This window comes from Cellulomonas timonensis, from assembly GCF_900046455.1.
Classification (GTDB): domain Bacteria; phylum Actinomycetota; class Actinomycetes; order Actinomycetales; family Cellulomonadaceae; genus Cellulomonas_A; species Cellulomonas_A timonensis.
The window spans coordinates 568,697-624,850 of record NZ_FCOT01000012.1 but is presented as its reverse complement, the minus strand read 5'-3'; the positions used below and the strand labels follow the sequence as shown (position 1 = coordinate 624,850).

General features: G+C 73.4%; 53 protein-coding genes and 1 tRNA gene (2 of these 54 only partly in view). 31 read left to right on the top strand and 23 right to left on the bottom strand.

Features of this window, described 5'->3' with window-relative positions:
• The 5 genes from BN3788_RS11300 to BN3788_RS11280 all read right to left on the bottom strand — a co-directional run.
• Window positions 1-861, bottom strand: partial view of a TOMM precursor leader peptide-binding protein gene (locus BN3788_RS11300; protein ID WP_159066889.1) — the 5' portion only. It extends 1,188 nt beyond the left edge of the window; the window shows 861 of its 2,049 coding nt (coding positions 1-861); its start codon is at window positions 859-861; its stop codon lies beyond the left edge, outside the window.
• A gap of 161 nt (window positions 862-1,022) precedes the next feature.
• A complete protein-coding gene (locus tag BN3788_RS19300; protein ID WP_066585893.1) occupies window positions 1,023-1,214 on the bottom strand; it encodes a hypothetical protein in 192 nt (63 codons plus the stop codon).
• 492 nt (window positions 1,215-1,706) lie between these two features.
• Complete coding sequence (locus BN3788_RS11290) at window positions 1,707-2,321, bottom strand: response regulator (protein WP_066585890.1); 615 nt, start codon at window positions 2,319-2,321, stop codon at window positions 1,707-1,709.
• A 153-nt stretch (window positions 2,322-2,474) separates the two neighbouring features.
• Window positions 2,475-4,055, bottom strand: a complete 1,581-nt coding sequence (locus tag BN3788_RS11285; protein WP_234346614.1) for a sensor histidine kinase — start codon at window positions 4,053-4,055, stop codon at window positions 2,475-2,477.
• Window positions 4,052-4,798, bottom strand: a complete 747-nt coding sequence (locus tag BN3788_RS11280) for a response regulator transcription factor (RefSeq protein WP_066585881.1) — start codon at window positions 4,796-4,798, stop codon at window positions 4,052-4,054. Before BN3788_RS11280 ends, BN3788_RS11285 begins: the two co-directional genes overlap by 4 nt.
• A 172-nt stretch (window positions 4,799-4,970) precedes the next feature.
• On the opposite strand from BN3788_RS11280, the gene BN3788_RS19805 reads away from it, so the two are divergent.
• The 10 genes from BN3788_RS19805 (at window position 4,971) to BN3788_RS11230 (ending at window position 15,987) form a co-directional block, all read left to right on the top strand.
• Complete coding sequence (locus tag BN3788_RS19805) at window positions 4,971-5,363, top strand: hypothetical protein (RefSeq protein ID WP_234346613.1); 393 nt, start codon at window positions 4,971-4,973, stop codon at window positions 5,361-5,363.
• A 65-nt stretch (window positions 5,364-5,428) separates the two neighbouring features.
• Window positions 5,429-6,319 carry a phosphatase PAP2 family protein gene (locus BN3788_RS19800; RefSeq protein WP_234346611.1) on the top strand — a complete coding sequence of 297 codons (891 nt, stop codon included), beginning with the start codon at window positions 5,429-5,431 and terminating at the stop codon, window positions 6,317-6,319.
• Between the two features lie 113 nt (window positions 6,320-6,432).
• Window positions 6,433-9,246, top strand: a complete 2,814-nt coding sequence (gene topA, locus BN3788_RS11265) for a type I DNA topoisomerase (RefSeq protein WP_066585877.1) — start codon at window positions 6,433-6,435, stop codon at window positions 9,244-9,246.
• Between the two features lie 208 nt (window positions 9,247-9,454).
• Window positions 9,455-10,477, top strand: a complete 1,023-nt coding sequence (locus BN3788_RS11260; protein WP_066585875.1) for a LacI family DNA-binding transcriptional regulator — start codon at window positions 9,455-9,457, stop codon at window positions 10,475-10,477.
• Between the two features lie 160 nt (window positions 10,478-10,637).
• Window positions 10,638-11,669, top strand: coding sequence for a nucleoside hydrolase (locus BN3788_RS11255; protein WP_066585872.1), 1,032 nt, complete (start codon window positions 10,638-10,640; stop codon window positions 11,667-11,669).
• Between the two features lie 154 nt (window positions 11,670-11,823).
• Window positions 11,824-12,705, top strand: a complete 882-nt coding sequence (locus BN3788_RS11250; protein ID WP_066585870.1) for a histidine kinase — start codon at window positions 11,824-11,826, stop codon at window positions 12,703-12,705.
• Window positions 12,706-12,709: 4 nt separating this feature from the next.
• Window positions 12,710-13,486 carry an energy-coupling factor transporter transmembrane component T family protein gene (locus BN3788_RS11245; protein ID WP_066585868.1) on the top strand — a complete coding sequence of 259 codons (777 nt, stop codon included), beginning with the start codon at window positions 12,710-12,712 and terminating at the stop codon, window positions 13,484-13,486.
• A complete protein-coding gene (locus BN3788_RS11240) occupies window positions 13,486-14,325 on the top strand; it encodes an energy-coupling factor ABC transporter ATP-binding protein (RefSeq protein WP_066585866.1) in 840 nt (279 codons plus the stop codon). The genes BN3788_RS11245 and BN3788_RS11240 overlap by 1 nt, the downstream gene beginning before the upstream one ends.
• Before the next feature lies 1 nt (window position 14,326).
• A complete protein-coding gene (locus BN3788_RS11235) occupies window positions 14,327-15,139 on the top strand; it encodes an energy-coupling factor ABC transporter ATP-binding protein (protein WP_066585865.1) in 813 nt (270 codons plus the stop codon).
• Window positions 15,136-15,987: a DMT family transporter gene (locus BN3788_RS11230; protein ID WP_066585863.1), complete on the top strand. Its 852-nt coding sequence runs from the start codon at window positions 15,136-15,138 to the stop codon at window positions 15,985-15,987. Before BN3788_RS11235 ends, BN3788_RS11230 begins: the two co-directional genes overlap by 4 nt.
• Window positions 15,988-16,032: 45 nt before the next feature.
• Here the strand turns inward: BN3788_RS11230 and BN3788_RS11225 are convergent, their stop codons facing one another.
• Entirely contained in the window at window positions 16,033-17,181 is a 1,149-nt protein-coding gene (locus BN3788_RS11225; RefSeq protein ID WP_066585860.1) for a glycerol dehydrogenase, read from the bottom strand.
• Window positions 17,182-17,320: 139 nt separating this feature from the next.
• On the opposite strand from BN3788_RS11225, the gene BN3788_RS11220 reads away from it, so the two are divergent.
• A complete protein-coding gene (locus tag BN3788_RS11220) occupies window positions 17,321-18,325 on the top strand; it encodes a Gfo/Idh/MocA family protein (RefSeq protein ID WP_066585857.1) in 1,005 nt (334 codons plus the stop codon).
• Here the strand turns inward: BN3788_RS11220 and BN3788_RS11215 are convergent.
• Window positions 18,306-20,093, bottom strand: coding sequence for a SpoIIE family protein phosphatase (locus BN3788_RS11215; RefSeq protein WP_066585854.1), 1,788 nt, complete (start codon window positions 20,091-20,093; stop codon window positions 18,306-18,308). The genes BN3788_RS11220 and BN3788_RS11215 overlap by 20 nt on opposite strands.
• Before the next feature lie 57 nt (window positions 20,094-20,150).
• Between BN3788_RS11215 and tmk the strand changes: the two genes are divergently transcribed.
• The 4 genes from tmk to BN3788_RS11195 all read left to right on the top strand — a co-directional run bounded on the left by tmk (window position 20,151) and on the right by BN3788_RS11195 (window position 23,864).
• The gene (gene tmk / locus BN3788_RS11210; protein ID WP_234346610.1) at window positions 20,151-20,798 is read left to right on the top strand and encodes a dTMP kinase; all 648 of its coding nucleotides are present in this window, start codon (window positions 20,151-20,153) and stop codon (window positions 20,796-20,798) included.
• Entirely contained in the window at window positions 20,795-21,967 is a 1,173-nt protein-coding gene (locus BN3788_RS11205; protein WP_234346608.1) for a DNA polymerase III subunit delta', read from the top strand. The genes tmk and BN3788_RS11205 overlap by 4 nt, the downstream gene beginning before the upstream one ends.
• Window positions 21,968-22,059: 92 nt before the next feature.
• Complete coding sequence (locus BN3788_RS11200) at window positions 22,060-23,661, top strand: alpha/beta hydrolase (protein WP_315969760.1); 1,602 nt, start codon at window positions 22,060-22,062, stop codon at window positions 23,659-23,661.
• Between the two features lie 127 nt (window positions 23,662-23,788).
• Window positions 23,789-23,864 (top strand) — tRNA-Thr (locus BN3788_RS11195).
• Window positions 23,865-23,923: 59 nt separating this feature from the next.
• On the opposite strand, the gene BN3788_RS11190 is transcribed toward BN3788_RS11195, so the two are convergent.
• On the bottom strand, window positions 23,924-24,991 hold the full coding sequence (locus BN3788_RS11190) for a hypothetical protein (protein ID WP_199824766.1): 1,068 nt from the start codon (window positions 24,989-24,991) through the stop codon (window positions 23,924-23,926).
• Between the two features lie 114 nt (window positions 24,992-25,105).
• Between BN3788_RS11190 and BN3788_RS11185 the strand changes: the two genes are divergently transcribed.
• A complete protein-coding gene (locus BN3788_RS11185; protein WP_066585849.1) occupies window positions 25,106-25,696 on the top strand; it encodes a TetR/AcrR family transcriptional regulator in 591 nt (196 codons plus the stop codon).
• Window positions 25,697-25,774: 78 nt separating this feature from the next.
• On the top strand, window positions 25,775-26,938 hold the full coding sequence (locus BN3788_RS11180) for an acyltransferase family protein (protein WP_066585847.1): 1,164 nt from the start codon (window positions 25,775-25,777) through the stop codon (window positions 26,936-26,938).
• Here the strand turns inward: BN3788_RS11180 and BN3788_RS11175 are convergent.
• Window positions 26,935-27,372: a very short patch repair endonuclease gene (locus tag BN3788_RS11175; RefSeq protein ID WP_261797913.1), complete on the bottom strand. Its 438-nt coding sequence runs from the start codon at window positions 27,370-27,372 to the stop codon at window positions 26,935-26,937. The two genes, BN3788_RS11180 and BN3788_RS11175, sit on opposite strands and share 4 nt — an antisense overlap.
• A 64-nt stretch (window positions 27,373-27,436) precedes the next feature.
• Between BN3788_RS11175 and BN3788_RS11170 the strand changes: the two genes are divergently transcribed.
• Window positions 27,437-28,600 carry a DNA cytosine methyltransferase gene (locus BN3788_RS11170; protein WP_066587125.1) on the top strand — a complete coding sequence of 388 codons (1,164 nt, stop codon included), beginning with the start codon at window positions 27,437-27,439 and terminating at the stop codon, window positions 28,598-28,600.
• Window positions 28,601-28,603: 3 nt separating this feature from the next.
• On the opposite strand, the gene BN3788_RS11165 is transcribed toward BN3788_RS11170, so the two are convergent.
• Together BN3788_RS11165 and BN3788_RS11160 are read right to left on the bottom strand one after the other, a co-directional pair.
• On the bottom strand, window positions 28,604-30,148 hold the full coding sequence (locus BN3788_RS11165) for a glycoside hydrolase family 43 protein (protein ID WP_066585843.1): 1,545 nt from the start codon (window positions 30,146-30,148) through the stop codon (window positions 28,604-28,606).
• A 4-nt stretch (window positions 30,149-30,152) separates the two neighbouring features.
• Window positions 30,153-31,205: a LacI family DNA-binding transcriptional regulator gene (locus tag BN3788_RS11160; protein ID WP_390620125.1), complete on the bottom strand. Its 1,053-nt coding sequence runs from the start codon at window positions 31,203-31,205 to the stop codon at window positions 30,153-30,155.
• Between the two features lie 187 nt (window positions 31,206-31,392).
• Between BN3788_RS11160 and BN3788_RS11155 the strand changes: the two genes are divergently transcribed.
• The 4 genes from BN3788_RS11155 to BN3788_RS11140 are packed head-to-tail and all read left to right on the top strand — an operon-like array spanning window position 31,393 to window position 36,490.
• Window positions 31,393-32,661 carry a sugar ABC transporter substrate-binding protein gene (locus BN3788_RS11155; RefSeq protein ID WP_066585840.1) on the top strand — a complete coding sequence of 423 codons (1,269 nt, stop codon included), beginning with the start codon at window positions 31,393-31,395 and terminating at the stop codon, window positions 32,659-32,661.
• Window positions 32,662-32,705: 44 nt separating this feature from the next.
• The gene (locus BN3788_RS11150) at window positions 32,706-33,626 is read left to right on the top strand and encodes a carbohydrate ABC transporter permease (RefSeq protein WP_159066888.1); all 921 of its coding nucleotides are present in this window, start codon (window positions 32,706-32,708) and stop codon (window positions 33,624-33,626) included.
• Entirely contained in the window at window positions 33,623-34,438 is an 816-nt protein-coding gene (locus BN3788_RS11145) for a carbohydrate ABC transporter permease (protein ID WP_066585835.1), read from the top strand. Before BN3788_RS11150 ends, BN3788_RS11145 begins: the two co-directional genes overlap by 4 nt.
• Window positions 34,439-34,492: 54 nt before the next feature.
• Entirely contained in the window at window positions 34,493-36,490 is a 1,998-nt protein-coding gene (locus tag BN3788_RS11140; RefSeq protein WP_082812813.1) for a glycoside hydrolase family 127 protein, read from the top strand.
• A gap of 75 nt (window positions 36,491-36,565) precedes the next feature.
• Here the strand turns inward: BN3788_RS11140 and BN3788_RS11135 are convergent, their stop codons facing one another.
• A complete protein-coding gene (locus tag BN3788_RS11135) occupies window positions 36,566-36,814 on the bottom strand; it encodes a hypothetical protein (RefSeq protein ID WP_222705424.1) in 249 nt (82 codons plus the stop codon).
• 207 nt (window positions 36,815-37,021) lie between these two features.
• Here BN3788_RS11135 and BN3788_RS11130 point away from each other — a divergent pair, with 207 nt between their 5' ends.
• Entirely contained in the window at window positions 37,022-37,234 is a 213-nt protein-coding gene (locus tag BN3788_RS11130) for a DUF1918 domain-containing protein (protein ID WP_066585832.1), read from the top strand.
• A 38-nt stretch (window positions 37,235-37,272) separates the two neighbouring features.
• Here the strand turns inward: BN3788_RS11130 and BN3788_RS11125 are convergent, their stop codons facing one another.
• From BN3788_RS11125 to BN3788_RS11105, 5 genes are all read right to left on the bottom strand, one after another.
• A complete protein-coding gene (locus tag BN3788_RS11125) occupies window positions 37,273-37,899 on the bottom strand; it encodes an alpha/beta fold hydrolase (protein WP_199824765.1) in 627 nt (208 codons plus the stop codon).
• A gap of 131 nt (window positions 37,900-38,030) precedes the next feature.
• On the bottom strand, window positions 38,031-38,756 hold the full coding sequence (locus tag BN3788_RS19520; protein WP_066585826.1) for a DUF5701 family protein: 726 nt from the start codon (window positions 38,754-38,756) through the stop codon (window positions 38,031-38,033).
• A 97-nt stretch (window positions 38,757-38,853) separates the two neighbouring features.
• Window positions 38,854-40,062 carry a cobalamin-independent methionine synthase II family protein gene (locus BN3788_RS11115; protein WP_066585823.1) on the bottom strand — a complete coding sequence of 403 codons (1,209 nt, stop codon included), beginning with the start codon at window positions 40,060-40,062 and terminating at the stop codon, window positions 38,854-38,856.
• A gap of 71 nt (window positions 40,063-40,133) precedes the next feature.
• A complete protein-coding gene (locus tag BN3788_RS20120; RefSeq protein WP_315969759.1) occupies window positions 40,134-43,067 on the bottom strand; it encodes a helix-turn-helix transcriptional regulator in 2,934 nt (977 codons plus the stop codon).
• A complete protein-coding gene (locus BN3788_RS11105) occupies window positions 43,049-43,282 on the bottom strand; it encodes a hypothetical protein (protein ID WP_147525113.1) in 234 nt (77 codons plus the stop codon). The genes BN3788_RS20120 and BN3788_RS11105 overlap by 19 nt, the downstream gene beginning before the upstream one ends.
• A 163-nt stretch (window positions 43,283-43,445) precedes the next feature.
• Between BN3788_RS11105 and BN3788_RS11100 the strand changes: the two genes are divergently transcribed.
• Both BN3788_RS11100 and BN3788_RS11095 read left to right on the top strand, forming a co-directional pair.
• Window positions 43,446-43,736 (top strand): hypothetical protein, encoded by a 291-nt coding sequence (locus BN3788_RS11100; protein WP_066585810.1) that lies wholly within the window; start codon window positions 43,446-43,448, stop codon window positions 43,734-43,736.
• Window positions 43,737-43,879: 143 nt separating this feature from the next.
• Window positions 43,880-45,496 (top strand): ammonium transporter, encoded by a 1,617-nt coding sequence (locus BN3788_RS11095; protein WP_066585807.1) that lies wholly within the window; start codon window positions 43,880-43,882, stop codon window positions 45,494-45,496.
• Between the two features lie 149 nt (window positions 45,497-45,645).
• Here BN3788_RS11095 and BN3788_RS11090 read toward each other — a convergent pair whose 3' ends face one another.
• Both BN3788_RS11090 and BN3788_RS11085 read right to left on the bottom strand, forming a co-directional pair.
• Window positions 45,646-45,894 (bottom strand): hypothetical protein, encoded by a 249-nt coding sequence (locus BN3788_RS11090; protein ID WP_147525112.1) that lies wholly within the window; start codon window positions 45,892-45,894, stop codon window positions 45,646-45,648.
• A 14-nt stretch (window positions 45,895-45,908) separates the two neighbouring features.
• Window positions 45,909-47,336, bottom strand: a complete 1,428-nt coding sequence (locus tag BN3788_RS11085; RefSeq protein ID WP_066585802.1) for an MFS transporter — start codon at window positions 47,334-47,336, stop codon at window positions 45,909-45,911.
• 226 nt (window positions 47,337-47,562) lie between these two features.
• Between BN3788_RS11085 and BN3788_RS11080 the strand changes: the two genes are divergently transcribed.
• Window positions 47,563-48,006: an ATP-binding protein gene (locus BN3788_RS11080; RefSeq protein WP_234346606.1), complete on the top strand. Its 444-nt coding sequence runs from the start codon at window positions 47,563-47,565 to the stop codon at window positions 48,004-48,006.
• Here BN3788_RS11080 and BN3788_RS11075 read toward each other — a convergent pair.
• Window positions 47,984-48,763 carry an endonuclease/exonuclease/phosphatase family protein gene (locus BN3788_RS11075; protein WP_066585800.1) on the bottom strand — a complete coding sequence of 260 codons (780 nt, stop codon included), beginning with the start codon at window positions 48,761-48,763 and terminating at the stop codon, window positions 47,984-47,986. The genes BN3788_RS11080 and BN3788_RS11075 overlap by 23 nt on opposite strands.
• A 57-nt stretch (window positions 48,764-48,820) precedes the next feature.
• Between BN3788_RS11075 and BN3788_RS11070 the strand changes: the two genes are divergently transcribed.
• Window positions 48,821-49,399 carry a nucleotidyltransferase family protein gene (locus BN3788_RS11070; protein ID WP_066587108.1) on the top strand — a complete coding sequence of 193 codons (579 nt, stop codon included), beginning with the start codon at window positions 48,821-48,823 and terminating at the stop codon, window positions 49,397-49,399.
• 4 nt (window positions 49,400-49,403) lie between these two features.
• Here BN3788_RS11070 and BN3788_RS11065 read toward each other — a convergent pair whose 3' ends face one another.
• Window positions 49,404-49,853: a hypothetical protein gene (locus BN3788_RS11065; protein ID WP_066585797.1), complete on the bottom strand. Its 450-nt coding sequence runs from the start codon at window positions 49,851-49,853 to the stop codon at window positions 49,404-49,406.
• Between the two features lie 143 nt (window positions 49,854-49,996).
• Complete coding sequence (locus BN3788_RS11060) at window positions 49,997-50,725, bottom strand: glutamine amidotransferase (RefSeq protein ID WP_066585794.1); 729 nt, start codon at window positions 50,723-50,725, stop codon at window positions 49,997-49,999.
• 144 nt (window positions 50,726-50,869) lie between these two features.
• Between BN3788_RS11060 and BN3788_RS11055 the strand changes: the two genes are divergently transcribed.
• The 4 genes from BN3788_RS11055 to BN3788_RS11040 all read left to right on the top strand — a co-directional run bounded on the left by BN3788_RS11055 (window position 50,870) and on the right by BN3788_RS11040 (window position 55,116).
• Window positions 50,870-52,192 carry a MinD/ParA family ATP-binding protein gene (locus BN3788_RS11055; protein WP_066585791.1) on the top strand — a complete coding sequence of 441 codons (1,323 nt, stop codon included), beginning with the start codon at window positions 50,870-50,872 and terminating at the stop codon, window positions 52,190-52,192.
• Between the two features lie 218 nt (window positions 52,193-52,410).
• A complete protein-coding gene (locus BN3788_RS11050; RefSeq protein WP_066587106.1) occupies window positions 52,411-52,908 on the top strand; it encodes an RNA polymerase sigma factor in 498 nt (165 codons plus the stop codon).
• Window positions 52,909-53,139: 231 nt separating this feature from the next.
• Entirely contained in the window at window positions 53,140-54,525 is a 1,386-nt protein-coding gene (locus BN3788_RS11045; RefSeq protein WP_147525111.1) for a hypothetical protein, read from the top strand.
• Window positions 54,526-54,663: 138 nt separating this feature from the next.
• The gene (locus BN3788_RS11040; protein WP_066585783.1) at window positions 54,664-55,116 is read left to right on the top strand and encodes a hypothetical protein; all 453 of its coding nucleotides are present in this window, start codon (window positions 54,664-54,666) and stop codon (window positions 55,114-55,116) included.
• A gap of 63 nt (window positions 55,117-55,179) precedes the next feature.
• On the opposite strand, the gene BN3788_RS11035 is transcribed toward BN3788_RS11040, so the two are convergent.
• A protein-coding gene (locus BN3788_RS11035; RefSeq protein ID WP_066585771.1) for a glycosyl hydrolase 53 family protein crosses the window boundary here: on the bottom strand, window positions 55,180-56,154 show its 3' portion. 702 nt of this gene lie beyond the right edge of the window; 975 of the gene's 1,677 nt are visible here — the last part of the coding sequence; its start codon lies off the right edge, out of view; its stop codon occupies window positions 55,180-55,182.

Genomic DNA, 56,154 nt, shown 5'->3' with positions numbered 1-56,154 from the left:
GACGTGTGGCGCGCACAGCGCGACGAACTCCGCTGCGCTCCCGGACCGGTACCCGTGGGCGGCGTCGACCGGGGCGGGCGGCAGCGCCGACAGCTCGGATGCGACGAGAGGGCGCTCGGGCGGGACTCCGCACCGTGCGCAGGTGGGGAACCGGGTGAGCCGGTGCCGGGTCGTGGTGATCCGGCGCAGGTCCACCACCGCCAGCTCCCACGCCTCCGCTGAGTTGTCGCCGAGCCGGGCGCCGAGCCGGGCCGCGACGAGGCCTCCGGCGACGTGCTCGGCCGCGCTCGACCAGCCGAGGGGCGCGTCATGGGGCGGCTCGTGGGCGGCGCCGGGCAGCAACGAGCGGGTCAGGCACAGCGGGCAGCCGTGACGGGCGTGCAGCAGCGGCCCGATCTGCACGGTGTGCTGCCCGAGTCCGACCGGCAGCACCCGGGCGCCTGCCGACAGCGCCGCGTCATAGGCGTCCCGGGCGGCGCCGCTGACGAGATCGGAGGTGAGCACGACGTGCACCGGGGCGCCGGCGGCCTGCCGCGGCGCGGCGAGCCCTGCTGCGTTGAGCGCTGCGCGGACGCCGTCACCAGTGGAGCCTCGGGTGTCCCCGGCGATGACGAGTGCCACCGGTGGGGCGCCGGCGGCGTCGTCGGCCTCGGGGGCGCAGCCAGGTTCTTCGAGGTGGATCACGCCGCGGTTGGCGAGCCGCTGCAGGGCGGTCCACCACTCGGCTGCGGTGGCCGTCATCCCGGGGGTCACCGTGGCGAGGACGTCGACCAGCGCGCTGCGCCCGCCACGTGGGTTCAGCGTCGCGAGCAGTGCGCGCTCGGTCGCGGACGTGACGGCGTGATGGCGCCCCTCGCTCACCAGGCGGACCGAGCCTGGGCGCGTCCATGGCTCCGACGGGCCTGGGCCGGGACACAGGACGACCCCGGCGCCATCCGCCAGACTCACGAGCGAGTCGAGTGTCATGCGGACAGGCGCCGGGGTCGTCGCCGCCCCGAGAGAGGTCCTCGTGGCGGGAAGGGTCACTTCGGGGCGAACTCCCCCGGGTGGAAGTGGCCGGGAACGCGGAGCGTGAACCAGTAGAACGACTCGAAGTCCTCCACATGGGCGGCGCCGGTCGCCGGGGCGGCCGTGGGCTCGGCCGTCGGGCCAGCGGCGTCGAGCATGGTGTACAGCTCGTCGAGTGTCGCTTCCGGGCTGATGAGCGTCGTCATGTCGAGCTCCCCTCTCGTGGGCGCCGACGGCGCCTCGGGCCCCCACTGTCCTCGACGGCAGCAGGGCGGGCGTAGTGCGATGCGCACCGAGGAAAGGTGGGTTTCGCCCCTTGTCTCCCATCGCAAAGGGAGCCAATCGGACGCTGGGATGGGGGATGCGCGCGGTGCGCGTGCGTTTCGCACTTTCTCCCGAAAGGGACTTCCGTCCCTGCTCAGGGCCGTTAAGTTGACGGCATGCAGCCGATAGTCAGGGCTCGGACGCCGGGGGACGTCCGGTTCTGACAGCGGGCGCCGCAGCACCGGAGGCCAGGGGGACTGTCAACCACGTGCAGCGGAGGTCGCCGGCAATCGGACGCGCAGGGGGAAGTCGAGGCGGGCGCTCAACGGGGCGCCCGCCTCGACTGCGTCGAGAGGGGACGCGCGCCGGGCGCGGAGCCGGCGCGCACAGGTCGCCGAGGGCGCCACGGGATGAGCCGAGCGGGCCGAACGGGGTCAGACCCAGCCGTTCGCCCGCGCCATGCGCCCCGCCTCGACCGCATCCCGGCCCCCGACCTTGCGCAGCGCGGCGAGCAGGTGGCGCTGCGCCTCGGACTCCGAGATCCCGAGCTGGGCGGCCGCGTCCGCGAGCCCGCAGCCGCAGGCCATGCGGTCCAGCACGGCGGTCTCGGCCTCGTTGAGCGGGCTGTTGCGCAGCCGGCCGGCAGTCGTCTCGAGCTCGGCGCACAGCACGCGCTCCCCGGCGGCGGTGCGCCGGATCGCGTCGATCATCTGCCGGGGCGGCGAGTTCTTCAGCATCATGCTGCCGGCCTTCGCGCTCAGCACCGGCAGCACGGAGGTGGGGCGACCGAGGGTGGTCAGGAGCAGCAGCCGCACCGGCGGGTCCTGGCGGTGCAGGGTGGCGGCGAGTCGCCCGGCGTCGGTGCGGGTGGCGTCGACCAGGTCGAGGTCGAGCACGACGAGGTGCGGGCGCCAGGCAGCGGCCGCGTCGACGACACCGGCACAGGTGTCGACCTCGCCGACGGTGTCGATGTCGTCCTCGGTGTCGAGCAGCGCGGTCAGGGTCTTCCGGACCAGCCTGCTCTCGTCGGCGACGACGACGCGGATCATCAGCAGTGCTCCCCCCGGTGCGGGAGAAGGGCTCCTGCACGAGACGAGTCTCCTGAGCGGGAGGCCCGCGCGGCGAGTCCGTCCCGCACCACCTGGTGATGTGAAACGCACGACTGGCGCCACGACGGGCTCGCGGGGCCCCGGAGGCGCTGCTCAGGCCTCGCCCTGCTCCGGTTCCGCCGCCGTGTCCGGCCCGTGGGTGGGCGGCACGTCGTCGGCGGCCGTCACCGCGGGCAGGGTGACGGTGAACGTGGTCGCGCCGGGCGTGCCGTCGGCGGTGATCGTGCCGCCGTGGGCCAGCACGACGGCGTGCACGATCGCGAGGCCTAGGCCGGTGGAGCCCGTCGCGCGGTTGCGCGAGGAGTCGCCCCGGGTGAACCGCTGGAACAGGCGTGAGCGCAGCGGCTCGGCGATCCCCGGCCCGTCGTCCCGGACGGTGAGGCGGACGTGCCCGGCGTCGGCGTGCACCCCCAGCAGCACAGTGGTGCCGGGGGGCGTGTGCTCGCGCGCGTTGGACAGCAGATTGGCCAGCACCTGGCGCAGTCGGTGCTCGTCGCCGCGCACCACCGGCGGGCTGGAGTCCTCCGTCTCGTCCATGTCGAGCCGCCACACGTGGTCGCGGCTGGCGGCGTGGGCGTCGGCCAGCGCGTCGACGGCCAGCGCCGCCACGTCCACGTCCTGCTGCTCCAGTTCGCGGCCAGCGTCCAGCCGGGCCAGCAGCAGCATGTCCTCCACGAGGGCGGTCATGCGGCGGGACTCCGACTCGACGCGGCTCATGGCGCGCAGCGCGTCGGGCGGCAGCTCGTCGGGCAGGCGGCGGACGAGTTCGGCGTAGCCGCGGATCGACGCGAGCGGGGTGCGCAGCTCATGGCTCGCGTCGGCGACGAACTGCCGCACCTGGGTCTCGGACTCATGCCGTGAGGCCAGCGCCGCCTCGACGTGGCCGAGCATCTGGTTGAGGGCAGAGCCCACCTGGCCGACCTCGGTGGACGGGTCGGTGTCGTCCTCGGGGACGCGCTCAGCGAGCATGACCTCCCCGCGGGACAGCGGCAGCTCGGCCACCCGGGTCGCGGTCGCGGCCATCCGGTTCAGGGGCCGGAGCTCACGGCCCATCAGCCACGACCCGAGGAACCCGGCGATGAGCAGGCCCGCGAGGGCCACGACGACCTCGACGATCACGTAGCTCTCGACGGTGGCCGTCGCGTCGGCGGTGGAGATCCCGGTGGCGACGACGGCGCCGTCGCTCGTGGTGGTCGCGATGACCCGGTAGCCGCCCAGGTCGGGGATCGTCACCGAGGCGGGCTCGCCGTCACGCTCCACGTCGGCCAGGGCGCCGGCCTGCTCGGAGGTCAACGGCCGGAACTCCCCGGAGTCGTCGAAGTACCCGGCGAAGACCATGCCGTCCTGCTCGAAGTAGTTGAGCACGCCGACGTCCTGCTGCCCGGGCAGCCGCAGCGACGGGGGCAGGTGCTCGCCGCCGAACGGGGGGCCGGGCTCCTGGTCCTCGCCGTCGGGCGCCGGGCCGGCGCCCGGGTCGATCCGGTCCGGCGCGCTCGCGGCCCGGGCGCTGGCCGCGACGAGCCGGTTGTCGATCTGGCCCAGCAGCGAGTCCCGCAGCGCCAGCGTCGAGACGACGCCCATCACCGCGGCCACCGCCGCGATCAGCACGAGCAGCACCACGACGAGGCGGCGCCGCAACGTCCAGCGGCGCCGACGCGGGCGGCCCGGCGTCACGGGGCCTCCGCGCCCTCGGCGGGCTTGAGCACGTAGCCGACGCCCCGCAGCGTGTGGATCATCGGGGCGCGCCCCGCGTCGATCTTCCGGCGCAGATAGGAGACGTACAGCTCGACGATGTTCGCCTGCCCGCCGAAGTCGTACTGCCACACCCGGTCGAGGATCTGGGCCTTCGACAGCACCCGGCGAGGGTTGCGCATGAAGTAGCGCAGCAGCTCGAACTCGGTGGCGGTCAGGCGGATCTCGTCGTCGCCGCGCCATACCTCGTGGCTGTCCTCGTCCATGCGCAGGTCGCCGACGGTGAGCACGGCCTCCTCGCGCTCGCTGACCGCGCCGACCCGCCGCAGCAGGGCGCGCAGCCGCGCGACGACCTCCTCGAGGCTGAACGGCTTGGTCACATAGTCGTCGCCGCCCGCCGTGAGGCCGGCGATGCGATCCTCGACGGCGTCCTTCGCGGTGAGGAACAGCACGGGCACGAGCGGGTCCCGGGCGCGGATCCTGCGGAGCACGTCCAGCCCGGACATGTCGGGGAGCATGATGTCGAGCAGGATCACGTCCGGGTCGAACGACTTCGCGAGCTTCAGCGCGGCGTTCCCGGTGAGGGCGTGCTCCACCTGCCAGCCCTCGTAGCGCAGCGCTGTCGACAGCAGCTCCGCGAGCGTCGCCTCGTCATCCACCACGAGCGCGCGGATGGGGGCGCCATCGCGGCGGGTCAACGTGTCGCGGGTCCCCGGGGTGCTCATGACCCCATGGTGCGCGCACTGCCTGTGCTCGGTCTGATCAGTTCCTGTGAGCCTGCTGTGGCTTGCCGCTCCCAGGGGATCCCGCGCGCGCTCCCAGCGGGGGCACAGCAGGTCGCGCCAGGGTCGGCGACAAGCGCGAACACGCGACAGGCCGACGAGAGGGAGCCGAGAGATGACTGCTCAGGCAGAGATGGCCAGGACCGCGACCAGCCCGACGGGCGGCGCCGACGGGTGGATCACCGCGACGGTGCGGCCCGCGGGGGAGCTCGGCCAGGTGGACGCGGACCGCTTGGCGGTGCTGCTCGGGGCCCTGTCGCTCAGCGCGTCCGTCGTCGTGCTGGACCTGGAGGTGGCGCGTCTGCGCGGCAGCCGGTCGGCGGCGGTGGTCGACGCGGCCGCCGAGGCGCTCGAGGCGCGGGGCGGGTGCCTGCTCTGCGTGAACGCCGACGCCGAGTCGCGCGCGTCGCTGGCCTCCGCGGGCGAGCACGCCGTCCTGCTCGCGTCGGGCAGCCCGACCGAGGTCGGTGCACATCGCCCCGTGTCGTCACCTACCGTGGACGGGTGACGAACGCGAGCCCTTCCCGTGCGCTCCCGCGAGCCGCGCGTCCTGTGACGTCTCGGAGGGCGGGGGTGACCGGGCTGGTCGTCGCCGCCCTGTCGGCCGTCGGTGTGTGGCTGTGCTGGCGGGTGTTCGTGGACACGTGGGCGGGCCAGCAGGTCGAGTGGGCCGCGCTGCAGGGCGCGCTGTACGGCCAGGGGCAGCTCTGGCGCGTGGCCGAGCGAGTGCTGGACGTGGTGTCGGTCGGCGCCATCGCCGTCGTGCTGCTGGCCGCGGTGCTGATCGCGCTGGTGCGCCGGCGCTGGTCGCTCGCTGTGCAGGCCGCGGTGCTGATGATCGGCGCGAACGTCACGACGCGGCTGGTCAAGCTCGTGCTGCTGGAACGCCCCGACCTCGGCGTCGAGGGCACATGGGGCAACACCCTGCCCAGCGGGCACACCACCGCCGCGGCCTCGATCTCCGCGGTGCTGCTGCTGGTGGTGCCGAGGCGCATACGCCCCTGGGCGGCGGTGGCCGGAGCCGGGTACACGGCGGCCACGGGCGTCTCGACGCTCGTCGGGCAGTGGCATCGCCCCTCCGACGTGGTCGCGGCGGTGCTGGTGGTCACGGCCTGGACGGCGATCTCGTGCTCGGTGGTGGCGCTGATGCCGAGCACCCGCGACGCCGAGGCGCCGGCCGCGGGGCCGGGGGAGAAGCGGTGGTCCCGGCGGATCACGCTGGGGCTGGTGCTGATCGGGCTCGGCTCCGGGGTGGTGGCGCTCGCGGCACTGCAGACCACGTGGACGCACCGGGTCGCGCTGGACGCCCGGGCCGAGATGCTCACGGCCTACCTGGGAGGCGCCGCGGGCGTGGTCGCGGCCTCCTGCCTGGCGTTCGCCTTGCTGCTCGCGCTGACCCGGGCGTCGACGGCGCCCGCCCGCCAGCCGGCATCCCCAGCATGGGCGCTTGACGAGACGTCGTAGAGTGCCCGAACGACGGAAGCGCACCGCTGGCCCAGGGCCGGCCGGGTGCCTCCGCGCACGGGGGCCAGCTTCGGCGTCCCCCACAACCCAGAACTTCGAGGAAGCAGGAACGTATGTCCGCAGGTCGCAAGCTCGTCATCGTGGAGTCGCCCGCCAAGGCACGCACGATCGCCGGCTACCTCGGCTCCGAGTACGAGGTGGAGGCGAGCGTGGGTCACATCCGTGACCTCCCGCAGCCCAGCGAGCTGCCCGCCGACATGAAGAAGGGGCCCTTCGGCAAGTTCGCCGTCGACGTGGACAACGGCTTCGAGCCGTACTACGTCGTCGACCAGGACAAGAAGAAGAAGGTCGCGGAGCTGAAGCGGCTGCTCAAGGACGCCGACGAGCTCTACCTGGCCACTGATGAGGACCGCGAGGGCGAGGCCATCGCCTGGCACCTGCTGCAGGAGCTCAAGCCGAAGGTCCCGGTCAAGCGGATGGTCTTCCACGAGATCACCCGGGAGGCCATCGAGCGCGCGCTGGAGAACACCCGCGAGCTCGACGAGCGGCTGGTCGACGCGCAGGAGACCCGGCGCATCCTCGACCGGCTGTACGGGTACGAGATCTCGCCGGTGCTGTGGCGCAAGGTCCGCCAGGGCCTGTCCGCGGGCCGCGTGCAGTCCGTCGCGACGCGGCTCGTGGTGGAGCGCGAGCGCGAGCGGATGGCGTTCGTCCCGGCCGAGTACTGGGACGTCACCGGCACGTTCGCCGTCGCGGACGCCGCCGAGCCGGACTTCGGCGCGCGCCTCATGCAGCTCGACGGGCGCCGTGTGGCGTCCGGGCGCGACTTCGACGACCGTGGCGCCCTGAAGTCCAGCGGCCAGGACGGCGCCGTGCAGCTCGGGGAGGCCCTCGCGACCGCGCTGGCCACCGGGCTCGCGGACGCGCAGTTCACCGTGCGCAGCCTCGAGACCAAGCCGTACACCCGCCGCCCCGCGGCGCCGTTCACGACGTCGACCCTGCAGCAGGAGGCGGGCCGCAAGCTCCGCATGGGGTCGCGGCAGGCGATGCGCACCGCGCAGTCGTTGTACGAGAACGGCTACATCACCTATATGCGCACCGACTCGCCCGCGCTGTCGACGCAGGCGATCGACGCCGCGCGCCGGCAGGCCGCCGAGCTGTACGGCGCGGAGTACGTGCCGGACGCGCCGCGCGTCTACACGTCCAAGAGCAAGGGCGCGCAGGAGGCGCACGAGGCCATCCGCCCCGCCGGCGACCACTTCCGCACGCCCGCCCAGGTGGCGCATGAGCTGTCCGGCGACCAGTTCCGCCTGTACGAGCTGATCTGGAAGCGCACCGTCGCCTCGCAGATGGGTGACGCGCGCGGCTCGACGGCCTCCGTCCGCCTGGCCGCGACGGCCTCGATCCCGGCCGACGTGCCGGTGGAGGGCTTCGCGGGGCGCGACGTCGACGCGGTGTTCGGCGCGTCGGGCACTGTCATCACGTTCCGTGGCTTCATGGCCGCATACGAGGAGGGCCGCGACACCGACCGGTACGACGACGCCGACGGCGCCGCCCGCAAGGGTGAGGCCGACGCGCGCCTGCCGCAGATGGCGGAGGGTGACGAGCTCACCGCCAGCGAGCTCGAGGCCGCCGGCCACCGCACCTCCCCGCCGCCGCGCTTCACGGAGGCGAGCCTGGTCAAGGCGCTCGAGGAGCGCGGCATCGGCCGTCCCTCGACGTACGCCGCCACCATCTCCGTGATCCAGGACCGCGGGTATGTGACCAGCCGCGGGCAGGCCTTGGTGCCGAGCTGGCTCGCGTTCGCCGTGACCCGGCTGCTGGAGGAGAACTTCGACCGGCTCGTCGACTACGACTTCACGGCCGGCATGGAGGAGGACCTCGACGCGATCGCGGCCGGCAGCAAGGACCGGGTGGCGTGGCTGACGAAGTTCTACTTCGGTGACGGCGGGCCGCAGTCCGGTGTCGTGACGGCTGTGGGCGAGGACGTGGGGGGCCTGCACGGGCTGGTCGCGAACCTCGGCGACATCGACGCCCGCGAGGTCAACTCGATCGAGATCGGCGACGGGATCACGCTCCGCGTCGGGCGCTACGGCCCGTACCTGGAGGACTCCACGGCGACCGCCGAGGGCGGGGAGCCCAAGCGGGCGTCCGTGCCCGACGACCTGGCCCCCGACGAGCTCACGGTGGCCAAGGCCCATGAGTTGATCGAGACCCAGCCCGAGGGCGACATCGTCCTGGGCGAGGACCCGGTGACCGGCACCACCATCGTCGCGAAGAAGGGCCGGTTCGGCCCGTACGTGACGGAGCTGCTGCCCGAGCCCGAGCTCGACGAGGGCCTGTCCGCCGCGGCGAAGAAGCGGGCGCTGGCCGCCGCGCCGAAGCCCCGCACCGCGTCGCTGCTCAAGTCGATGCAGCTCGCGACGCTCACGCTGGACGACGCGTTGAAGCTGCTGTCGCTGCCGCGCGTGGTTGGCAAGGACCCTGAGACCGGCGAGGAGATCACCGCGCAGAACGGCCGCTACGGCCCGTACCTGAAGAAGGGGACGGACTCGCGGACGCTGCCCACCGAGGAGGCGATGTTCGACATCACCCTCGAGGAGGCGCTGGCGATCTACGCGCAGCCCAAGCGCGGGCGCGGGGCCAGCGCGGCGGCGCCGCTGCGCGAGCTCGGCGAGGACCCGGCCTCGAAGAAGCCCGTGGTGGTCAAGGACGGCCGGTTCGGCGCCTACGTCACGGACGGCGAGGTGAACGCCACGCTCCGCAAGGAGGACGCGGTGGAGACGATCACCCTGGAGCGCGCCGCCGAGCTGCTCGCGGAGAAGCGCGCGAAGGGCCCGGCCAAGAAGCCGGCCCGCAAGCCCGCCGCCCGCAAGGCGCCGGCGAAGAAGGCGCCCGCGAAGAAGGCGTCCTCCTCGAAGGCGTGACGTTCCCCCGTCCGGGTGAGAGGTCACTCGGACGGGGGCTGTACACCCCCGCTGCCCCTGGCTACGTTCTACGCGCATAGACAACTCGTGCGGAGCACCGTCCTGGTGCGGCACGCGGTCCGGGTCAACGGCGACTGGGGCAAGCAGACATGAGTGGTGCTCAGGTGATCGGCGCGGGCGGCGCCTCCACGCTGCCTGGTGACGCGCCGTGAACCGGGGCGAGTCGAGCGGGCGCGTCACGCGCGCCGACGTGGCGGCCGCGGCGGGCACCTCGGTGGCCGTGGTGAGCTACGTGGTCAACAACGGCCCCCGGCCCGTCTCGGCGGCCACCAGGGCCCGCGTGCTCGACGCCATCGAGCTCACCGGGTACCGGCCCGACGTCGTCGCCCGGGCGTTGGCGGGCGGCTTCACGCACACCTTCGGGCTGCTCGTCCCCGACGTGTCCAACCGGTTCTTCGCCGAGCTCGCGCACCAGGTCGAGGAGCACGTCTACGCCTCGGGCCACCTGATCCTCCTCGCCGACAGCGCCGACGACCCCGTGCGCGAGCGCGAGCTCATGAACGCCCTGATGGAGCGCCGCGTCGACGGGATCATGCTCGCGAGCGTCGACGCCGACCCGGACCTCAGCGGCGCCATCGCGGGCGGCACCCCCGTGGTGCTGCTCGACCGCATCGCGCCCAGCGCGCTGACCTCCTCCGTGGTGCCCGACAACATGGGCGGCGCCCGTGCGGCCACCGAGCACCTGATCGGGCACGGCCATCGCCGGATCGGCTTCATCGCCGGGCCGTCCGGGCTCCCGACGTCGCAGGACCGGACCGCCGGCTGGGCCGGCGCGCTCGCCGCGGCGGGCCTCGAGCGCGGGCCGCTCGTCGAGGCGCCCTTCTCCCGCTCGGGCGGCCTCGAGGCCGGACGCCGGCTGCTGAGGGGCGCCGACCGGCCCGACGCGGTGTTCGCGTCCAACGACCAGCAGGCCGTGGGCCTCCTGCGCGCCGCCCACGACCTGGGCATCCGCGTCCCGGAGGACCTCGGCGTCATCACGTTCGACGGGTCGCAGGACGCCGCGTTCGCGATCCCGTCCCTGTCGAGTGTGGTGCAGCCCCTCGCCGAGATCGCCGAGCACGCCGTGCGGCTGCTGCTGGCCAGGCCGCACGTCACCGCGCGCGTCACCACCGGGCACACGCTGGCCCTGCGCGCGTCCTGCGGCTGCCCGGACGGGCCCACCTCGCCCTGATGGGTGTGCAGCCCGCCTGCGCCCCGACCCCGAGATCCCGACCATCGAGGGCCCCGGCCCTCACCGATCCGGCACGTCCCCGCTGACCTGGACCGCCCACAGGCGGAGCGAGGGTCCCGAACGCTCCGGCCCCACCGTTCGCATCGTTGGAGGCACCCCCATGACCCAGAAGCTGATCCTCGACGTCGACACCGGCATCGACGACTCGCTCGCGCTGCTGTACCTGCTCGCCAGCCCCGAGGCCGAGATCCTCGCGATCACCTGCACCGCGGGGAACGTGCCCGCCCGCCAGGTGGCGATCAACAACCTCGCCTGGCTCGAGCTGTGCGGCGCCCCGGAGATCGAGGTGGCGCTCGGCTCCGAAGTGCCCGTGATCGCGCCGCTCATGACCACCGAGGAGACGCACGGCGACCAGGGCATCGGCTGGGCCACACTGCCCGCGCCGACGCGCGCCCTCTCCGAGCGGCATGCCACGCAGGTGTGGATCGAGCATGTGCGGGCCCACCCCGGCGAGGTGATCGGGCTGGTCACCGGGCCGCTGACGAACCTGGCCCTGGCGCTGCGCATCGAGCCCGAGCTGCCCCGGCTGCTGCAGCGGCTCGTGGTGATGGGCGGGGCGTTCAACCACGAGGGCAACACGACGCCCACCACCGAGTGGAACATCGCCGTGGACCCCGACGCCGCCGCGATCGTGTTCCAGGCGTTCTCCGGTTTGCCCGAGGAGCGCCGCCCGCTGGTGTGCGCGCTGGACCTCACCGAGCAGATCGAGATGAAGCCCGAGCACATCCAGCGGATCGCGGAGCTGGCCGGGTCCACACCCGCCGAGGTGATCTCCCCGGACGACCCCGAGGGGACGCGCTCGCAGGCGTCCAACCCGGTGGTGCGGCACCTGTCCGACGCGGTGCGGTTCTACATGGAGTTCCACCGCGAGCAGGGGCAGGGCTTCCTGGCGCATATGCACGACCCATTCGCGGCCGCGCTGGCGCTGCACCCCGAGATGGCCCGCACCCGGGCCGCCACCGTGGACGTGGAGCTCTCCGGCACGCTCACGCGGGGCACCACCGTCGCGGACTGGCGCGGCATGTGGGGCAGGGAGCACAACGCGGCCATCGCGTGGGAAACCGACCCCGCCGCCTTCTTCGACCACCTCGTCGAGCGCGTGGGCGCCTTCGCCCGCGCGTTCACCCCCTGATCGCCCGGGGCCGTCTGTCAGACCCCCTGCTCACGGGCGGCCCCGGGCCCGCACCAACGCATCAACGCACCACGCACCACGCACCACGCACCACGCACGCCAGCACCACGCACGCATCGGCATCTTCGCCACCAGCGGATACAAGGAGGTATTCATGACTGGCCAGATCGACACCGCAACGCAGCGTGACACCCGCAACCTCGTCTTGGTGGGGGTGGGGGCCGTCGTCATCGCGGCGACCTACCTCTACCTGATCCTGTTCCAGCCCACCGACATCGCGGACGGGCTCGGGCAGTCGTCGTTCATCGCGATCGCCGGTTACCTGATCGGCGCGCTGCTCATCGTCGTCGGCACGATCCACCGGCTGCCCACCACGACCATCACCCTGGTGCCCGTGGCCATCGCGGTGAACATCGTCATCGGGCAGCTCACCACGGTGCTGGGCCTGCCGCTGTACCTCGACTCGATCGGCACGATCCTGGTCGCGGTGCTCGCCGGACCGGCCGCGGGCGCCGCCACGGGCGCGCTGACCAACGTGATCTGGGGCATGACCATCAGCCCGGTGGCGCTGCCGTTCGCCGTGACGTCGGTGGTGATCGGCGTGCTCGCCGGGTACGCGGCGCGCACGGGCGTGTTCCGCAAGTTCTTCTTGGCCCCGCTCGCGGGCCTGGCCACCGGGGTCGTGGCGGCGCTCGTCTCGGCGCCGATCGCCGCGTTCGTGTTCGGCGGCGCCACCGCGGCGGGCACCGGCGCCCTCGTGGGTGCGTTCCGCGCGATGGGCAACTCACTGCTCGCGTCGACCACGATGCAGGGACTGCTGTCCGACCCGATCGACAAGGCCGTGACGTTCACGGTGGTGGCGGCGATCCTGGCGGCGCTGCCGACGCGGTTCCGCCAGCGGTTCCCGTTCGTGCGCCGGTTCCGGGTGTTCTCGGCCGCGACGCCCGTCGCGGTCCCGGCCGCGTCCGCCCCGCCCATCGACGGCGCCGCGCCCACCGACACCGCCGCGTCGACGACCACCCCGCAGCAGGGCTGAGCCGATGGCGACGACGTTCTACCAGGACCGTGGCTCACCCCTGCACCGGCTCAACCCGGTGACCAAGCTCGTCGGGGTGCTCATGCTCATCGTGATCGTGTTCGCCCTGCCGATCTGGTGGGTGTCCGCCGCGGTCCTGGTGGGCGTCGTCGTCCCGGCCGCGGCGGTCTCCCGGTGCGGCCGGACGCTCGGGGGGATCAGCGTGAAGCTGCTGCTGCCGCTGCTCACCGCGCTCGTGCTGGTGCAGGGGCTCTTCTTTCCGGAGGGCACCACGGTGCTCGCCGAGCTGGGCCCGGCGCGGGTCACCGCCGAGGGCCTGATGTTCGCGCTCGGCATCGCGCTGCGCATCGTGGTGCTGGTCACGGCATTCCTGCTGCTGCTGCTCACGACCCATCCGGGGGACCTGATGTCCGCGCTGAGCCAGCACGGCATGCCGCCCAAGATCAGCTACGTCATCAGCTCGACGCTGCAGATCGTGCCGGCGTTCCGGGACCGGGCCGATGCGATCCTGCTCGCGCAGCGGGCCCGTGGCCTACGCACCGACGGCAACGTGCTGCGCCGGGCCAAGGTGCTGCTGCCGCTGGTCACCCCGCTCATCCTCGGGCTGTTCACGGATGTCGAGGAGCGGTCCACGGCGATGGAGGCGCGCGCGTTCGGCGCCACCCGCAAGCGCACCGCCCTCACGGTCGTGGCCGACACGCCAGGCCAGCGGGCCGCCCGCTGGGCGATGGCCGCCGTCGGCGCCGTGGCCGTCGTCTTCCCCTTCGTCGGAGGTCTGTGATGATCGCGCTCGACCACGTCACCTACGCCTACCCGGATGCGGCCGTCACCGTGCTCACCGACCTGTCGCTGCACGTCCCGCGGGGCACGCTCTGCGGCGTGGTGGGCGCCTCGGGGGCGGGCAAGTCGACGCTCGCCAAGGTGCTGTCCGGCTTCGTGCCGCATGCCGAGGGCGGGGAGCTGGCCGGCAGCGTGCAGGTGGGCGGCATCGACGTGCCGCAGACCCCGCTGGCCGAGGCCATCGAGAAGGTCGGCCTGGTCACCCAGAACCCCTTCAACCAGATCTCCGGCGCGAAGTTCACGGTGCGGGAGGAGATCGCGTTCGGGTTGGAGAACCTCGGCATCGAGCGGGCCGAGATGATCATGCGCATCGAGGAGGTGGGGGAGCTGCTGCGCATCTCGCACCTCATGGACCGATCGCCGTATGCGCTCTCCGGCGGGCAGATGCAGCTCGTGGCCATCGCCTCGATGCTCGTGATGCGCCCGGCGGTGCTGGTCATGGACGAGCCGACGTCGCAGCTCGACCCCGGCGGCACCCGGATGGTGTTCGACGTGGTCTCCGAGCTCACCCGCGACGGCACCACTGTGGTGCTGCTGGAGCACAAGCTCGAGCAGCTCCGCGACCACGCGGACCAGGTTGTGGTGCTGGCCGGCGGCCGCGTCGCGTTGCAGGGCGAGCCGCGCGAGGTGCTCAGCGACGAGCGCCTCACCCAGTGGGGCACGGGCTCCACGCGCTACACGCAGGCGGCGCGGGCGGCACGGGACCGGGGCCTCGACGTGCCCGGCCCCACGCCGGTGTCCTTCGACGACGCGCTGCGCACCTTCGGACGGGGAGCCTGACATGGACGTGTACTTCGAGGACGTGCACCACACGTACCCGTCGGGCGTGCACGCGGTGCGGGGGGTGACCCTGCATGTGCCGGCCGGGCAGCGCCTGGCCATCGTCGGCCAGAACGGCGCCGGGAAGACCACGCTGGTGCGGCATCTGAACGGCATCTTCCGGCCCAGTCGGGGGACAGTGCGGGTGGGCGACTGGACGACGTCCGACAAGGACATCGCCGACCTCGCCGCCCGCGTCGGCTACGTGTTCCAGAACCCCGACGAGCAGCTCTTCGCGCGCAAGGTCATCGACGACGTGACCTTCGGGCCGCGGAACCTCGGCTTCGACGCCGAGCGGTCCGCGCAGGCCGTGCGCGAGGCACTATCGGCCACCGGCCTCACCGAGCATGCCCAGGACCACCCGTACCACCTGGCCCTCTCCGAGCGGAAGCGGGTGGCCCTCGCCTCCGTGCTCGCGATGCAGACGCAGGTGGTGGTGCTCGACGAGCCGACCACCGGGCAGGACGAGCGCGGCGTGCAGATGATCGCGCGCATCGTCGGCGACCTCGCCGCCCAGGGCCGCACCGTCGTGGCCATCACCCATGACATGGACTTCTGCGCCGAGAACTTCGACCGCGTGGTGGTCATGGCCGACGGCCAGGTGCGTGCCGACGACGTGCCGGAGAGGGCGTTCCGCCAGGCCGAGGCGCTGGCTGACGCGCAGGTCGAGCCGCCGCAGCTGCTGCGCCTGGCCGACGAGCTCGGCTGGGACTCCTCGCCGCTGACGGTCCCGGCGTTCGTCGACGGCCTCGCGGCGCGTCGGGCGGTCCGTTGATCTGGCTCGCCGTGGTCGCGGCCGCGCTGCTCGGCACCTCCGACTATCTGGGCGGGGCGCTGTCCCGCAAGGTTCCGCTGCTCCTGGTGCTGCTCGGCTCGCAGGTGGTGACGACTGTGGCGCTGGTGCCGAATCTGCTGCGCGGCGACGTCACCGCGGGCGGCAGCGCGGCCTGGGCCTGGGGCGTCGCCGCCGGGGTCGCCACAGCGGTGGCCGTCGCGTCGCTGTTCCGGGCGCTCGCGATCGGCACGATGGGGGTCGTCGCCCCCATCACCGCGCTCAGCGCGCTCGTGCCTGTCGCCGCCGGATGGATGGACGGGGAGCGGCTCGGCGCCGTGGTGGTCGGCGCGCTGTTGATCGCGCTGGTCGGCACGGTGCTGGCCAGCGGGCCCGAGGTGCGGGGAGCGAGCGGACACGGCGTGCGGCCCATCGCGCTCGCGGTGCTCGCGGCCTGCGCGTTCGGGCTGGCCAACCTGTCGGTGGCGCGCGGCAGCGCCACGAGCGTGCCGGCCACCCTGTTCGTCGGCGCCGTGGTGACGCTGGGCCTCTACGCGGCGGCCGCGATGGTCGTCTGGCGCCGGCTCGCCGCACGGCCCTGGGCGCAGGTGGATCGCTCCTCGCTGGTGGGCATCGTCGCGATCGGCGTGATCGGGCTGCTCGCGAACGTCTGCTTCGCGCTGGCCTCCCGCTCCGGAGCGCTGTCGCTCGTCGCCGTGCTCGCGTCGCTGTACCCGGTGGTCACCGTGCTGCTCGGCTGGCGGCTGCTGCGCGAACGGCTGCAACCGGTGCAGGTGGCCGGGGTGGTGGCAGTGCTGGCCGGGGTGGCGGTGGTCGCCGCGGCGTCCTGACGGCGCTCGGCGACTGCCCGCCTGCCCCGGCCAGCCGGGCTCCGCTCAGTGCGCCCGGTACGGCACCGGCTCGGGCAGGCCCGCCGCGGCCCGGACCTCACGGGACAGGGTCTCGATGGCGCGCAGCGCGTCCACGAGCTCGGGCACGGTGATGGCGAACGGCATCGCGTGGATCGTCTCGCCCTCGGCGAGCGCCAGCTCCGCGACGCGGGTCAGGTCGTCCACGTCGTCGGGTGACAGGCCGATCTCCGTCAGGGTGTTCGGCAGCCCGACGCGCGTCGTGAACACCACGAAGTCGCTGATCTCGGCGGTGGGCGCGCCCTCGAGCACGAGCTGGGTGACGGACCCGATGTTCACCTTCTGCCCGTGCATCAGGCCGTGGGTCTGCGGCGCCGCCGTGAGGCCGTTGTGGATGGCGTGCGCGGCGGCCAGCCCGCCGGACTCGAAGCCCACACCCGACAACAGCGTGTTCGCCTCCACGACCCGCTCGACGGCAGGGGTCACCAGGTGGTTCCGCACGGCCCAGACGGCGGGCAGCGCGGACTCCCACAGCACGTCCCAGCTCAGCTTGGCCAGGGCGGTGCCCGTCGTGGTGGGCTGCCCGCCGGCCATCGTCGTCGACCGCGCCTCCGCTACCGCGCGGGCCTCGATCCAGGTGGCGAGCGCGTCGCCGACCCCGGCCACCAGGAACCGGGCGGGCGCGTTCGCCACGAGCTGGGTGTCGACCAGCACCAGGTCCGGGTTGTGCGAGAAGAACCGGTACTCCTCGAAGGCGCCGTCCTCGGTGTAGATCACGGACAGCGCCGAGCAGGGGGCGTCGGTGGACGCGACGGTCGGCACGCTGACCCACCGGATGTCCGTGAGGTCGCCCGCTGCCTTGACCGCGTCGATGGTGCTGCCGCCGCCGACGCCGATCACGACGTCCGAGCCCGTGGAGCGGATCTGCTCGGCGATGCGGTCCACCGCCGCGGCCGTCGCGAACACGCCGAACCCCTCACGCCGCACCGGTAGTCCTGCGGCCTCGAGGGAACTGCGGACCTGGTCCTCGACGAGCCCCCACACCACGTCGTCGGCGATGATCAGCGGGGCCCTGCCGATGGGCGCCACCTGGGCGCCCAGCGAGGCCAGGGCGCCGCGGCCCTGGGTGTACCGAGCCGGGCTGATGAAGGTGCGAACGGGTGACTGCGCGGGCATGGGTCCTCCCCGGGATGTGGCATGACGCCGCCGACGGGTGCGCGGCGGCGTCGCGGGGCGACGGGGCCGGCTGACCGGCGACACCTCCACGGTAGGCGCCAACCGCCCGCGGCGCAGCGGGGGCGCTAGGTTGGTCGGCATGTCACGCACCGAGGACCCGCGCACCGCACCTCCGATCCGCTGGGGCATCCTGGGGGCTGGCGGAATCGCCGGAGTCTTCGCCGACGCGGTCAACGCGCACACCCGTGCGCAGCTCGTCGCCGTCGGCTCCCGCAACCGGGACCGCGCCGAGAGGTTCGCCACCGCGCACGGCATCCCGACGACGCACGTCGGCTACCGCGACCTCGTCGAGGACCCGCAGGTGGACGTCGTGTACATCGCGACCCCGCACTCCGAGCACCTGGAGAACGCGCTGCTGGCCATCGCCGCCGGCAAGCACGTGCTCATCGAGAAGGCGTTCACCCGCAACCCCGCCGAGGCCGAGCAGGTCTTCGCGGCCGCGCGCGAGGCGGGGGTCTTCGTGATGGAGGCGATGTGGACGCGGTTCCTGCCGCACGTCGCCGCGCTGCACCAGGTGGTCGACGCCGGAGAGATCGGCGACATCGTCAACATCACCGCCGACCACGGCCAGTTCTTCGCGTTCAACCCGGTCAGCCGGCTGTTCGACCCGGCGCTCGCCGGCGGCGCGCTGCTCGACCTCGGGGTGTACCCGGTGTCCTTCGCGCACGACTTCCTGGGCGCCCCCGAGTCGGTGCACGCCGTCGGCGCGCTCACCGAGACCGGTGTCGACGGCCAGGTGTCGATGGCGCTCACGTACCCGGGCGGCGCGCAGGCGACGCTGACCACCACGCTGTGGGCCAAGACGCCGACCACTGCCACGATCTCCGGCACCGAGGGCTTCATCGAGGTCGCGGGGTCGTTCTACACGCCCACGTCGTTCCGGGTGATCCGCCGTGACGGCCGGGTGTGGACGTTCGACCTGCCCGCCACCAAGGGCCTGCAGTACGAGGCGGCTGAGGTGTCCCGTCGGATCGCCGCCGGCGACGTCGAGAGCCCCCTGCTCACCTGGGACGACACCCTCGCGGTGATGCGGACCCTCGACGACGTGCGCGCGCAGGTCGGGGTCACGTACCCGGGGGAGTGACCTCCGCGTCACCGGGGCACTGGCGGATCTGCACCGCCAGCACCGCGGTGTCGTCCGAGGGCTGACCGCCCACCAACTCGTCGGTCAGCGCGCGGACCAGCTTGTCCGGCGGCAGGTGGCTAAGCCTGCCGGCGGTCGCGGTGAGTGTGTCCAGGCTCTCCTGCAGGGGACGCCCGCGCCGCTCCACCAGGCCGTCGGTGTGCAGCAGCAGGGTGTCACCCGCCTGGAGCCGGTGCTCATGGTCGCGCCGTGCGCGCTGCGGGTTGATACCCAACAGCAGGTCGTTGGCGCCAGTGCCGCCCAGTGCCCAGGCGCCCGCCCCGGGGCGCACCACCACCGGCGGTGGGTGGCCTGCGCTGGACCAGTGCAGCCGGTAGCCCCCGTCGACCCTGTCGATGCGGCCGGCCAACGCGGTCGCGACGGTGCCCAGGCCCAGCCCCTTGATGGCATGGTCGAGCCGCGCGAGCCACGTCGAGGGCAGGTCTGGGCGGTCCCACGCGAAGGCCCGCAACGTCGACCGCAGTTGGCCCATGCGCGCCGCGGCGTCCATGTCATGGCCGGTGACGTCGCCCACCATCACGGCCACCGATCCGCCGGGCAGCACCACCGCGTCGTACCAGTCGCCGCCCACCCGGTCCGCGCGGCCTGCGGGCAGGTAGTGCGCGGCCATCGCCAGGTGATCGGGCTGCGGCAGCGCGGTGAGCATCGCGTCCTGCAGTGTGCGCGCGACGTCGCGGCGCTCCTCGAGGAGCTGGGCCCGCTCCAGGGCCTGCGCGGTGTAGGCCGCCAGCGCGGTCTTGATGGTGCGGTTGTCGTCGTCGAAGGCGCGCTTCTGCTGCCAGCCGATGCCCAGCACCCCGATCAGGCGATGCTGGGACACCAGGGGGAGGAACGCGCGGGCCTCGCCCATGAACTCCATCTGCCCCACCACGGGGAAGTCCGCGACCAGCGTGGCCCGGTCCTCGTAGAACAGTGGCTTGCGGGTGCGTGCGACATGCGCGATGGGGCGGTCGTCGGTGATCCGCGTCCGGCGCCACCGCTCGATGTCGTCGCCGGTGAAAGCCTCCATCGAGACGTACGACAGGCTCCTCCCGTCACGCTCCAGCGCCGCCAGCCCTGTGAAGGACGTGCCCAGCCCCGTCGCGGCGACCCGCGCGGCCGTCCGGGCCACGTCCCGGACGGTCAGGGCGTCCTGGAACGCGTCGCTCAGCAGGAGCAGCAGCCCGCTCTGCCGGTACGAGCGGGTGGCCTGCTGCTGGGCGCGGCGCGCGCGCTCCCGCTCGCCGCGCAGCCGCAGCTCGGAGCTGCACGCCTCGGCCAGGTCGAGCAGCACCGCGCGGTCGTCCTCGGACCACTCGCGCGGCACCACGTCCAGCGCGCACAACGTGCCCACCACCTGGTCGCGCGCGTCGACGATCGGGAACCCGGCGTAGGCCACGAATCCCAGCTCGCGGACGGCGCCGCTCTCGCTCAGGCGTGCGTCGAGCCGGGCGTCCTGGGTGATCAGCGGCGCCGCGTCCGCCACCACGTGCTGGCACAGGGAGAGCGCCAGCGGGAGCATCCGGGTGGCGTCCAGGTCCGGGGGCAGGCCCACGGCGCCGGGGATGACCTGGCCCTCCTGGGAGATCAGCGAGGCGAGCACCACAGGGGTGTCGAGCTGGCGCTGGGCCAGGCGGCAGAAGCGTTCGAATGCCTCATCGGCCTCAGCGGGCAGCGAGGCGGAGACCGGCAGCGCACGGCTGTCCTCGGCGCGCGGCGTGGTGGTCACGGGACAGTGTGGCAGGTGGGGGAAGCCACGTCAGCCATCGCGGCTACCCTGACGGGCGTGACCTCCACCTCGCCCGCCATCCCGACGGCCCCCGGGGTGTTCGTCTCCTTCGAGGGTGGGGACGGCGCCGGCAAGTCCACGCAGTCCCGCCTGCTCGGCGAGTGGGTGGAGTCCTGCGGCCGCGAGGTCGTCCTGACCCGCGAGCCCGGCGGCACCGCACTGGGCCACCTGCTGCGCGACGCGGTGCTGCACGGCGACCACGTCGACGCCCGCACCGAGGCCCTGCTGTACGCCGCCGACCGCGCGCACCACGTGCACTCCCTGGTCCGCCCGGCGCTTGAGCGGGGGGCCGTGGTCATCACCGACCGCTACCTCGACTCCTCGGTCGCCTACCAGGGCAGTGGGCGCGACCTGGGCGCCCAGGAGGTCGAGGACCTCTCGCTGTGGGCCACGCACGGCCTGATGCCCGCGCTGACCGTGCTGCTCGACCTGGACCCGGTGCTGGGCCGCTCGCGCCTCACCGGCGACCCCGATCGGCTCGAGCGCGCGGGCGACGAGTTCCACCGCCGCACCCGGCAGGCCTTCCTGGACCGCGCGGCCGCCGAGCCGGCGCGCTGGCTCGTGCTCGACGCGACCCGCCCCGTCGACGAGATTGCCGCCCAGGTGCGGGATCGGATGGCAGCGCTGCTGGAGCGCGCCTCGTGACGGGCTGGGAGACGGCGACCCCGATCGCGGCGGGCGCCACGGTCTGGGACGACGTGGTCGGGCAGGAGCCCGCGATCGACGTGCTGCGGGGCGCCGCCGAGGACCCTTCCCAGATGACGCACGCCTGGCTGATCACGGGCCCGCCCGGATCGGGCCGGTCCAACGCCGCGCGCGCCTTCGCCGCAGCCCTGCAGGACCCGAGCGGCGACGTCAGGTCCCACGCATGCGCCACAGTGCTGGCCGGCACGCACCCCGACGTGACAGTCGTCGCCACCGAGGGCGTGCAGATCCGCGCGGAGACGGCACGCCCCCTCGTCGAGCTCGCCCAGCGGTCCCCGTCGCAGGGGCGCTGGCGCGTGATCATCATCGAGGACGCCGACCGGCTCAACGAGACGAGCGGCAACGTGCTGCTCAAGGCCATCGAGGAGCCGCCGCCGCGCACTGTGTGGCTGCTGTGCGCTCCCAGCCCTCAGGACGTGCTGGTCACCATCCGCTCACGCAGCCGCTCCGTGCCGCTGCGGGTGCCGCCCGTTGACGCCGTCGCCGAGCTGCTGGTCCGCCGCGACGGGATCGACCCGGCCGTGGCGGCCGTGGTGGCCCGCGCCGCGCAGAGCCACGTCGGAGTGGCCCGGCGCCTCGCCCGCGACCCCGAGGCGCGGGCGCGCCGGGCCAAGGTGCTGTCCATCCCGCCGCGCGTGCGGGGCGTCGGCGACGCCGTGCTAGCCGCCGGGGAGCTCGTGGAGACCGCGCAGGCCGACGCGAAGGCCGCCACCGAGGACCGTGACGCCGCCGAGCGCGCCGCGCTGCTGCGCTCCATGGGCGCCGAGGGCGCCGCGACGATCCCCCCGGCGCTGCGGGCCCAGATCCGCCTGCTCGAAGAGGAGCAGAAGCGCCGGGCCACCCGCGCCCAACGGGACGTGCTCGACCGCGCGATGATCGACCTGCTCTCGCTGTACCGCGACGTCCTCGTGGTGCAGCTCCACGCAGGGGTCGAGCTGGTCAACCTCGAGCAGCAGGACGACGTGCGGGCGCTCGCCGCCAGCAGCACCCCCGAGCAGACGCTGCGGCGCATGGACGCCATCGGCGAGGCGCGCACCCGGCTGGCGGGGAATGTCGCGCCGCTCCTGGCAGTGGAGGCCATGACCATCGCGTTGCGCCCGCAGGGCTGACACGCGCAGGGCTGACACGCGCAGGGCTGACGCCTCCATCCGCATCCGTGGACCGGCATGGCGGGGTGGTCGATCCCGCTTAGGGTGGTGCCGTGCCTCTCACTCGCCGTGACCTGCGCCGCGCCATGCCCACCAGCCCCCAGGTCCCCGACCAGGGCCGCGCCCGCTCCCACCGCCCGCACCGCGTGTGGAGCGCCGTCGCCATGGCTGCCGTCGGCGCGCTCGCGCTCGCCGGGTGCACCAGCCCCAAGCACCAGTCAGAACGTGACGAGCGCCCCTCGATCACTCACGACGTGCCCACCGAGCTGGCCCGGTTCTACGAGCAGCAGGTCGAGTGGACGGCATGCGACGGCCTTGAGTGCGCCACCGTCGAGGTGCCCCTCGACTGGGACGACCCCGAGGGCGACGTCATCGAGCTCGCCGTGAACCGGTCGACCGCCACCGGCTCCGACGTGCTCGGCTCGCTGCTGATCAATCCCGGCGGCCCCGGCGGCTCCGGGGTGGACGCCCTCACGACAGTCGTGCTGGACCGTGCCGGCAAGGACGTCATCGAGAGCTACGACATCGTCGGCTTCGACCCGCGCGGCGTCTCCCGTTCCCAGCCGATCACCTGCGTGGACGGCGCGCAGATGGACGAGATCGTCTCCGCCGACCCGGACTACAGCACCGAGGCCGGAGTCGAGGCCGCCGAGCAGGTCTTCGGCGCCGTCGGCCAGGCGTGCCTGGAGAACACCGGCGCCCTGCTGGAGCACGTCGACACCGTCAGCGCCGCCCGCGACATGGACGTGCTGCGCGCCGTGCTCGGCGACGAGAAGCTCACCTACCTCGGGTACTCCTACGGCACCCAGCTCGGCGCGACCTACGCCGCGCTGTACCCCGAGAAGGTCGGCCGCCTGGTGCTCGACGGCGCCCTCGACCCCACCCTCACCGCGGACGAGCTCGCCAAGGGCCAGGCCATCGGGTTCGAGTCTGCGCTGCGCGCCTACGTCGAGGACTGCCAGTCCGGCGCCGACTGCCCGCTGACCGGCTCCGTGGATGACGGCATGGCCCAGGTGAAGAAGATCCTCGACCGGGCCCGTCGCAGCCCGCTCCCCACCGACGACCCCGACCGCCAGCTCACCGGAAGCCTCGCCTTCTCCGGCATGGCCGTGAGCCTCTACGCCCCCGACTGGTGGCCCGCCCTCACCCAGGGCCTGCGTGGAGCCCTCCGCAACGACGGCTCCATGCTGCTGACCCTCTCGGATGCCTACTACGAGCGCGAGTCCGACGGGACGTACGCGTCGAACTCCACCGAGGCGTTCTGGGCCATCAACTGCGCCGACGACCGCTCCCCATCCGACCTGGGGACCATGCAGGCCTCCGCCGAGGACATCCAGGCCGCGGCGCCCACCATCGGCTACTACTTCTCCTACGGCGGCGTCGTCTGCGCGCAGTGGCCGGTGCCCGAGGCGGGCGGCCTCGACTCCTACGCCGCCGAGGGCGCGGCGCCGATCCTCGTCATCGGCACCACCAACGACCCCGCCACCCCCTACGCGTGGGCTGAGTCGCTCTCCGAGCTGCTGTCCTCCGGCGTGCTGCTCACCTACGAGGGGGAGGGGCACACCGCCTACGGCCGCTCCAACGAGTGCGTGGACGACGCGGTGGACACCTACCTGCTCACCGGCGAGGCGCCCGCCGACGGGACCCGCTGCTGACCATCGGGCCGCAGCCCTGGGGCGCGCCGTTGCGGCCCTGACCAGGGGCCGTGTCGGCCGCTTTGGAGACTGGCCCCTCCGTTAGGTACAGTGGGCGCGCTCGCCGTGCTCCTCGGAGAACGACGATGCCGCCTTAGCTCAGTCGGTAGAGCGTCTCACTCGTAATGAGAAGGTCAACAGTTCGATTCTGTTAGGCGGCTCCAGCAAGACAGCAGGTCAGAGGCCCCTTCGGGGGCCTCTTTCCGTTGCTGGCCACGGGCCGTCAGGCCGGCGCGGGCTCCGGCGCCAGCTCGGTGGCCACGGGAGCCTGGGCGCCGGCCGTGCGGCGCTTGCCCAGGACGCACAGCCCGACCCCGGCGACGACCCACACCAGGAGCACCACTAGGGCGCTGCCGGCGCCGCGCCCGTCGAAGTACGCCGCCGAGCGCACGAGCGTGCCGGTCGAGCCGGGCGGAAGGAGCTGGCCGAAGAGCCCCAGCCCGCTGGGCAGCCAGGCCGCGGAGGCGCCGATGCCGGCGAGCGGGTTGCCGAGGAACATCATCGAGGCCGCCAGCGCGGTGAACCCCTTGCCGCCGAGCGTGGACTGCAGCCCGATCAGCGGCACTGAGATGGCTGCGATGCCCAGGGCGAGCGCCGCCGCGGGCAGCAGGATCGAGCCGTCGAAGCTGCCGAACCAGAATCGCAGCACGGCGGTCACCACGACGCCGCCCACCACGGCGAACGATCCGGCGCTCGCGAGCTGCAGGCGCAGGCTGTGCGGGAACACCCGCATCGCCACGACGGCGGGGACGATGCCGCCGAAGACCAGGGGGAAGGCCAGCCCGCCGATGCCGATGCCGGTGGGGTCCTCGGTCGTGAACGTCACGAGGTCCTCGATGGCGACGGGCATCCCGATGCCGGCCCCGGCGGCCGTGACGCTCCCGGTGAGCTCCCCGGCGATGGGGGCGCTGCCGGCGCTGGCGGTCAGCAGCCGTGCGGAGCCGTTCTCGACCACCACGCCGCCCACCACCGCCCGGTCGAGGATCGCGGTGCGCAGCGCTGCCTCGTCGTCGTAGGCCGCGGTGTCGAAGGCTCCCGGGGACACGACGTCGAGCTGGTCGCCCAGCACCTGAACGGCGTGGGCGTCGCCGACCGTGCCGATCGGCAGGTCGCGCGCGCCGCTCTTGAGCGAGGGCAGGATGAACAGGACGAGCAGCACCACCACGATCGCCGTCAGGGCGAGCAGCGAGGCGGCGAACTTCGGCAGATGCCCGTCCGCGCGTGGCGTCGGGCGAGCGGGGACGGCTTCCGCCTGGTTCGTGGTCGATCTCGGCGTGGCGGTGTCAGGCATGTGTGTCCCTCAAGCATTAGTGGAGGATTTTCCTCCGCTAATCTGGTCCGCCTCGGCTACGGTGTCAAACGGAGGCCCTGGGCCCCCGACCCCTGACGACCCTGGAGGGAGACCATGCGCGCGGACGCCCTCAGGCGACGTGAGGCCCTCATCGCCGCAGCCCGCGAGCTCTTTCTGCTACACGGCGACGCGGTCGCCCTCGACGCTGTCGCCGCGCGAGCCGGTGTGGGCATCGCCACGCTCTACCGCAACTTCCCGACCCGTCAGGACCTCGCCGACGCGACCGCCTGCGCGGTCCTGGAGGACATGCAGCTCGCGGCCTCGGAGGCGAGCGCGACGTTCGCGGAGCAGCCCGACGCCACGTGGCAGACGTTCACGGACCGGCTGGTCAGGCTCCAGCTCGGATCGGTCATCCCCGCCCTGTCACACGACCCCGAGGCATCGCTGGCACCGCAGGTCGCCGCCGCCCAGCAGCGCACCGAGCAAGCCGTCGAGGCGGTGCTCGCGCAGGCCCGCGACGCCGGGCTGCTCCGCCCGGACCTCGGGGCCACCGAGTTCGTCCTCGCCGTGGCCAAGGTGGGCCAACCGGCCACCGTGCATGCCCCCGACGCGTTCCCCGGGTTCGACACCCGCCTCATGGCGATGCTGGTCGCCGGAATGCGGCCTGACGGCCGGCCGCTGCCCACGCCCACCGCCGAGGCCTGAGGCGAGCCGCAAGGCCCACCGCAGACTTCCCCGGACGGCTGCCATCGATTGAGCACGTCAGGCTCTACGCTCGCTCGCGTGCATTCACCCAGTGGCGCCAGGCGCATCGAGTCGCTCACGGGCCTCCGCATCGTCGCCGCTGTCCTCGTCTACCTGAGCCACGTGGGGGTGCCCCCAGGCGTCAACCCGCGAGCCGTGACGTTCGCGGCGGCGGGGTACAACGGCGTCACCGTGTTCTTCGTCCTCTCGGGTTTCGTGCTGGCGTGGAACTACGCCGACCGGTTCTCGACATTGACCGGGCGCGCGCTCTGGTCGTTCGCGGTGGCGCGGGTGGCGAGGATCTACCCGCTGTACCTGGTGGCGCTGCTGTGGGTCGTGGCGCCGGCGCTCGTCACGCACACACTGCCCGCGAGCACCTGGTGGCACGTCGCGGCGCTCCAGACGTGGTCGTCCGACATGTCGTTCGCGTTGGCGCTCAACGGGCCGGGCTGGTCCATCGGGGTCGAGCTTTTCCTGTACGCGTGCTTCCCCGCGCTGATGCTCGCGATCTACCGGATACGGTCGCGCCCGTCGGTGCTGCTCGGGCTGGCCGTCGTCGCGACGGCTGTGGTCATCGCCCTCGCCTGGTGGTTCGTCGCCAGTGGCCGGGATGCCCTGCCATGGGCTGACGCCGAGTCGGCGCACCGCTGGCTGTACCGGAACCCGCTCGCTCGGCTGGGCGACTTCGTCGTCGGGATCTCGGTGGCCCTGCTCGCGCGAGCGGTGCAGGTCAAGGCATGGATCGGCGCCACGGCCCAGGCCGTGGGGGCTGTGGCGTTCCTCGTGCTGATGACGTGGCCATCGTTGCTGCACACGGCCTGGTCGTGGGATGCCGCGTATCTGCTGCCTGCCGCACTCGTGATCTGGGGCCTCGCCGCGAGTCCCGAGACGCCTCTGGCCCGCCTGCTGTCGACGAAGCCCATGATCCTCGCCGGTGAGGCCTCGTTCGCGTTCTACCTGCTGCACGGGCCGCTTGTCGCCCGGCTCACCCTCGGACCGGTGGAGACGTGGCTCGGCTGGCTGTTCACCACGGGCCTCCTCTTCGCCATGATCATGTTCGCGGCTGTCGGCGCCCACCTCGTGATCGAGCGGCCCGCACAGCAGTGGATCCGCCGGACATTCGACAGAAGGCGCCCCGAGGCGATCGCGAGCCCCCCGCCAGTGGCCACGCGAGAGCCAGAGCCCGAGAAGGCGCTGGTCTAGTCATTCGGCGTTGTGGGACGGGGACGCACGGCCGCCTCGACGGCGTTCGCGACGACGGCCGGGTCGTCGTGCTCCCAGAAGCGCATGACCGTCCACCCGGCGGCGGCGAGCTGGGCGTCGGTGTCGAGGTCGCGGGCGCGGTTCCGGGCGACCTTCTCGGACCAGTAGGTGACGTGGGTGGCGGGCAGCCGATGATGCTCGGGGCAGCCGTGCCAGTAGCAGCCGTCGACGAACACCGCGATCCGCGCGCGGCTGAAGACGAGGTCGGCGGTGCGGCGCAGGCTCGGCACGGGGCGGGTGGCGACGCGATACCGCAGGCCCCGGGCGTGCACGGCGCGGCGCACGGCCAGCTCGGGGACCGTGTCGCGGGAGCGGTTGCCCTGCATGGACCTCCGGACGGCTGGGGAGCTCGCCCACGAGGCTGCGTCGGTCACGCCACCACCGTACGACGGGGCGCCGCCGGGGGACTGCGGCGCGGTGCTCCTTAGGATGGGCGCCATGTCGACGACGGACGTGCTGCCCGCTGCGAAGCCGCAGGTCCTGGAGTTCTTCGCTGGTATGGGGCTCGCGCGGCTCGGGCTGGAGGCCGCGGGGTTCCACGTCGCCTGGTCGAACGATTACGAGGCGGACAAGCGCGCGCTGTACCAGGGGCACTTCCGGGACGAGGCGGTGGCGCACACGTTCGTCTTGGGGGACATCGGCCTGGTGGCTGGCACGGACTTGCCGCGTGGAGCCGCGCTCGCGTGGGCGTCGTCGCCGTGCACGGACCTGTCATTGGCTGGCGGCAGGGCGGGGTTGGCGGGCCGCGAGTCGGGGGCGTTCTGGCAGTTCACCCGCCTGCTGGGCGAGCTCGGCGCGGACCGGCCCGGGGTGGTGGTGCTGGAGAACGTGGTGGGCCTGGCCACCTCGCATGGTGGCGCGGACCTGACGGCGGCGGTCCGGGCGTTCAACGGCCTGGGCTACTCGGTGGACATCCTGGCCCTCGACGCGCGCCGGTTCGTGCCGCAGTCACGGCCGCGGCTGTTCCTGGTGGGCGCGCAGCATCCGCCGGCGGATAGTGAGGCGCCGAGCCCGGAGCTGCGTCCCGACTGGCTGCGGCGCCCGTTCGAGGACCCGACGTTGACCACACACCAGGCGGCGCTGCCGGAGCCGCCCGCGCTGCGCAGCACCGGCCTGACCGACCTGACGGAAGACCTGCCGGCGGGCGATCCGCGCTGGTGGGACGCAGTGCGGACGCAGGCATTCCTCGACTCGTTGTCGCCGGTGCAGACGGGCCGGGTGCATGCCCTCCAGCGGGCTGCCGGGGTGAGCCGCCGGACGGCGTATCGGCGGACCCGGCAGGGCGTCGCGGTGTGGGAGGTGCGCGCCGACGACATCTCCGGGTGCCTGCGCACCGCTCGCGGCGGATCGTCCAAGCAGGCCGTCGTCGAGCTCGGAGGCGGGCGCGTGCGGGTGCGGTGGATGACGCCCCGCGAGTACGCGCGTCTCATGGGCGCCGCGGACTACGACCTGTCCGGGGCGCGAACGAACCAGGCGTTGTACGGGTTCGGCGATGCGGTGGCCGCGCCTGTCGTCGCGTGGCTCGCCACGCACTACCTGCGCCCGCTGGTGGAGGCCTCGGCGTCGAGGATGACCGCGGAGGTCGTGGGCGCCGCCCGCTGACTGTCAGGGCGTCGGCTGGGCCTGGGGCGTGTAGACGAACTCCTCGATGGTGGCGCGGGCGGAGGTGGGCCCGAGGGCGCCATCGGCGAAGACGCCCACGTGGACGCCCAGGAATCCGCCGGCCTCCTCGGTGCTGAGGAACGACCGGTCGACCTCCGCCAGGGGGAGTGTCCGCGCCTGCCCGGGGACGTCGAGCCCGAACGAGTAGGCGGCGTCGTCGCCGGTCACCTGCAGGGTCACCGGCCCGTCGGGCGCCGGCGCGCGTGCGAGCAGCTCGCTGCCGGCCGTGGTGCGGGCGATCGCTCGGACCTCGAGGGCTCCCGCGGCGTCGAGGCCGAGTGCGAGCGTGACGAACCGGTCCTGGTGCATGAACACCACGAGCCCGGCCTGCTCGTCGCCGGTGAGGCCGTCGACCCGCAACCGGCAGGTGGCGTGGAACCTCGGGTGCTGCTGGCGGCGGGCGACGAACGTCGGGGCGCCGCGGCCCTCGAGGCGTGTGGTGGAGGGGATGAGGACCAGGGCGCCGTCCTGGGGCGCCACCAGGTCCGCAACCGGGCCGCGCAGGCTGGACCAGCCCTGCAGGGCGAGGGAGGCTCCGGAGTCGAGGGCCTCGGCACGGCCCGGCGCCGCGTCGCTCTCGTCGGGCAGGAGGACTGCGCCGGCGCCTGGCGCGAACACCGGCCCCTCGGGCGACCAGTCGACGGGAACGAGGAAGGTCTCGCGCCCCAGCACATGCGTGCCCGCGACGGGCCGCACGCCCAGGACGACCGCCCACCACTGCCCGGATGGGGTGTCGACCAGGTCGGCGTGTCCGACGTTCTGGACGGGGTGCCCCGGGCCGAGATGCCGGTGGGTCAGCAGCGGGCTGCGGGGGTCGGTGGTGTACGGGCCGGTCACGGCGGCGGCCGTCGCGGCGGTGACGGCGTGGTGGCGCTCGGTGCCGCCCTCTGCGGCGAGCAGCACGTAACGGCCGTCATGCAGGTACAGGTGCGGGCCCTCCACCCACTGGCCGCTCAGGGCGCCGTGCCACAGCACATGCGTCTCGCCCACGAGCCGGAGTGCGGCGAGGTCCAGCTCCCGTATCCACAGCTCGCCTGGGCCGGTGGCCGAGGGGTCCACGGCGTCCCGCGCGGCGGTGAGCCAGCAGCGCCCGTCGTCGTCGAAGAACAGCGACGGGTCGATCCCCTCGGCGTCGAGCTCCACGGGGTCCGACCACGGGCCGGCGGGGTCCGTGGCCGTGACGACGAAGATGCTGGCGCCGGTGCGCTCGCGGGCGATGCCGGAGACCACGTAGAACACGCCGTCGTGATGGCGGATGGTCGCCGCCCAGACGCCGTCCGACATGTCCAGGCCGTGCAAGACCGCCTGCTCCGGGCGGTCGAGGACGTGGCCGATCAGCTCCCACTCGATCAGGTCCTCGCTGCGGTGCACCGGGATGCCCGGGAAGTACCCGAAGGACGACGTCACCAGGTAGTACGTCTCACCCACGCGGCACACCGACGGGTCGGGGTGGCACCCCGCGAGGACGGGATTGTCGAGGGCGCGCACGGCCTCAGGCGCCCAGCACCGTCGATCCGCGGACGGTGAGCCGACAGGGGAGCAACTCCACGCCGTGGGTGCGCTGACCCTCGATGGCCCTGGTGAGTCGTTCGGCGGCGATGCGCCCGAGCGTCTCGAAGGACATGTCGATGCTGGTGAGCTGCGGGCGGGCCCCGGTGACGAGGATCTCCCAGTTGTCGAAGGACGCGATGGCGACCTGCTCGGGGACGGCGATGCCGCGCTCGTGCAGGGTGTCGAGGGCGCCGCGGGCGATCTGGTCGCTGCCGCAGATGAGGGCGTCGAGGCCGGGCTCCTGGTCGAGGAGCCGCTGCGCGGCGGCGCGGCCCCACTGCTCGGACCAGTTGCCGAACAGCGTGTCACCGCCGACGAGGGGGAGCCCGGCGGCATGGAGCGCGGCGCGGATGCCCTCGTCGCGTGACACGGCGGCGTCGTATCCGGGGTCGCCGCCGATGTGCGCGATGCGGGTGCGGCCGGTGGCGACGAGGTGCTCGACGGCGAGGCGCCCGGCGCTGACGTTGTCGGGCACGAGCGAGCAGTCCTGCGGGTCGTCGGAGGGCGCGTAGGCGTAGACGACGGGAACGGGCAGGGCGCCGAGTGAGGGGCGGGGCTCGGTGCGGCTGCCGACCACGATGAGGCCGTCGACGCGGCGTCCGAGCAGCGCCTGCAGGTGGTACTGCTCGCGGATCGCGTCGCCGCGCGCGTCGCACAGGAACACGGACATCTTCCCGGAGCCGAAAGCGTCTTCGGCGCCCATGAGGATCGGGATGGAGAACCGGCCCTCGAGGTCGTGGGTGAGGAGCCCGACGGTGCCGGTCTGCCCGGCGATGAGGCTCTGCGCGAGCGTGTTGGGCGTGAAGGAGATGCGGTTCGCGATGTCCACCACGCGTTGCCGGGTCTCGGGGTGCACGTTGTCGCGACCGTTGAGCGCCTTGGAGGCGGTGGCCACGGAGACGCCCGCAAGCCGGGCCACGTCCTTGAGCGTCGGGTTGCGGGGTCGGCTGATGACCGGTGTGTCAGCGGCCTCGTGGGCCGCTGTGAGGGGCACGTCCACCCGTCGTCATCCCTTCGTTGGAACTGTTTGACCAGCGCTGCAGCCCGATGCTAGCGTCCCGAAAAGCATTTCGGCGAGTTTCGGAGCAGAGCGCCGAGGTGGGTCGGAGCCGATGGCGGCGCCGATGCGGGCGAGGTCAATCCAGGCTCGAGCCCTTGCGCGAACTCAAAGAGGAGATCCGTTGAACATCAAGGTTAGGAAGGGCGCACGCGCCCTCGGCGTCATCTCGGTGGTGGGCGCCCTCGCGCTCACCGGCTGCTCCAGCAGCGACTCGGGATCCGAAGGCGGGTCCTCCGCCGGCGGATCGCAGGAGCTGACCGTCTGGCACTACTTCAGCGCCGACAACCAGGTCAAGCTCATGGACGACTACGCCGACAAGTTCGAGGCCGCCCACGAGGGCGTCGAGGTCAAGAACGTCTTCGTCCCCTACGACCAGCTCAACTCCAAGCTGATCTCCGCGGCGGGCGCCAAGACCGGCCCCGACGTCGTCGTCTTCAACGGCGCCGACGCCTCGACGCTCGCCCTCGCCGGCGCCCTGGCGCCGCTCGACGAGCAGTGGGGCGCATTCGCCGACGCGGACCAGTTCCCCGACTCGGTCATCCACACCGTCGACGACTCGATCTACGCCGTGCAGGGCTACGTGAACCTGCTGGGCCTCTGGTACAACGCCGACATCCTCGCCGAGATCGGCGTCGAGGCCCCCACCACGATCGACGACCTCGAGGCCGCCATGGCCGCCGCGAAGGACGCCGGCAAGGGCGGCATCACGCTCTCGGGGCTGCCGCAGTCGCAGGGCGAGTGGCAGGCGTACCCGTGGCTCACGAGCCAGGGCTTCGACTACACCGACCCGCAGGCCGCCGACCTCGAGTCCGGCTTCTCCATGGTGCGTGACTGGGTCGACAACGGCTGGCTCTCGCAGGAGTCCGTGACCTGGGACCAGACGGTGCCGTTCCAGCAGTTCACCGGCGGCAACTACGCGTTCGCCGCGAACGGCAACTGGCAGATGGGCGCCGCGGAGGCCGACGCGAGCTTCGAGTACGGCGTGGTGCCGCTGCCCGTGGGCGACTCGGGCAAGGTCTACCTGGGCGGTGAGGGCGAGGGCATCGGCGCGCACGCGAAGAACCCCGAGCTCGCCTGGCAGTACCTGCAGGAGACCTACCTCGACGCCGAGGGCCAGCTCCTCGCCGTGAGCAACGTCGGCAGCCTCCCGGCCCGCGCCGACGCCTCCGCCGACGAGGCCGTCACCGGCAACCCGCTGCTCAAGCCGTTCGCCGACTCGCTGTCCAGCGCCGGCGCGAACTACCCCGACAGCATCGTCCCCGCCGCGAGCGTGGCAGACCTGCAGATCACCGTGGGCCAGGCGTGGAGCGCCGCGATCGGCGGCCAGCAGGACCCGGCGAAGGCCGCCGAGAGCGTGATGGCCGCACTGCCGTCGCTGCTCAAGAAGTAACGACCCGCCGAGACTGAGGGGCGCTGGCACCGATGGCACTGACCATGGACGAACAACCGACCAGGAAGGCGTCATCGGCGCCAGCGCTCAGGCGCGACAAGAACCGGGGGCGCAACCGGCTGTACTTCATCGCGCCCGCGGCGATCTTCCTCGCCGCATTCTCGTTCTACCCCTTGCTGCAGCTCGTGCGGATGAGCGTCAGCAAGGTCACCTCGATCACGCTGAACTCGTCGTGGGCGTTCACCGGGCTCGAGAACCTCCGCAAGGGCCTCGAGGGCGAGATGCCCGACGCGCTCGGGCGCACCGCGATCTTCGTGGTCGTGGTCACGGTGCTCGGCCTCGTCGGCGGCCTCGCCGCGGCGATCGCGCTGCGCGGCACGGGCAAGTGGTCGACGGTGCTGCTGGCCCTCATGGTGTTCGTCTGGGCGCTGCCGCCCGTCGTCAACGGCAGCGTCTGGAAGTTCCTGCTCGGCGACGCGGGCCTGTTCAACACCGTGATCACCGGCTTGGGGATGGACACCATCCCGTTCTTGTACGACCAGAGCTGGGCGCTGATGTCCGTCGCCTTCGTGAACTCCTGGGCCGTCATCCCGTTCAACGCCCTGGTGTTCCGGGCCGCGATCCTCACCATCCCCACCGAGGTGTTCGAGGCCGCGCAGCTCGACGGGGCCAGGCCGTGGCAGGAGATCAAGCACATCATGATGCCCGCCGCCCGGCCCACACTGCTCGTCCTCACCGTGCTGACGGTCGTCTACGCGTTCCGCAGCTTTGACTTCATCTACGTCATGACCTACGGCGGGCCCGGGACGGCGACCAACACGCTGCCGTTCCTCGGCTACATCCAAGCCTTCGTCCGGTACGACTTCGGCCTCGGCGCCGCGACCTCCGTCGTGACCGTGCTGCTCGTGCTCGTCATGGCCTTCATCTACGCCCGCAGCATCCGCCGAGAGGAGTCGGAGTCGTGAACAAGAAGGCCGGCCCGGTCAACATCGCAGTCCGCCTGCTGCTGACCCTCATGTACGGGGTGCCGCTCCTGTGGATCGTGCTCACCTCCTTCAAGACCTCCGCTGACGTCTTCTCGACCGAGAGCGCCTGGTTCTTCCGCCCGACCACCGCCGCCTACGTCAACGCGTTCGACGGCGACCTGATGCTCGCGATGAAGCAGTCCGTGATCATCGCGACCAGCACCACGGCTCTGGTGCTGCTGGTGGCCATCCCGGCGGCGTACGGGCTCGCCCGGCTCGGCGGCTGGTTCACGACCATCGCGCTGGGCCTGTTGATCGTGCTGCAGATGGTGCCGCAGACGGCCTCGGTCATCCCGATGTTCCAGGTCTTCAGCAACTGGGGCATGCTCGACCAGACCCTCGCGGTCATCCTCGCGGACACCGCGCTGCTCATCCCGTTCGCGGTGCTGCTGCTGCGGCCGTTCTTCCGCGGGGTCCCGATCGCGCTCGAGGAGGCCGCCTCGATCGACGGAGCCTCGATCCCGCGCGCGTTCCTGTCGATCGTGCTGCCCATCGCCCGCAACGGCGTCGCGACCACCGGCACGCTGGTGTTCCTGCTCTCGTGGGGCGAGTTCCTCTACTCGGTGAACTTCTTCCTCACGCCGGGCAAGTACCCGCTCAGCGCGCTGCTCGCCCAGCAGGTCTCCGCGTTCGGCATCGACTGGCCCGGCCTGATGGCGCTGGCCGTCATCACCTCGGTGCCGATCCTCATCGTGTTCATGAGCACGTACAAGCAGCTGCGCGACGGCCTGACCGTCGGCGCCGTCAAGTAGCCGCGCCCCCTTCCTCGCACTCGTCACACCCTCCACCCGGAAGCTGGTTCCCCCATGCCTCTCTCGGCTCGCTCCACCCTGCCCTCACTCGCCCGCGGCCTCGTCCCCGAGGTCGCCGACCGGCCTGACCGCGGCCTGCCCATCGCCCCGTCCCAGGGCGTGCTGCAGCCCCTCGGGATCGGCGAGGCGCGGATCGACGGCGGCTTCTGGGGCGAGCGCCAGCAGCTCAACGCGACGGCGATCATCGAGCACTGCGAGGCGTGGGTCGACCAGATGGGCTGGACGGGCAACTTCGACGCTGCCGTCGAGGGGCGGCTGCCGCAGGACCGTCGCGGCCGCGAGTTCGCCGACTCCGACGTGTACAAGCTGATCGAGGCCATGGCCTGGGAGATCGGCCGCACGGGCGACGCCGATATGGACCGCCGCCTGCGTGCCCTCGTCGAGCGCATCGCCCGGGTGCAGGAGCCCGACGGGTACCTCCACACCCACTACGGGCGGCCCGGCCAAGGCGACCGCTACTCCGACCTGCAGTGGGGCCACGAGCTGTACTGCTTCGGGCACCTGATCCAGGCGGGCGTGGCGCGCGGCCGCACCACCGGCCACGATCTGCTCGTGGAGATCGCGGTGCGCGCCGCCGACCACGTGTGCGACGTGTTCGGCCCGGGCGGCATCGACAACGTCTGCGGGCACCCCGAGATCGAGGTGGCCCTCGCTGAGCTGGGCCGGTACACCGGTGAGCAGAAGTACCTGGACCAGTCCGCGTTGTTCGTCGAGCGTCGCGGGCACGGGCGGCTGGGCGACATCGAGTTCGGCCGCAGCTACTTCCAGGACGACGTGCCGGTGCGTGAGACACGGATCATGGCAGGCCACTCGGTGCGGGCCCTGTACCTGGCGGCCGGCGCCGTGGACATCGCCGTCGAGGCCGACGACGCCGAGCTGCTCGAGGCGGTCCGCCTGCAGACCCGGGCCACGCTCGCCCGCCGCACCTACCTGACCGGCGGCATGGGCGCCCACCACGAGGGCGAGTCCTTCGGGCTCGACCACGAGCTGCCGCCGGACCGCGCCTACTCCGAGACCTGCGCGGGCGTCGCGTCCGTCATGGTCAACCAGCGGCTGCTGCTCGCCACCGGCGACGTGCTGCACGCGGACGCCGTCGAGCGGGCGCTGTACAACGTGGTCGCCGCGTCGCCCGCCGCCGACGGCCGCGCGTTCTTCTACACGAACACGCTGCACCAGCGCGTGCCCGGAAGCGTCCCGGACGCCGCCGAGGCCAGCCCGCGCGCGTCGTCGAGCCTGCGCGCCCCCTGGTTCGAGGTGTCCTGCTGCCCGACGAACGTGGCCCGCACCCTCGCGTCGCTGGGCTCCTACCTGGCGACGACTGACGCGTCCGGGCTGCAGGTCCACCAATACGCCCCCGCCGAGATCCGGGCCGCGCTGCCCAGTGCCACGCAGCCGGGCGGCCGCGAGGCGGCGGTCAAGGTCGAGACGGCCTACCCGTCGGACGGCGACATCCGCGTCACCGTGCTCGAGCCGGCCACACTGGGCGGCGCCGACGAGCCGTGGACCCTGAGCCTGCGCGCCCCGTCCTGGGCCGAGGGCGCGACGCTCACCGTGGATGGCGCGACCGAGCCGGTGGCGCCCGGGTACGCGCACGTCACTCGTGCGTTCGCCCCTGGTGACGTGGTCGAGCTGCGCCTGCCGGTGGTGGCGCGGTGGACGTGGGCCGACCCCCGTGTCGACGCGGTGCGCGGATCCGTCGCCGTGGAGCGCGGGCCGATCGTGATGGCACTGGAGTCGGTGGACCTGGACCCGGAGGGCCGAGACGCCTCGGTCAACACCGCGCGGGTCGTGGTCGACGGTGCTCCTGTGGAGCGCGATGGCGAGGTGCTGGTCCCCGTGGCGCCCGCGCAGGTCGAGGACGCGTCCTGGCCGTACGCCGACAGGGCGCCGGCGCCCACGGCTGAGCCGGCGCGCCTGACGCCGCTGGTGCCGTATCACGCCTGGGCCAACCGCGGCCCGTCGACGATGCGGGTGTGGTTGCCCGTCGCTTGAGCCCCGGGCTCGTCGAGCCCGAGGTCGTCATCGAGTCCCGTGCCCAGCCGCCTCGGCGCTGGGTGCGGGACTCGGTCAGTCCTCCAGGCGCTCGATCTTGGGGCTGTTGAGCGCGACGCGGCGGCGCTCGCCGTGCCCGAAGTCGACGATGACGGCTGCGTCGCCATCAAGCGCGATGACACGGCCGAGGCCGTGCCGCTCATGCGAGACCCGCGTGCCGACTGGCAGCGGGACGATCTTGGCGAGCGCCGCCTCGCGGGCGGCATTGAAGGGACTGTTCGGCAGATGGCGGGGTTTCCCGGCGGGTCGGTAGGGCATCTCCACGATCTTCCACTATCTCTGGGCATGTTGTGGACGGACGTCCGGCACTGGACATCTCTGGCGCCGGTGTGCATAGGCGTGTGTGACCCGGATCGAGGCCCATGAGCGCGTGTCATCTGTGGGCTGGCGGGGCAGGATGGGAGGTGGCGCCGACGCGGACGTCCGGCTCGCGAGGCGCATCGGACACGTGGTGAGCACAGGGGGAGCGCGATGAAGGCAACCGTGGGAGATCGCATCATGAGCAGCTCCGGGGTCGTGGGCGGACATGTCCGCGAGGGCCTCGTGGTGGAGCTCCGGCACGCCGACGGGACACCGCCCTTCGTCGTGCAGTGGGACGACTCGGGGGAGCGCACGCTCGTGTTCCCGGGGCCGGACACCACGCTGCGCACCGCCGACGGGCACGTCGCGCCCGGGCCCGTCTGACCAGCCCAGGCGCGCCGCCGGGCGGCGTCCTGGCGCCATCACGCGGGAACGCCGCCCGGCGTCCGCCAGCGGTGCGCGGCGTCGAGCAGGATCCGGTTGAACGCCGTCGGCGCATGGGTGTTCACGTCGTGGCCCGCGCCGGGCACCACCGTCAGCCGTGCGCTGGGCAGCACCGAGAGGTAGCGCCGCTCGTCTATCCGCAGCGGATCGCGTATGCCGTTCACCAGCCACACGGGGAGCCGCAGGACGCGCAGGTGCGCCAGCGACGAGTAGCCCTTGAGCGCGCCGAGCATGTCGTTCACGACATGCCAGTCGTCCCCGCCCAGGCCGAACGCCCGGGACATGTGGTGTGTCACCCGGCGGTACGCCCCGATCGGCTTGCCGCGGAGCTCGGCCGAGCAGCCCGCCAGCACCACGCCCCCGAGCCGGCCCTGGTGGCGCGCGGCGTAGGCGAGTGACGCGTAGCCGCCCATGGACAGCCCCACCAGCAACGGTGGCGTGGGGCAGGCGCTGACCGCGTCGTCGATGGTGTCGAGGGCGGCGTCGAACGTGAAGCGCTCCCGGCCGCGGGAGCCATGGCCGGGCAGGTCCACGGCATGGGCACGGTGGCCGGACCGGGTCACCGCGGTGACCTGGCGGTCCCAGATCGCCGAGGACGTGCGCATGCCATGCACGAACACGAGCGAGGCGGTGATGGGTGACTCCTCTTCGGGTCGCCCGCGGCGTGGGCCGACGGGAACGGCTTCTGCACTGACATTCGGAGGGTAATCCGCCCGGCTGTGCGCGGCTCTCAGGGTCAGGCTCCCTGGCGCCCGGCGGCGGACGCGGCGCCCAGCCAGGTGTGCGGGTTGCGGTCCCAGCACCAGCCGAGCTTCGCGCGGCGCTCGCTGATCCACACCGCGGGCACCCGCTGGTTGCCCGCACGCGAGCCCATCAGCGAATAGCACTTGTTCGGGCGCAGCATGTCGGGCCGCACGACGGTCAGCGCGATGCCCTCCGGGATGGTCAGCGGGGTCCGGCCCCGGCCGCGCACCGTGACCAGCGCGGTCTCGGGCGGCGTCCCGCAGAACTCCGAGCCGGTGTCGATGCCGTGCAGCAGCCACACCGGGCTGGCGGGCTGCTCGACGCCCTCGATGGGGCGGTACGTCGCGAGCTCCTCGCGGTCGATCACACTGACGCCGCGCTGGCGGCCTCGGCGCATCGCGGGCACCGCGTCGTTCAGGTCGCGGCCGTGCGCCGCGAACGCGTCCGGGCTCAGCACCAGCACGAACGGCACGTAGTCGTCGCCCGCGGGAGGAGCCGGAAGGGCCGCCACGACGGGGCGCAAGGGCTCGGTGACGGCGCGCAGTCCCGCGGCGTCGAGGCCGAGCAGGTCGGCCACGCCCAACTCCGCATACGCCTGGATCTGACGGTCGAGCTCCGCCTGCGGGTCAGCGGCGGGGTCGTAGGCCGTGGCGGCGGGGGACGCCTCGGCGCTGACGGTGGGCAGCAGTGGGTCGACAGACGTGATCACTGTGGGCATGCGAGCGGAACGCTCCCGAGGACCCGGGTTCTTCCCGGGCCGGCCCGTCGCCCACGCGGAGGGGACGACGGAGCCGGCCCGTCAGCTCAGGGCGTGATCAGCCCCAGAGGCGCTGCGAGGCGATCTCCGAGCCCTGCACCAGCGACTCGAGCTTCGCCCACGCGATCTGCGGGTGCACCCGGCCGCCGAGCCCGCAGTCGGTGGCGGCGATGACGTTCTCGCGGCCGACGCGGGTGGCGAACCGCTCAATGCGGTCCGCGACGAGCTCCGGGTGCTCGACGACGTTCGTGGAGTGGCTCACCACGCCGGGCAGGATGAGCTTGCCGTCGGGCAGCTTCACGTCGTCCCAGACGCGCCACTCGTGCTCGTGGCGCACGTTGGCGGCCTCGAAGGAGTACGCGCCGGCGTTGACCTCGAGCATCGTCGAGACGATGTCCTTCATCGGCAGGTCCGTGGTGTGCGGGCCGTGCCACGAGCCCCAGCACAGGTGGTAGCGGATCTGGTCCTCCGGCAGCCCGCGCAGCGCGTGGTTCAGCGCCTCGACCCGGACCCGCGTGAACGCCAGGTAGTCCTCGAGGCTGGGCTCGGGGCTGATCTGGTCCCAGCTCTCCGCGATCGACGGGTCGTCGATCTGCAGCACCAGGCCGGCCTCGATGATCGCCACATACTCCTCGCGCAGCGCGTCGGCGCACGCCCAGACGAACTCCTCGTCGGTGGCGTAGTGCTCATTCGCGATGCGGGCGGCGCTGCCGGGCGCGATCGACGTGATGAAGCCCTCGGTGACGCCCGTCGCGTCGAGCGCCGAGCGCAGGTTCGCGACGTCGGAGGCAATGGCGGCCTGGCCCGTGTACGTCAGCGGCCCGGTGCACTTCGGGAACGGCTTGGGGCCCTCGGCGGCGAAGATGCCGCTCGCCGGGTCCGTGTACGCCTCGCGGAACCGCACCTGGTCGCGGCGGTTGCCGAAGCCGGTGAGGCGGATGTCGCCGGGCATCGACGTGTGGTCGGCGGTGGCCCAGGCCATCGCGGTGTCGAGCTCCAGGCCGCCCAGCCGCTGGAACGAGTAGGACCACCAGGCGCCGTAGTCCACGGCCGAGCTCATCGCCTTGCCGAACTCCCCGTCGCCGGGGACGGAGATGCCCAGGTCGCGCTGGCGGCGCACCAGGTCGAGGACCGCGTCGGAGAGCAGGGCGTCATAGCCCTCGGCGGTCCCGCCGGCCTCACGGGCGGCGTTCGCGGCCAGCAGCTCGGGCGTCCGGGGAAGGCTGCCGGCGTGCGTGGTCTGGATGCGGTCAGTGCTGTGGATCATGGGGCGCCTCGAGTCATGCTGGGATGGGTGGCGCCATCGTGGCACAGCCGGCCGGGAGGCCCTGCGGGTGCTCAGCCTTCGACCTGCGCCCCGATCAGCCCGCGCCGGTGCGCGACGTCCACGGCCTCCGCGCGGCCCGACGCCCCGAGCTTGGCCAGCAGGTTCGACACGTGCACGCTCACCGTCTTGCCGCTGATGAACAGGCGCTCGCCAATCTGCCGGTTGCTCAGCCCGTCGGCCACGAGCGCCAGCACCTCCGCCTCGCGGGCGGTCAGGAGGTCCACGGCCGGCGCCCGCACGCCGGGCACGTCCAGGCGGCCGCGGCGGGCCAGCGCCGTCACCCAGGCGCGGAGCGGCTCGGCGCCCATCTGCTGCGCGTCGAGGAGCGCGCGAGCAGCCTCCCGGGACGCGGCCTGGCGGTCGCCGGAGGCCAGCAGGGCCTCGGCCCAGCGGGCCCGCGAGCATGCGCCGTCGTAGTGGTGGCCGTAGGCGAACGCCTCGGTGGCCGCCTCCCACAGCGCCGGGTCGGCGACGCCGCCGAGGCGCGCGTGCTCGGCGTGGGCGCGCACGAGCCAGGCCCGCCCCTCGGGCCCGAGCCGGCCGCCCCTCGGGCGCCCGCGCTCAGCCGCGGCACGCGCCCGCTCGATGAGGCCGGCGCCGAGCGTGAGCCGCACTGCGGGGTCCGCGCCCGTCTGGCGATCCCGCTCCGCGCCGTCCGCGAGGGCGCCCAGGGCCAGGGCGGCGAGCCGGATGCCACCCAAGAAGTTGTCGTTCCAGGTGCGGCCCAAGTGGTCGATGAGCTCGAGCGCCAGGTCGACGGCCTCGTCCACCCGCCCGGCCCAGGTGAGCGCCTCGATGGTGCAGCCCCCGGCGATCAGCGCGAGCTGCCCGTCGCGGTCCCACGACGACCGCATCGCCTGGCCGCGCTCGATCACGTCCGCGTCGCCGCGGGCCACCGCCGAGTACAGCTCGATGGCCGCGAAGAGCGGCGCCATCGCCGCGGGAACCGGCGGGCGGTCGGGCGGAGCGGGGCTCAGGTCGCCCAGCGCGTACCGCACGATCTCCGAGAAGACCCACACCGTGACCCCGCCCACGCTCAGCGCCACTCCCGCGTCCCGTGCCTGCGTGGTCGCCTGGGCCGCGATCGTGTGGGCCTGCGCGAGCTGCCCCGCGTAGTAGTGCGTCGTGGCCAGGTTGTAGAGCGTGCGCAGCTCGGTGGCGAGGTCCCCGGCCTGCCGGGCGCGGGCCGCGGACTCGGTCAGCAGCGCCGCCGCGCGCTCCGGGTCGTCCACGACGAGCACCGCGAGGGTGGTGAGCGCGTCAGCCTCCGCGCCGGCGTTGCCGACCGCGCGGGCGCTGGCCACGGCGGACTCCGCGCTGCGCTCCGCCTCGTCGTCCAGGTCGAGGTTCATCGCCGCGCGCGCATGGGTCGCCAGCGCCCACGGCATGGCCTCCGGGCAGGGAGCCTCGGCAAGGGCGGCCACCGCCAGCCCCGCCTCGGTGTGCGCCTCCTGCACGCGGTCGTCAGCGAGCAGGCACCTGGCCAGCACGGTGCGGACTTGCGCCTGTCGGGTCACGTCGCCGCTCGACGCCTCGACCGCCCGCCCGGCGAGGGCGATGGCGCGCTCGAGCTCGCCGCAGCGGCTCGCAGCGCCGGAGGCGGCCAGCAGCACGTCCACCAGGTCCGCGCCCACCTGCTCGGCGGCGTCGAGCACCGCGTCCCACAGCTCGAGCACCGTCTCCCGCTGACGCAGCTCCTCGACGTGGGCCAGCACCTGGGCCGCGGCATGGGCGGCCGCGTGGGAGGCGCGCAGCGCCGTCGGCAGGTCGTGGGCGCGCATCGCGTGCACCGCCACCTGGGAGGGCGGGCCGAGCGGCGGATCGGCCTCCAAGGCGCGCAGGTAGGCGCGGTGCAGCGCGACCTGGTCTCCGGGCAGCAGGTCCGCGTAGACGGCCTCCGCCAGCAGCGCGTGCCGGAAGGCGATCCGCTGGTCCTCACCCTGCAGCACGTGGTGGGCGACGGCCTCGCGCAGCACCGCGTCGAAGCCATGCGCGGCGTCCAGCTCGGCGCCCGCCGCGTCCTGGGCCACCGCGCGCAGCAGCGGCTCGTCGACCCGCCGGCCCGCCACCGAGGCGATCTGGGCGAGCCGCTGCACCGCCGGGTCCTGCTGCTCGAGGCGGCTGCGCAGGACGTCGCGCAGCGTCCATGGCAGGGAGTCGCCGTCCGCCGCCGTCGTCTCCAGCAGCTCCTCCGCGAAGAACGCGTTGCCCTCGGACCGCTCGCTCACCCGGCGCAGGTCGGCCTCGGTCAGCGTGCGGCCGAGCGTCGCGGTGGTGAACTCGCGGAGCTCGTCGACGGTGAACGCGGGCAGGTCGATGCGCTCGACCCGAGGGTGCCGGGTCATCTCCGCGAGCATCGGGCGCAGGGGATGCCGGCGGTGCAGGTCGTCGGCGCGGTAGCTCGCGACGACGAGCAGGTGCTCCTGGCGCATCCGCGCGAGCAGGAACCGCAGCACGTCCCGGCTCGAGGGGTCGGCCCAGTGCAGGTCCTCGATGACCAGCAGCAGCGGCGCGCCCGGCCGGCCCACGGCGCCCAGCACCTCGGACATCCCGTCGAAGAGCTGCAGCCGGCTGGTCTGGTCCTCGCCCGCGGGAAGCTCGTGGGCGCCCGCCGACAGCAGCCGCCCGAGAGCGGGACGCTGCGTCAGCGCCCGGTCGACCACGTCCGGCAGCAGCGCGCGGAGCTGGGCCAGGGCCTCCGCGAAGGGCAGGTACGGCAGGCCGATCTCGCCCAGGTCCACGCAGTGCACGGTGACCACCGTGGCGCCGGCCTGCTGCGCGAGCTCGGCACTGCGCTGCAGCAGCCGGGTCTTGCCCACACCCGCGTCGGCCCCGAGCAGCACCGCGCCCGGGCGCCCCTCGGCGGCCCGGGCCAGCGCTGCGGCGACCTGCTCGACCTGCTCATGCCGCGCCACGAACTGCGTCGTCATCGAGGTGCGGCCCATGTCCCCGATCTTGTCAGGCCCCACCCACGCCCGGCCCGCCGGAGCGCGCGGCGGATCCGGGTGAGCAGCCCGACCTCGACGACCCTGCCCTCCGTGGTCCCCGTCCCGCCGTCCCGGGCCTGCCGACGCGAGCCCATGCCCACCACGTCAGCGAGCATCCGCTCCCTCCGGTACGCCAGCTCGGCGTCCAGGCCCTGCCCCCACATGTCGTTCATCGCCTTCTCCTGTCCGATGGGTGCGGTCTCCCGCACCTCGCACAGTGGTCCTGAGGCGTGGGCGCGCGGATCGGTCAGGTGACGGGTCTTGGGGGCCCGGCGCCGTCGGGCGGTGGCCTGAGGCGCCTCAGAAGGGGCGTGGAGACGCGTACGGTGGACGCCCGTGCCCTCCTACCGCGTCTCGATCGGCCTCGGCCTCCTGCGACCTGGCGTCGACCCGGCCGACGTCCTGCCCACCGCGGCCTCGGCCGCGCGCGAGCTCGCCACTGTCGAGTCCTCCGACCTCGCGGTGCCGCACGGCGAGGCCCGGATCACGGTGCGGTTCACCGTCGCCGACGACGAGCACGCGCTCGCGGTGGGACGGCACGTGGTGGCCACCGTCGATGGCCTCGGCGCGACGACCCGCCCCACGCTCGACCGCCGCGCGGGACCGCGCTGGACGCCAGTGCGCTGACCTGGCCCCGCGGTCGGATCCCCGCGGTCGAATCGCGCCCTATGCCCCACTCGTTTACATTCGCAGCAGGGGGCGCAGGCGCGGGAGACCGCCGCCGAAGCCTGTGAAGAGCGGCGGGGGCGCGCTCTCGGGAAGGCTGCGACATGAACGAGGCAGACACCGCATGGGTGCTGGTGTGCGCGGCACTGGTGCTGTTCATGACGCCCGGCCTGGCGATGTTCTACGGCGGCATGGCGCGGTCCCGCAACACGCTGGCGATGATGCTGCAGAACACCGTGCCGCTCGGCGTCATCTCCCTGACCTGGGTGCTGCTGGGGTACACGCTCGCCTTCAGCAACGAGGGCACCAAGTACCTGGGGGCGTTCGACGCGACGGCGCTGCTGGACGTCGAGCAGCCGGAGTTCCACACCGTCGCCGCGGGCGTCACCATCCCCGTGCTGGCCTTCGTGGCCTACCAGATGATGTTCGCCGTCATCACTCCCGCGCTGCTCACGGGCGCCACCGCCGGGCGGCTCAAGATGCTCGGCTGGGTGGTGTTCCTGGCGGTGTGGTCGCTGGCGGTGTACCCGCAGGTCGCCCGGTGGCTGTGGCACCCCAAGGGGTGGCTCACCGCGATGGGCGCGCAGGACTGGGCGGGCGGGATGGTGGTGCACGCCTCGGCCGGGGGCGCGGCGCTCGCGGTGCTGCTCGTGGTCGGCAGGCGACGTGATTGGCCGCGCGTGTCCTCCTCGCCCAGCAACCTGCCGCTGATGCTCGCGGGCGCGGGCATCCTGTGGTTCGGGTGGTTCGGCTTCAACGCGGGTGACGGGCTGCAGGCGAACGAGATCGCCGCGCAGGCGCTCATGAACACGCATGTCGCAGCAGCCGGGGCGATGTGCGCGTGGCTGCTGCTGGAGCGCCTCACGAGCGGGCACGCGACCCTGGTCGGCGCGGCGTCCGGCGCGGTCGCGGGCCTGGCGACAGTGACCCCGTGCGCCGGGTACGTGAGCACCGGGGCCGCGATCCTCATCGGCGTCATCGCGGGCCTCGTGTGCAACCTCGCCGTGCACGCCAAGTTCCGGCTCGGCTACGACGACGCGCTGGACGTGATCGCCGTGCACTTCACCGGCGGGGTCCTCGGCTCGCTCCTGCTCGGGTTCTTCGCGGACAGCGCGATCAACCCCCTCAGCGCCGACGGGGTGTTCAACGGCGGCGGCGGCACACTGCTCGGCCATCAGGGGATCGCCGTCGTCAGCGTGTCCGTCTTCTCCTTCGTGGTGAGCTGGGTGATCGCCGCACTGGTCAACGTGACGGTGGGGCTGCGGGTGCCGCTCGCGGAGCAGGGCGACCTGGACCGCGAGCAGCAGGGCGCGGCGGCGTACGCGCTCAGCAGCGTGGCGGCCTCCGAGATGGAGTCCGCCGGTCGTGGCCTCGGTAGCGACCGGCCCGTCCCTGTGGCCGCGGACACCGGCCGACGACGGCGGCGCGCCGGGCGGCAGCTCGTCACCGCGCTGGTGGACGCCGGCCGCGTCGACGAGCTGCGCGACGCGCTCCTCGCCGCGGGCGCCGAGTCGATCGTGCTGTCCGACGCGGCCGTGTACTCCGCGACGCCCGTGGTCCAGTCCTTCCGGGGCCGCTACCAGCGCGTGGACTTCCGCGAGCGGCTGCGCGTGCAGGCGGTGGTGGACGACGCGCACGCCGCCGCCGTCGTGGCGCAGCTCGTGCACCGGTTCAGCGTCGACCCGAGGTCCGTGTACCGGCAGGACGTCGACATCGTGTGAGGGGCCGGAGGCAACGGCGCCGGGCCAGAGGGCTCTGAGCCGGCTGCCCGTCCGCACCGGGGGTCGGGGGGACTCCCCGGTGCGGACGCGCAGTCGGCTCAGCGTTCGAAAATGGCTCAGCGTTCGAGAGTGCTCAGCATCGGCCAGGGTCAGCGCGGGTCGACCTCGACCTCCCACACGAAGCCGTCGAGCACCTCGGCGGCGTGCCGGTGCGCGGCGTCCAGCGCGGTGGCCAGGTCGGGCGCCTCGCCTGGGACCTCGAAGGCCACGGCTCCACCGTCGGGGCCGAGCCCGTCCGGCTGGTCGTCGCCGCTGGCGCCGAGAGCGTCGGCCATCCCGGCGCGCACCGCCTCGTCGGGGATGTCCTGGACGGTGATGCGGGCGAGGTAGTCAGGCACCCGCACATCGTCGCTCATGCCGCCGACATGCCCGGTCGGGGTCGCACGGCCGCGCTGCTGCCGGGCACCGTCGCCCAGGCGATCAGGGCCCCGGCGGCCATCAGTCCTGCGCACACGAGCATGGCCGTCCGGTGGGCGGGGGCGAGCGTGGCCGCGTCGGTGAGGCTGCTGCCCACGCCTGCCACCAGTGGTAGCACGGCGATGACCAGCAGGCTCGCGATCCGGGCCACGGCGTTATTGACCCCGCTGGCGACGCCCGCCAGGTTGTCCGGCGCCGAGGCCAGTGCTGTCGAGGTGAGCGGCGCCACGGTCAGCGAGAGCCCGAGGCCCAGCACGACCACCCCGGGGAGCACCGCCGTCAGGTAGGGGGCGTGGGGGCCCACGCCGGCGAGCAGCAGCACGCCCGCCCCGCAGCCGAGCGGCCCCAGGGTCATGGGCAGCCGGGGTCCGATGCGAGTGCCCAGCGCCCCGGCCCGCGGCGAGAGCAGCAGCATGAGCACCGTCACCGGCAGCGGGGCCAGGCCCGCGGCCAGCGCGCTGTACCCCGAGACCACCTGCAACGTCACCACCAGGAAGAAGAACACCCCGCCGAGCGCCGCGTACACCACGAACGTCGCGGCGTTGGTGCCGCTGAACGGGCGCCAGCGGAACAGCCGCAGTGGCAGCAGCGGATGTGCGGCTCGGCGCTCGACCAGCAGGAAGGCGGCGAGCGCGACGACGGCCACGGCCAGTGAGCCCGCCACCCGCACGTCGGTGGGGCCGTAGGCGGGCCAGGCGGTGAACCCGTAGGTGAGGCCCGCGAGCCCCACCGCGCCGAGCAGCGTGCCGCCCACGTCGAGCGACTGCGCGGCCTGGGGGTCGCGGGACTCGGGGACGTGGCGCAGCGTGACCGCCACCACGACGGCCGTCAGCGGCAGGTTGATGAAGAAGATCCAGCGCCAGCTCGCCACATCGACGATCCAGCCGCCCAAGAAGGGCGCGGCCGCGCCGGCGATGCCGCCCAGCCCCGACCAGGCCCCGATCGCCTTCCCCCGGTCCTGCTCGCCGAAGGACGCCTGCAGGATCGACAAGGAGCCGGGCGTGAGGAGCGCGCCGCCGACGCCCTGCAGCACGCGCGCGCCGATCAATGTCCCGATGTTCGGCGCGAACGCGCACAGCGCCGACCCGGCGGCGAACCACACCACCCCGACCAGGAACATCCGCCGCCGCCCGAACCTGTCGCCGAGGGAGCCGCCGAGCAGCAGGAACGCGGCGAGGGTCAGCGCATACCCGTTGACGGTCCACTGGAGGTCGGCGGTGCCGGCGTCGAGCTCGCGGCCAATGTGCGGCAGGGCGATGGTCACGACTGTGGCGTCGATGAACGCCACGGCCGAGCCGAGCACCGTGGCGAGCAGCACCCATCGGGCGCGTGCCGTGCCGTACACGAGCGCATCGGACGCCATGCCCGCTCCTCGCCGTCGTGGCCGCGTCCCCGGCGGCGTCTCGGCGCGCCCGGGTCTCGTCAGGTTAGGCGCCGAGCGGGTGAACGTGCCTGGTGAGAGGGCTACGCGGAGAAATGTGGACGAGTCCGGCAAATCCCCCAGGGGGTGCCGGGGGATCTGGACGCCAGTACAGATGTTGGGCCCTGTTCACCCGGCGGACCGTCCACGCGTCGGGCACAGTGGACCGGTGGGCGACGTCCGAGAGCTACGCAGTGCTGGCAGCGTGCGGCGCAGGGAGGCCCTCGCCGAGACCGGCGAGTTGGTGCTCCGCGCCGAGCGCTCAGCGCCCCGAGCCGCCCGCCACTGGATCATGCGGGCCGTCGCGGCGGCAGGCGTGCACGGCGCGTCGAACCAGGTGGTGGAGCTGCTCGCCGGCGAGCTGGTCGCCAACGCGGTGCTGCACGGGCCGTCCGACGGCGAGATCCGCGTGCACGTGCGGATCTACCAGGACGAGGTCCGGGTCGAGGTCACGGACGAGAGCCCGACCCGCCCGCGGGTGCGCCGCCCGGAGCCCACGGATCCGAACGGCCGTGGCATGGCACTGGTCGCGACGCTGTCCTCCGCATGGGGCGTCGAACGCCTGGACGACGGCGGCAAGACGGTGTGGTTCACGGTGGAGAACCAGGACTGACCCGCACGTCCACCGCCAGCGCGCGGTGGTCGGACAGCCCGAGGTCGAGCGACATGGCCTCGCCGGCCGCCGCCACCGGGCCGTCGGCCAGGATGTGGTCGAGTTGGCGCTGTGGGGACTGTGACGGGAACGTCGCCGCCCGCGCCAAGGCGCGCATCCCCGACGCCTGCGCGGCGCGTCGGGGGTCGACGTTCAGGTCGCCCAGCAGGACGAGTGGACGCGGCTGGCGACGCAGCTCGCGCACCAGGCGGCGCAGCTGCACCACGTTCCAGCCGGGGATGAACGTCAGGTGCGTGGCGACGACCGTCAGCGGCCCGTGCGGCGTGCTGACGGACGCGAGCACCGCCGCCCGAGCCTCATCCCGCACCAGCGCGGGCAGTCGGGCGCCCGGGAACTGCACCGGCGCGCGGCCCCGCAGCGCGGGCAGCGCCAGCACCTGCCACGACAGCACCGGGAGGCGGCTGAGCAGTGCGATGCCGTAGCTCGACGCGGCGGGCTGCCGGTCGCCCGTGGCGGCCGACCACACCCCGGGCTCGCCGTGCATCGTCGCCACGAACCGGTGCTCGTCGGCGCCCATGGCCTCGGCGGCCACCGTTGTGAGGTCGGCGCCATGCGACCGTGGCTGGTCGCGGTCCACCTCCTGAAGGGCCAGGACGTCGGCGTCGAGGACGCGCACAGCCGACCGGAGGCGGTCGAGGTCCACCCGGCCGTCGCTCGGCGAGCGTCCGTGCAGGATGTTGAACGTGGCGAGGCGCATCGGCTCGATTGTCCTGTCCGCGCTGCGCGGGCGCGCGCTGTCGTGTACACACGCCTCATGACGGACGGCGTCGAACCCGAGGGCGGGCCGCGCGACGACCTGCAGGACGGCCTGCGCCGCACGGCTGTCGCGCTGGGCCGCGCGGGCATCCCGTTCGCGCTCGTGGGCGGGTACGCGGCCTGGGCCCGCGGGGCGCCGGAGCCCAGCCACGACGCGGACTTCGCCATCGCGGAGGCGGACGTCGAGCGCGCCAAGGCGGTGATCACGGCGGCGGGCCTGGAGGTGCGGGATCCCGCCGAGGACTGGCTGTTCAAGGCCTACCGGCGGGGCGCCCTGGTGGACGTCATCTTCCGGATGGTGGGCGAGCCCGTCACCCCGGAGATGCTGGCCCGCTCCGACGTGATCGAGGTGCTGGCCGTGCGGATGCCGGTGATGGACGCCACCGACGTGCTGTCCGCGAAGCTGCGGGTGCTGGGCGAGCACTTCTGCGACTACACCCGGCTGCTGCCGATCGCCCGTGCCCTGCGCGAGCAGGTCGACTGGGACCGGTTGGCCCACGAGGTCCGCGAGCACCCGTATGCGAGGGCGTTCCTCTACCTGCTCGGCGAGATCGGGGTGACGGCGCCGCGGGCCTGAGCCGTCAGCCGCGCCCGCGCCGACCTCGCGCGGCGGCGCCGATCGCGACAGCTGCCAGCACCGGGGCGAACGCCGCGCCGAGCAGCAGCGGCACGCTCCACACCGAGCTCGCCGCCGGCACGACGCGTTGCATGTCATCTGGGTCGTAGCGCACGGCCACCCGCTGCCCGGGGGCCGCCTGCTCGGCGCCGAGGTCGAGGGCGAACGTCGGGCCCTCCGGGTCGGAGTCGTGCACGGCGCGCACCTCGTCTCCGAGGACGCCCTGCACCACCGCCCACCCGGGCTCGGCGCGCGCGTCGAACATCATCCGCGTGGCAACGGGCCAGCCGACCAGGAGCAGCAGGAGCAGCGCCAGGGCGCCAGTGGCGGCGGCGACCCGGCGGCGGGCGGCCGCCCGGCCAGACGGCCCAGAACGGGTGGTGGGCAGGCTCGGGGGGTGCGCGCGGGGCGGCATGTCGTCCTCGCTTCATCGCAGGGAGTCCATCGGGAAGTCGGAGCACGGCGCGTGCCTGGTGGGGGCATGGTGAACGTAGTGACCCCGCGACGGTGCGGCAAGAGGCCATCCGCCGACCGGTCGTCCCGCAGGGGTGGCGGGTGTCAGCCGAACAGCCGGACGAAGTTGCGCAGCACCAGGTGCGGCCACGAGACGTCGGCGGCGCGGATCCGGGCGGCGACCTGATCGGCCTCGTGTGCGGGGAAGTACCCGGCGTGCCGGTACACCTCGATGCGGGTGAGGATCCCCTGTGCGTCGAGCTCCGGGTGGAACTGCGTCGCGTACAGGTGGCGTCGCAGCCGGAACATCTGGACTGGGCAGGTGGGGGAGGACGCCAGGAGGGTCGCGGCCGGGGGCAGTTCAGCACACGCCTCCTTGTGCCCGACGAACGCGTCGAACGTGCGCGGCAGGCCTGCGAGGAGCGGGTCGGCCGCCCCGGCGTCGGTGAGCGTGACGGGCACGGGCCCCACGGGCTCCGCGTAGCGGCCGTCGATGACCGCGCCCTGGTGGACTCCGAGCGTGCCGACGCCGTAGCAGGAGCCGAGGAACGGCACGTCGCGCGCGACGATCTGGTCCAGCAGCGGGCGCAGCTCGGCCTCCACGCGCCGCTGCGTCGGCGGCTTGGCGTCCTCGGGGTCGGATGAGTTGAACGGGCTGCCGCCCATCAGGACGCCCGCGTAGTCGTCGAGGTCGATCGGGGGCAGCGGGCCGGCCTCCATCCGCACCCGGTGCAGCCGGTCGGGGCTCAGCCCGCCGAACCGCGCGAAGGCCGCGAGCTCGTCGTCCGCGGCGACGTCCTCGGCGCGTGACGCGAGCAGGAGGAAGGGCCTCACCGGTCCGAGCCTAGGCGCCGTGGGCCGCACCGGCGCGCGGGCCCGCCACGCCGCGAATGCCGGAAATGCCCTTTACGATGCGAAAACGACAGGTCCAGCGTAGGTTCGGGACGGCATCGTCACCGTCGATGGGAGGCCCAGCTGATGAGCGAGCCAGGAGCCGTTGCTCAAGACGTGCACACGACCGACCCGGTGCAAGCCGTCGTCCGGGCCGATGGCACGGGGGAGATCGTGATCGAGGGGATCGTGCAGCGCGTCGCGACAGGCAGCATGGCCGAGGCGGGCGCAGCCGTCACCGGCCTCATCGCCGAGCTCGCGGGACGCGCCGGACGGCCGCTGCCCGCCGAGGTCGAGGACCCGGATGGCACCTGGTCGTTGGTCATCCACCCCGACGGGACTGTGGAGGAGGCGGCGAGCGGGGTCGCTGAGGGCCCGCGCAACGCGCCCGACGGGGGAGCGCACGCCGGCGGCCGGACCGCCCGCACGACGAGGTCCACCCGGCGCCCCGCTGCGGCGGAGCCCGACGGCGACCCGCTGCCGACGCTCGACGACTTGCTGGCCACCCGGTCGCAGAGCCCCACCGGTCCGGCCGAGCATGGCTGGCAGGTGGCCGTGCGCCGCGCGACCCTCGGCCTGGTCACCGTGGGACCCGGCCGCAACGAGCACCGGCACCGCGATGCCGTGCGGGCCGTGCAGCGCAGCCTCGACGGGCCCAAGACCATCGTCGTCATCAACCCCAAGGGCGGCGCGCACAAGACCACCGCGACGCTGCTGCTCGCCTCGACGTTCGGCATCCACCGCGGCGGCTACACGCTGGCGTGGGACAACAACGAGACGCGCGGCACCCTGGGCTGGCGCTCGGAGCACGCGCGCCACACCAACACGGCGGTCAACCTGCTGCAGAACCTCTCGCGGTTCACCGACCTCCAGGTGGCCCGGGTGGGCGACCTCGACAACTACGTGCGCTCGCAGGGCTCGGCGCAGTTCGACGTGCTCGCCTCCGACGAGGACGCGGCCTCCGCCGCCTCCGTCGACGCCGAGGCCTTCGGCGAGCTGCACGGCACCCTCGAGCGCTTCTACCGCGTCATGGTGGTCGACACCGGCAACAACATGCGGGCGTCGAACTGGCAGGCGGCGGTGGAGGTCGCCGACCAGCTCGTGGTGGTCTCCACCGTCCGCGAGGACACCGCGCAGTCGGCCGCGTGGGCGCTCGACGCGCTGCGGGCCACCGGCCACGACGACCTCATCCGCCGGGCGGTGACGGTGCTCTCGGCGCCAGCCCCCCGCGTGGACCGCCGGCTGCGGCGGCGCCTGCACCAGCACTTCGGCGCGCTCACCCGCTCCGTGATCGACGTGCCGTATGACAGCGGGCTCGTCAGCGGCGGGCCCATCGGGTACGACGCGCTGTCCCGGCGGACCCGGGAGGCGTGGCTGCAGGTCACCGCCGAGGTGGCGGACGGCCTGTAGCCGCCGGCCGCGATCACGGCCCGGGCTCGTGTCGGCGGGACATGAGCCCGGGCCGTGGCATCAGTGCGAGGAATGTCGCAGGCGGCGTGCAAGATGCCGGTGGGCCGCGACACAGGCTGGGTGGAGGAGCTCTCGCCCGAGCGCGCCCCCCGAGCCCAGGAGACGCCGTGCCGCCGCGGACCGAACGTGACCACGACACGCCGCCCACCCCCGAGTGGATGAGCGTGCCCGCGCAGCATGACGCGCCGTGGTTCGAGTCGATGGTGCGCGAGCACGGCCCGGCGCTCTACCGGTACTTCGTGCGCCGGGCGCCCCGTGACGACGCGGAGGACCTGGCCGCCGACGTGCTCGCCGTCGCCTGGCGGCGGAGGGCCGACGTGCCCGAGGGCGCCGAGCTGCCGTGGCTGTACCGCACCGCGGGCTTCGTGCTCGCGAACCACCGACGCAAGGGCCGCCCCGTGCCGGTGGGCGATGTGCCCGATGAGATCGACGAGAGCGACCCGGCGACCCTCGCGGTGGCCGACGAGCAGGTGCGCGACGTGCTCGCCGCGCTCAGCCCCCGGGACCGGCGCATCCTGCTCCTCGGCGCGTGGGAGGGCCTCAACGGCGCCGAGCTCGCCGAGGTGCTCGGCATCAGCCGGGGCGGAGCCGACGCCGCGCTGTCCCGCGCCCGCGCCCGCCTGCAGGACGCCTGGGCGGCGCACGCCCCCGCCTGACCGACCACCCCGCCTGACCACCCCGGGTGCAAGTCCCGGCCTCGACGCCACATAGACGGGGCAGAAGAGTCTTCGACCCGTCGCAACGGAATTGCTGCGGAATTACTGGGTGTAAAGGGAGCGCAGGCGGGAAGACTCGACGGCGGCGTCAGATGTGTATAAGGAGACGGGGCAGAAGAGTCTTCGACCCGTCGCACCCCATCCCGACCCTCGGAGGTCACCGTGACCAGCGTGCCGCCCCTCCCGCCCGACGACCCGTTCGACCGGCTCCGCGACGCCGACCCGGCCACCGGCGCCGAGCCGGACGTCGACCGCCTGAACGCCGCCGTCGCGGCCCGCACCGGCGACCTCGCCGCTGACGGGCCGGCCGCCGGTGAGCCGGACGCCACCGGGGACGAGCTCGCCGCGCGTCGACAGCGACGGACGCTGGGGGCGCGCTGGTTCCAGGTCGCCGCGGGCGTCGCAGCCCTCGCGATCGTCGGGACCAGCGGGTACGCGCTGGGCTCAGGGTCGACCGGCCCCGATCAGACGGCGGCGGGCAGCTCCATCCCGGCGGCCGTGGACCTCGGGGGAGCGGCCCCGGAGGCCGCCTCAGCCGCCGGTGGCGCGCTGTCCATGGCGGAGGACCGGATGTCGATGGGCTTCGGCGGACGGACCGTGTACACCGGCTCGGGGCTGTCCACCGACGGGGGAGCGGCCACCGCCTGGGGCTTCGACGCGGAGGCGTCGTACTCGCGCGAGACCGCGGAGAGGGTCGCGAAGGCGCTCGGCGTCACCGGCGAGCCCGTGCAGGAGTGGGGCTCGTGGCGGATCGGCCCCAACGACGGCTCCGGCCCCTCGGTGCAGGTGCAGCCCGACGGCCTCACGAGCGTCAACTACTACGACCCCACGGTCCAGGCGGGTCAGTGCGTCAGCGCGTCCACGGGGGTCGGCGGCGCCTCCGCCGACCCGGGCGGCGCGGCGATCGAGATCGCCCCCGCGCCCGCCCTCGAGTCGTGTGAGGGCGGCAAGCCGGCCCCCGGCGCCGATCAGGCGATCGAGCGGACCCGTGAGCTGCTGGGCGCCATGGGCGTCGACGACACCGCCTACGAGGTCGTCCTCGGCGAGAGCTGGACGACGGAGATCGCCTCCGTCACGGCGGAGCTGCTGCTCGACGGGCAGCGGACCGGGGTGGCGTGGAACGTGCAGCTCGCCGCCGATGGCGTGGTGCAGAGCCTCAACGGGTCCCTGGCGCCGGTGGTCGAGCTCGGTGAGCTCGAGGTGATCAGCGCGGCGGACGCCGTCGCGCGGCTCACCGACCCGCGGTTCGGGAGCAGCTGGGGCGGGATCATGCCGCTGGCCCGCACCACCGAGCTCGAGGCGGCCGTGCCCGACATGGCGATTATGCCGGTGGAGCCCGACTTCACCGTCCCGCCCACCCCGGTCGCTGGCGCCCGGCTCCCCTGGGCCGTCACGGAGGTCACCCTGACGTCCGCGCGCCTCGGCCTCGGGCTGACCCATCCCGACAACGGCGCCACCGTGCTGCTGCCCAGCTACGAGCTGTCCGACGGCTCCGGCAGCACCTGGAGCGTCGTGGCCGTGGCGGACGCGCACCTGGACTTCGCGCCCGCCGGCTGAGGCTCCGCGGCCGGGCGCCACAGGAGGGCGTGGCGTCCGGCCGCGGGAACACCCCACCGCCTCAGGTGGGGGCCGTCACCCGCACCAGTTGCCGCCCGCGCCCGCAGGGGCCATTTTGGGCGGATGGGGGAGAAGCGGATGACGGCGCGCGGGGTCGTCGCACGGTGCTTCGTGCTCGGTGTGGCGACCGGTGGCCGGGGATCGATGGGCCTGGCGGCGCCGCTGTTGGCTGGGCCGCCGCCCGAGCCTGGGTCCGCGCAGAGGGTCCGGGTCCGGCGCTGGGTGCTGCTGCTCGGTGTGGTCGGCGAGATGGTGATCGACAAGCTGCCCACCACCCCCAGCCGCCTCAACGCGCCGGGCCCGGCGCTCCGGGTGGCGAATGCCGTCGCCGGAGCGGCGATCCTCGCCCGACGCGCGGGCTCGCCCCTGCCATTGCCCGCGCTCGCCGGGGCGGCAGGCGCCCTCGCGGGGACCTGGACGGGCGCCGCATGGCGGGGCTGGGCTGACGCGCGAGGCCCCGACTGGCCGGGGGCGCTCCTCGAGGACGCGGCATCCGTGGGGCTCGCGGCACTGGCGGTGCGGTCCAGGTGAGCAGCCCGCCCCGCGCACCGGGGCGGACTGCCCACTGACGGCTGAGCTAATCAGTGAGGGCGCTCAGCGGGCTCGGCGGCCGCCGTGCTCGCACAGGGCCGTGGTCGACGGATCGGCCGCGAGCTCCTTCGCCGCGGGCAGCAGCCGGCCGTCGAAGTCGAACAGCGCCTGGTTCTCCCAGGCATTGCCCGATGACGGGTCCTCCGGGTCCCAGCCGTTGCCCTCCACAGCCGTCCACGCGGGCTCCCAGTAGACCGTCCCGATGCCGCGGCCGCCGGGCGCCGAGGCGACGACGTCCTGCACGGCGCGCAGCGCGGCGGCCTGGCCCGCCGGGGTGGCGGGGTAGCCGGAGACGAGCTCGTCGGGGAGGTTCATGATGTTCTCCCACGCGGGGGAGTCATCCTCGAGGGTGAACGGGTAGGCGGTCTCGACGACCAGCACGTCGCGGTCGTAGCGCTGCGACAGGGTGCTGACGGCGCCCTGCAGATCCGCCAGGCTGCCGTGCCAGTAGCCGTAGTAGGACAGGCCGATCACGTCGAACGGGACTGACCTGGCGGTGACCTCGTCGAACCACCAGGTCAGTGAGCCGATGCCGTTGTTGATGTTCGTCAAGTGCAGGATCACGCGGGTGTCGGGGTCCACCTCGCGCACCGCCTGGGCTCCCGCGGTGAGGAACGCGGCCAGGTTGTCCCACTGCGCGCCCACGACGCCGTCGGTGGTGTCGACGTCCCAGGTCTGGCCCCACGGCCACAGCATCCCCGGGTTGATCTCGTTCCCCACCTGGACGTAGTCGGCGGTGATGCCCTCGGCCGCGAGGGCGTCGAGCACGTCGCGCGTGTGGTCGTGGACGGACTGCTGGAGCTCGGCCGGGGACTGGCCCGCCCACGCGGACGGCACGCCCTGCGCGCCCGGGTCGGTCCAGCGGTCCGAGTAGTGGAAGTCGACCAACAGGCCCATGCCCGCGGCCTTGATGCGCTTGGCCGTCGCCACGACGTGCTCGCGGTCGTTGTACCCGTCCGCCGGGTCCACCCACACCTT

Excerpts from the sequence above, each read along its gene's own strand:
- BN3788_RS19300 (WP_066585893.1), bottom strand. The coding sequence starts at position 1,214 with ATGACGACGCTCATCAGCCCGGAAGCGACACTCGACGAGCTGTACACC.
- BN3788_RS11290 (WP_066585890.1), bottom strand. The coding sequence starts at position 2,321 with ATGATCCGCGTCGTCGTCGCCGACGAGAGCAGGCTGGTCCGGAAGACC.
- BN3788_RS11280 (WP_066585881.1), bottom strand. The coding sequence starts at position 4,798 with ATGAGCACCCCGGGGACCCGCGACACGTTGACCCGCCGCGATGGCGCC.
- BN3788_RS19805 (WP_234346613.1), top strand. The coding sequence starts at position 4,971 with ATGACTGCTCAGGCAGAGATGGCCAGGACCGCGACCAGCCCGACGGGC.
- topA (WP_066585877.1), top strand. The coding sequence starts at position 6,433 with ATGTCCGCAGGTCGCAAGCTCGTCATCGTGGAGTCGCCCGCCAAGGCA.
- BN3788_RS11255 (WP_066585872.1), top strand. The coding sequence starts at position 10,638 with ATGACCCAGAAGCTGATCCTCGACGTCGACACCGGCATCGACGACTCG.
- BN3788_RS11250 (WP_066585870.1), top strand. The coding sequence starts at position 11,824 with ATGACTGGCCAGATCGACACCGCAACGCAGCGTGACACCCGCAACCTC.
- BN3788_RS11245 (WP_066585868.1), top strand. The coding sequence starts at position 12,710 with ATGGCGACGACGTTCTACCAGGACCGTGGCTCACCCCTGCACCGGCTC.
- BN3788_RS11240 (WP_066585866.1), top strand. The coding sequence starts at position 13,486 with ATGATCGCGCTCGACCACGTCACCTACGCCTACCCGGATGCGGCCGTC.
- BN3788_RS11235 (WP_066585865.1), top strand. The coding sequence starts at position 14,327 with ATGGACGTGTACTTCGAGGACGTGCACCACACGTACCCGTCGGGCGTG.
- BN3788_RS11225 (WP_066585860.1), bottom strand. The coding sequence starts at position 17,181 with ATGCCCGCGCAGTCACCCGTTCGCACCTTCATCAGCCCGGCTCGGTAC.
- BN3788_RS11220 (WP_066585857.1), top strand. The coding sequence starts at position 17,321 with ATGTCACGCACCGAGGACCCGCGCACCGCACCTCCGATCCGCTGGGGC.
- BN3788_RS11190 (WP_199824766.1), bottom strand. The coding sequence starts at position 24,991 with ATGCCTGACACCGCCACGCCGAGATCGACCACGAACCAGGCGGAAGCC.
- BN3788_RS11185 (WP_066585849.1), top strand. The coding sequence starts at position 25,106 with ATGCGCGCGGACGCCCTCAGGCGACGTGAGGCCCTCATCGCCGCAGCC.
- BN3788_RS11170 (WP_066587125.1), top strand. The coding sequence starts at position 27,437 with ATGTCGACGACGGACGTGCTGCCCGCTGCGAAGCCGCAGGTCCTGGAG.
- BN3788_RS11150 (WP_159066888.1), top strand. The coding sequence starts at position 32,706 with ATGGACGAACAACCGACCAGGAAGGCGTCATCGGCGCCAGCGCTCAGG.
- BN3788_RS11140 (WP_082812813.1), top strand. The coding sequence starts at position 34,493 with ATGCCTCTCTCGGCTCGCTCCACCCTGCCCTCACTCGCCCGCGGCCTC.
- BN3788_RS11130 (WP_066585832.1), top strand. The coding sequence starts at position 37,022 with ATGAAGGCAACCGTGGGAGATCGCATCATGAGCAGCTCCGGGGTCGTG.
- BN3788_RS11125 (WP_199824765.1), bottom strand. The coding sequence starts at position 37,899 with ATGCGCACGTCCTCGGCGATCTGGGACCGCCAGGTCACCGCGGTGACC.
- BN3788_RS19520 (WP_066585826.1), bottom strand. The coding sequence starts at position 38,756 with ATGCCCACAGTGATCACGTCTGTCGACCCACTGCTGCCCACCGTCAGC.
- BN3788_RS11115 (WP_066585823.1), bottom strand. The coding sequence starts at position 40,062 with ATGATCCACAGCACTGACCGCATCCAGACCACGCACGCCGGCAGCCTT.
- BN3788_RS20120 (WP_315969759.1), bottom strand. The coding sequence starts at position 43,067 with ATGGGCCGCACCTCGATGACGACGCAGTTCGTGGCGCGGCATGAGCAG.
- BN3788_RS11105 (WP_147525113.1), bottom strand. The coding sequence starts at position 43,282 with ATGAACGACATGTGGGGGCAGGGCCTGGACGCCGAGCTGGCGTACCGG.
- BN3788_RS11095 (WP_066585807.1), top strand. The coding sequence starts at position 43,880 with ATGAACGAGGCAGACACCGCATGGGTGCTGGTGTGCGCGGCACTGGTG.
- BN3788_RS11085 (WP_066585802.1), bottom strand. The coding sequence starts at position 47,336 with ATGGCGTCCGATGCGCTCGTGTACGGCACGGCACGCGCCCGATGGGTG.
- BN3788_RS11075 (WP_066585800.1), bottom strand. The coding sequence starts at position 48,763 with ATGCGCCTCGCCACGTTCAACATCCTGCACGGACGCTCGCCGAGCGAC.
- BN3788_RS11070 (WP_066587108.1), top strand. The coding sequence starts at position 48,821 with ATGACGGACGGCGTCGAACCCGAGGGCGGGCCGCGCGACGACCTGCAG.
- BN3788_RS11065 (WP_066585797.1), bottom strand. The coding sequence starts at position 49,853 with ATGCCGCCCCGCGCGCACCCCCCGAGCCTGCCCACCACCCGTTCTGGG.
- BN3788_RS11055 (WP_066585791.1), top strand. The coding sequence starts at position 50,870 with ATGAGCGAGCCAGGAGCCGTTGCTCAAGACGTGCACACGACCGACCCG.
- BN3788_RS11050 (WP_066587106.1), top strand. The coding sequence starts at position 52,411 with ATGAGCGTGCCCGCGCAGCATGACGCGCCGTGGTTCGAGTCGATGGTG.
- BN3788_RS11040 (WP_066585783.1), top strand. The coding sequence starts at position 54,664 with ATGACGGCGCGCGGGGTCGTCGCACGGTGCTTCGTGCTCGGTGTGGCG.